The following is a 47,535-nucleotide window of genomic DNA, read 5'->3' on the forward strand; positions in this document are numbered from 1 at the left end:
ACCGGATCAACCTGATCGACACCCCCGGGCACGTCGACTTCGCCGACGAGGTGGAGCGCGCGCTGAGGGTGCTCGACGGCGCGGTCGCGGTGTTCGACGCCGTCGCGGGCGTGGAGCCGCAGAGCGAGTCCGTGTGGCGGCAGGCGGATCGGCACGGCGTGCCCAGGATCGCGTTCGTCAACAAGCTGGACCGCGCGGGCGCGGACCTCGACAGCGCCGTCGACTCGATCCGGGAACGGCTGCATCCGGCGCCGCTGGTCGTGCAGTTGCCCATCGGCGTCGAGGGCGGTTTCTCCGGTGTCGTCGACCTGCTGCGGATGCGTGCGCTGGTGTGGGCGGACGGTGCCGAGGCGGCCGAACTCATGTCGGTGCCGGGGGAGTTGTACGAGGAGGCGCAGCGGCGTCGGCGGCTGCTGGAGGAAGCCGTCGCCGAACTCCATCCGGCGGCACTGGAGGAGTTCTGCGCCGACGGCAGGCTGTCCGCCGAGACGCTGGCCGCCGCCCTGCGGGACCTCACGCGCAGCGGGGACGGACTGGTCGTGCTCTGCGGCTCGGCCTACCGCAACCGCGGGATCGAGCCGCTGCTCGACGCCGTCGTGTCGTACCTGCCGTCGCCGCTGGATGTGCCCGCTGTACGAGGCACGGGTGACGGCACGGTGGAGGAACGGCCCGCGGATCCGGCGGCGCCCTTCGCGGCACTGGCGTTCAAGGTGAACGCCACCCCGACGGGGCGGCTGACGTATCTGCGGGTGTACTCGGGAACGGTCGAGAAGGGAGACATCGTGTGGGACGCGGTCGCACACCGTACCGAACGCGTCGGGCGGATCCTGCGCGTCCGGGCCGACCGGCACGCCCAGGTCGACCGCGCGGTCGCCGGGGACATCGTGGCGGTGGCCGGGCTGAAGTCCGCCCGGGCGGGTTCGACGCTGTGCGCGCCCGGCGCCCCGCTGGTGCTGGAGCCGCCCGGTGTCGCCGAACCCGTGGTCTCCGTCGCGGTCGAGGCTCGCAGGTCGATGGAGACCGGCCGGCTGGCGTCGGCGCTCGCGCGACTGGTCGAGGAGGACCCCTCGCTGGTCGTACGGACGGATCCCGAGACGGGCCAGACGGTGCTGTCGGGCATGGGTGAACTCCACCTGGAGGTGGCGACGGAGCAACTGCGCCGCGTCCACGCCGTGGAGGTCAACGTCGGCCGCCCGAGGGTCAGTTACCGCGAGACGGTCGGCCGAGGGGTCTCCGGTCTGGTCTTCCGGCACGTCAAACAGGACGGCGGGGCAGGGCAGTTCGCCCATGTCGTCCTCGATGTCGAACCGGCGGACAGCGGCTTCGAGTTCCGCTCGGCGGTCGTCGGTGGGCGGGTTCCGCAGGAGTACGTCCGCGCGGTCGAGGCCGGCTGCCGGGACGCCCTGGCCGAAGGGCCGCTGGGCGGGCACCCGGTGACCGGGCTGCGCGTCACGCTCACCGACGGGTCGACCCACGTGAAGGACTCCTCCGACACCGCCTTCCGCACCGCGGGCCGGCTCGGACTGCGGGAGGCCCTGCGCGCCTGCGCGATGGTCCTCCTGGAGCCGGTCGTCGAGGTCACGGTCACCGTCCCCGACGAGTCCGTCGGCGGAGTCCTCGGCGACCTCGCCGCCCGCCGGGGCCGCGTCTCGGGCTCGACCACGCGAGGCGGTTCGGCGGTCGTAACGGCCACCGTGCCACTGGCCGAACTCTTCGGCTACGCAACGAGATTGCGCAGCCGAAGCCAGGGCCGCGGCACGTTCACGGCCCGGCCTACCGGGTATGCGCCGGCGCCTGCTGGGATGTCGGTGCGGTGATTCGGTGGGTCGGGGTCTGGTAGCCCGGTGTTTCGGGGCACCGGTGGCTCGGTCGTCGTGACGGCGACCGAGCCACCGGCCGAACTCTTCGGCTACGCGACCCAGTTGCGCAGCCGCAGCCGCAGCCGCAGCCGGAGCCGAGGCGCAGCCAAGGCCGCGGCACGTCCACGGCCCGGCCCACCAGGTACGCGCCGGCGCCCGCCGGAACGCCGACGCGGTGACCCGGTGAGCCGGGGATCTGTGAGGCCAGGGCCCCGATGAGCCGAGGATCCGATGAACCGGGACCCCTGCGAACCGGGGACCCTGTGGTCGCCGACTCGTCGGCACCGCCACCGACCGGCACGGCGGCCCCGCTCCTCAACAGGCGCGGGGCCGCCCCCGGTTCACGGGTACGACACCACCGTGGACGGGATGGTCGTCGTGCCCGAGGTCGGCGAACCGGTCTCGTTGATGACGCGCTCGTACTGGCCCTGGCCGCCGAGCGAGACCACGAGCAGGTCGTGGAACTTCACCCCCGACCGGACCGGCGCCGCGAAGCCGTTGTGCTGCACGATCGCCGGATTGACGTTGTAGTAGCAGTAGCTGCCCAGACCCCAGCCCTCGTGCACGGTCACGTTGTCGCCGACCTTGTAGGCGGCGTACCCCTTGATCGAACCGTTCTGGATCGCGGCCTGGTTGGGCGCGTCGTACGCCTTCTCGTTCTGGAAGAAGATCGTGCGGCCGCGCTCGCCGTTCCACTGCACGTCGTACTTGTTGAAGTGCTCCACGAACAGGCCTGTTGCGAGGACGTCCGCGCCGTTGACCACCAGGCCGTAGTCCGCCCGGTTGGTGTCCCAGCCGACGCCCGAACCGTGGTCGGCGCGCCAGAGCCAGGTGTGGTCGACGATGGTGTGGCGGTTGTTGATGACCATGCTGGTGGTCGCCTTGCCCGCCCCCGCGCCGCCGATGCGGACGAACACGTCCTGGACGGTGGTGGGGTTGGCGGAGTGGTCCGTCGTCGTGCCCGCGGGGCCAACTTCCAGCAGGGTGGCCGAGTTGACCGTGCCCGCGTCGATCAGGAAGCCCGCGAGCCGCACCCCGTCGACGTCGGCGACCTTCATGGCCGTGACTCCGTTGTCCGGGACGAGGGTTGCGTAACCCAGGCCCAGGACAACGGTGTTGGCGCGGTTCACCTGGATCGGCGCGTTGAGGTGGTAGATGCCCGGGGTCAGCAGCAGGTGAAGTCCCTGCGTGAGCGCCTCGTTGAGCGTGGCCGCGGTGACGCCCGGCTTGGCGACGTAGAACTGCGACAGGGACAGCGAGGTGCCGCGCGGTGTGCCGCTGCCCCAGGTCACCCCGCTCGCGTTGGTGCGCTTCTCCGGCAGGAAGATCCGGTACTCGGTGCCGTTCAGGTACAGGAAGGGCTTCTCGCGGGAGATCGGCGTCGTGCCGAGGGTGGTGTACACCGGGTTCGGGAAGCCCTGCGGGGGAGCGCCCTGCACGCCCGAGAACACCATGTTCCAGACGCCGTTGAGCCAGCTGCCGATCACGCTGTCCCGGGTGTACCACTGCTGCTGCGAGTACGGCTGGACCTGACCGTCGATCCGGCTGTCGGCGATGTAGCCGCCGGAGGCCCAACCGTAGCCGTTGGGCGAGAGGTTGAGGCTGCCGCGCACGTGCATACGACGGAAGGGGGCCGCCTGAGCCACGGCCCACCTGTTCGTACCGCTCACGGGGACCAGCGCGAGGTTCTCCGCCGAACGCCAGAAGTTCTGCGTGGCGTTGCCGCTGAACCAGCCGGCGTCGACGGTGATGTCGCCGTTGATGGTGGTGTTGTCGGGCGACAGACCGAGGCCCGAGATCGAGGTGTAGAAGCCGAGTTGGGCGTTGAGCCCGCTGTAGGTGCCGGGCTTGAAGAGCAGCTGGTAGCGGCCGGTGCCGAACTGCGCCGTCTCCTGCTGCTGGAAGATCTGGTCCAGCCTGGACTGGATGCTGGCGGACGACATCGACGGGTCGAAGACGATCACGTTGGCGCCGAGGTCGCCGCCGCCGGGGAGGGCTGCCGGACCGGGGACGGCGGCGGAGCCGGACGTGGGGGCGGCCTCCGCGCGGGCGGACAGGCCGAGCACCGCGGGAACGGCAGCGGCGGCCGCGGCACCGAGGACGGTTCTGCGAGGTAGGGCAGGCAAAGACATGGGGCGGCTCTCCTGTTCAGGAAGTGAACACGGTGGGGATTGGGAGCGCTCTCTTGTCCTTGAATGCTTCAACTGCCTGAACGGATGCGTCAAGAGGTGCGACCGGAGTTCCACGATGGTTGCCGTACCCCTTGACGAGGGCATCTCTTGAGGTTTAACTCACGTCCTAAATTAAGTCATGACTGTAATCCCTGAAGGGACACCGGGAGCCATGCGCAGCATCCGAGCCGCGGCCGTAGGCGCCGTCACCATGTCACTCGCCCTCGCCGCCACGGCCTGCGGAGGCGGTTCGTCGACGGACGGCGGGTCCAACGACTCGCCGAAGACCCTCACGTACTGGGCCTCCAACCAGGGCGCGAGCATCGCCATCGACAAGAAGGTCCTGCAGCCGGAGCTCGACAAGTTCCAGAAGCAGACCGGCATCAAGGTCAAGCTGGAGGTCGTCCCCTGGTCGGACCTGCTGAACCGCATCCTGACCGCGACCACCTCGGGCCAGGGCCCCGACGTCCTGAACATCGGCAACACCTGGAGCGCCTCCCTGCAGGCCACCGGCGCGCTGCTGCCGTGGGACGCGACGAACTTCGGCAAGATCGGCGGCAAGGACCGCTTCGTCGACTCCGCGCTCGGCTCGACCGGCGCCGAGGGCAAGGACCCGGCCGCGGTCCCGCTGTACTCGATGGCGTACGCCCTCTACTACAACAAGGAGATCTTCGCCGACGCCGGCATCAGCAAGCCCCCGGCCACCTGGGCCGAGCTGGTCGCCGACGGCAAGAAGATCCAGGCGAAGGGCAAGTCGGCGCTGGGTGCCGAGGGCGCGAACGTCTCCGAGAACATCCACCACACCTTCGTCTTCGCCAAGCAGCACGGCGGTGACTTCTTCACCGCCGACGGCAAGGCCGACTTCACCAACGACGCGGTGGTCGCCGGTGTGAAGCAGTACGTCGACCTGATGGCCAAGGACAAGGTCATCCCGACCGGTGACGCCGAGTACGCGCAGAACCAGTCCGTGAGCGACTTCGCCAAGGGCAAGCAGGCGATGCTGCTGTGGCAGTCCGCGTCCGCCAACCTCAAGTCGCAGGGCATGGACGAGTCCAAGTACGGCATCGCCCCGGTGCCCGTGCAGTCCGGCACCCCCGGCACCGGCGCGCAGGTCAACTCGATGGTCGCGGGCATCAACCTCGCCGTCTTCAAGAACACCGACAACCTCGACGGCGCCACCCAGTTCGTGAAGTTCATGACCAGCGACGCGGAGCAGAAGATCCTCAACACCGCGTACAGCTCCATCCCGCCGGTCAAGGCCGCCCAGGAGGACGCCGCCTTCAACTCCGCGTCGAACTCCGTCCTCAAGGACACCCTCGCCACCAGCGCCGCGGCCCTGCCGCAGGTCGCCGACGAGTCGCAGTTCGAGACCGCGGTCGGCACGGCCGTCAAGGACCTGTTCGCCGACGTCGCCGCCGGCCGCGCGGTGACCACCGAATCGGTGAAGGCGAAGCTCGAGAAGGCCCAGCAGCAGATGCCGGCGAAGTGAGAGAAACAATGACGACCACTGCACCCGCAGAGGCCGCCGTGCACAAGAACTCTCCCGGGTCGGCGGAGAAAGCGCCCCGCCGCCGCCCCGGGAGGATCCGCCGCATCGCACTGCCGTATCTGCTGCTTCTGCCCGCCCTGCTCCTCGAACTCCTGGTCCACCTCATCCCGATGGTCATCGGCATCGTGATGAGCTTCAAGGAGCTCACCCAGTTCTACATCCGGGACTGGGGGACCGCGCCCTGGTCCGGCTTCGACAACTACAAGGTGTCGGTCGACTTCGACGCCCCCGTCGGCCAGGACCTGCTGCACTCCTTCTTCGTCACCGTCGTCTTCACCATCCTGTCGGTCAGCCTCTGTTGGCTGATCGGCACGGCGGCGGCGGTCTACATGCAGGACAACTTCCGCGGCCGGGGCATCCTGCGCGCCCTGTTCCTGGTCCCGTACGCCCTGCCGGTCTACGCGGCCGTGATCACCTGGGTGTTCATGTTCCAGCACGACAACGGCCTGGTGAACCACGTCCTGCACGACCAGCTGCACATCACCAGCAAGCCGTCGTTCTGGCTGATCGGCGACAACAGCTTCTACGCACTGCTGATCGTGCACGTGTGGAAGGGCTGGCCGTTCGCCTTCCTCATCGTGATGGCCGGCCTGCAGAACATCCCCAAGGAGCTGTACGAGGCCGCCGCGCTGGACGGCGCCGGGATGGTGCAGCAACTGCGCCGCATCACCCTGCCGTCGCTGCGCCCGGTCAACCAGGTCCTCGTACTGGTCCTGTTCCTGTGGACGTTCAACGACTTCAACACGCCCTACGTCCTGTTCGGCAAGGCCGCCCCCGAGGCCGCGGACCTCATCTCGGTCCACATCTACCAGGCCTCGTTCGTCACCTGGAACTTCGGCACCGGCTCCGCCATGTCCGTACTCCTGCTGCTGTTCCTGCTGGTGGTGACGGGCGTCTACCTCGCGCTCACCTCGCGCGGACGGAGGACCGCCGATGTCTAGCCACAGTTCGCCGATGGCGCCGCCGCGCTCCTTCATCTGGTCCCGGCGGATCTTCCTGACGCTGCTCACCGGCTTCGTGCTGATCCCGGTGTACGTGATGATCTCCAGCTCGCTGAAGCCGCTGGCCGACGTCACGGGCAAGTTCCGCTGGCTGCCCAGCGGGCTGACCATCCGCCCGTACATCGACATCTGGTCGACCGTGCCGCTCGCCCGGTACTTCATGAACTCGCTGGTCGTGGCGGGTGCGGCGACCGTGCTGTCGGTGGTGATCGCGGTCTTCTCGGCGTACGCCGTCAGCCGCTACAGCTTCCGCGGCAAGCGGGTCTTCACGGTCACCGTGCTGTCCACGCAGATGTTCCCGGGCATCCTCTTCCTGCTCCCGCTCTTCCTCATCTACGTCAACATCGGCAACGCCACCGGCATCGCCCTGTTCGGCTCGCGCGGCGGGCTGATCCTGACGTATCTGACCTTCTCCCTGCCGTTCTCGATCTGGATGCTGATCGGGTACTTCGACTCGGTGCCGCGCGACCTGGACGAGGCCGCCCTGGTGGACGGCTGCGGCCCGCTCGGCGCGCTGTTCCGGGTCGTGGTGCCGGCCGCGATCCCCGGCATCGTCGCGGTCGCCGTCTACGCGTTCATGACCGCGTGGGGCGAGGTGCTGTTCGCGTCGGTGATGACCAACGACACCACCCGGACCCTCGCCGTCGGCCTCCAGGGCTACTCCACGCTCAACGACGTGTACTGGAACCAGATCATGGCCGCCTCGCTGGTCGTCAGCGTGCCCGTGGTCGCCGGATTCCTGCTCCTCCAGCGCTACTTGGTCGCCGGGCTGACGGCGGGCGCCGTCAAGTGAGCGACTCCCCCCACTCCGAAAGGACCTCTGTGACCATCGACTTCGCCGCACTCCCGCACGACTTCCTGTGGGGCACGGCCACCGCGGCGTACCAGATCGAGGGAGCCGTCGCCGAGGACGGACGCGCGCCGTCGATCTGGGACACCTTCTCGCACACGCCCGGCAAGATCGCGAACAACGACAACGGTGACGTGGCCTGCGACCACTACCACCGCTGGCGCGAGGACATCGGCCTGATGCGCCAACTGGGCACCAACGCCTACCGGTTGTCGATCGCCTGGCCGCGCGTGGTGCCCGGCGGCGACGGCCCGGTCAACGCCAAGGGCCTCGCTTTCTACGACCAGTTGGTGGACGCCCTGCTGGAGGCGGGCATCACCCCGTCGGTCACCCTCTACCACTGGGACCTCCCGCAGGCCCTCCAGGACCGGGGCGGCTGGCCGGAGCGGGAGACGGCCGAGCACTTCGCCTCGTACGCCTCCGTCGTGGCCGAACGCCTCGGCGACCGCGTCTCCCACTGGGCCACCCTGAACGAGCCCTCCTGCTCGTCCTGGATCGGCCACCTGGAAGGCAAGATGGCGCCGGGCTGGACGGACCTGACGGCCGCGGTCCGCACCTCGTACCACCTGCTGCTGGGCCACGGCCTCGCCGTCCAGGCGATCCGCGCCGCCGCCCCGGACGCCCAGATCGGCATCGTCAACAACCTCTCCACCGTGTACGCGGCCACCGACCGCGAGGAGGACATCCAGGCCGCCCGCCGGCACGACGGCCACGTCAACCGCTGGTGGCTCGACCCGATCCACGGCCGCGGCTTCCCGGCCGACATGCAGGAGGTCTACGGCGTCGAACTCCCCGAGCAGCCGGGCGACTTGGAGACCATCGCCGCGCCGCTGGACTGGCTCGGCCTGAACTACTACTTCCCGGCCACCGTCGCCGACGACCCGCGCGGCCAGGCGCCTCGCGTCCGCTCGGTCCGCCGCCTCGGCGTGCCGCGCACGGGGATGGACTGGGAGGTGGACGCGAGCGGCATCGAGACCCTGCTGCTCCGGCTCACCGAGGAGTACGGCGCCCGCAAGCTGTACGTCACCGAGAACGGCTCCGCCTACCCGGACGTCGTACGGCCCGACGGCACCGTCGACGACCCGGAGCGCCAGGACTACCTGGAGAAGCACCTGGCCGCCTGCGCCTCGGCCGCCCGCAAGGGTGCCCCGCTGGCGGGCTACTTCGCCTGGTCGCTGCTGGACAACTTCGAGTGGGCCTACGGCTACGAGAAGCGGTTCGGTCTGATCCACGTCGACTACAAGACGCAGGTCCGCACGATCAAGGGCACCGGACACCGGTACGCCGACCTCGTGCGGACGCATCGCAGCCAGGCGCAGCGGGCCGCCTGACGGTCTCGGCGGCGGGCACGGTGGACGTGGGTGCGGGAGCCCACGGCCACCGTGCCGGGTCGGCGGATCTCCTCGGGCGGCCGGGACGATCGATCCCCCTGTGTGTACAGACTCCCAAGTCTGTCATGAGCACGTCATCAAGACCCCCAGCTCAACCCCGCCTCATTCCCCTCTCATCCCCAGCTCAAGGGAGAGCCGCATGAGATCCCGCACCTTATTGGCCGCCCTGGCCGCCGTCGCCCTGCTGTCCGCGACCCCGGCCCTCGCCGCCCCCGCCCCGGAGGCCGCCGCGGCGGCGGCCACCTGGGACACCGACCGCGCCGGCACCGCCTACACCGCGAACCCGGCCGCCGTCACCGCCTCCGGCAGCGAGAACGCCGGCACCGCCCCCGGCCTCGCCTTCGACGGCAACGGCGCCACCCGCTGGTCCAGCAACTTCGCCGACGACGCCTGGATCCGCATCGACCTCGGCGCGACCATCCGCGTGGACCGCGTCACCCTGGACTGGGAGGCCGCGTACGGCAAGCGGTACGTCCTGGAGGTCTCGAAGAACGGCACGGACTGGACGCCCTTCTACACGGAGACGGCCGGCACCGGCGGCTCGATCACCGCGAACACGTACCCGCAGGAGGCGACAGGCCGTTACGTCCGCATGCGCGGCCTCGAACGCGCCACGCCCTACGGCTACTCGCTCTACTCGTTCAGGGTCTACGGCGGCGAACCGGCCCCCGCGTCCACGACCCGCAGCAACCTCGCCCTGAACCACCCGGCGTACACGAACTACTACCAACACTCGGGCAATTCACCGGCGTTCCTCACCGACGGCGGCTGGCCCGCCAACCTCAAGGACGACGCGACCCGTTGGTCCAGCGACTGGAACGCCGACCGCTGGGTCTCGGTCGACCTGGGCGCCACCTCGACCATCTCCTCGGTGGACTTCTACTGGGAGGCGGCCTACGCCGTCGACTACCAACTCCAGGTCTCCGACGACAACCGCACCTGGCGCACGGTCTACCAGCCCTCGGCCGCGGACGTGGCAGCCCGCCGCGCCGACATCAAGTCACCGTCCGAGGCCACGGGCCGCCACGACACGGTCACCCTCTCCACCCCGGCCACCGGCCGCTACGTCCGCATGCTCGGCAAGGAGCGCCGCAGCTTCTACAACCCGGCCCCCGCCACCGCCCAATTCGGCTACTCCCTCTACGAGTTCCAGGTCTGGGGCACGGGCGGCAGCGCGGCGGCGGCCTACCCGGCGCTGCCCGGCGAGCAGTCGGGCACGTACCAGACCGCGTTCTTCGACGACTTCACCGGCACGAGCCTGGACCGCTCCAAGTGGCGTGTGGTCAGGACGGGTTACGAAATGGGCCCGGTCAACGGAGAATCCCAGGCGTACGTCGACTCCACGAACAACATCGTCACGCAGAACGGCAGCCTGCTGCTCAAGTCCAGGTACTGCAACGACTGCACCCAGACACCCGCCGGGACCTACGACTTCACCTCCGGCCGCATCGACACCAACACCAAGTTCGACTTCACCTACGGCCGGGTCAGCGCCCGCATGAAACTCCCGGTCGGTGACGGCTTCTGGCCCGCCTTCTGGCTGCTCGGCAGCAACGTCGACGACACCTCGGTCTCCTGGCCGGCCTCCGGCGAGACCGACATCATGGAGAACATCGGCTACCCGGACTGGACGAGCACCGCATTGCACGGCCCCGGCTACTCGGCCGACGGCAACATCGGCGCCCGCCAGACCTTCCCGAACGCCGGCAGGGTCGACCAGTGGCACACATACGCGGTCGAATGGACGCCCACCGGAATGCGCTTCTACGTCGACGACGTCCTCGTCCAGGAGACGACCCGCAACAAACTGGAGTCGACGCGCGGGCAGTGGGTCTTCGACCACAACCAGTACGTCATCCTCAACCTGGCCCTCGGCGGGGCGTACCCCGCCGGCTGGAACCAGGTGACGACCCCCTACTGGGGCCTGCCGCAGTCCAGCGTGGACAAGATCGCGGCCGGGGGAGTGCAGGCGGAGGTGGACTGGGTGCGGGTGGAGCAGAAGCGGTAGCCCACCGGTCCGCCTGACATGTGGTCAGCAGTCCCTGAACTCCGGTGACTGGTTCAGGACCTGCGAGCGGACCGACGTGAACTTCGCGTACGACTCCCCGTCCAGCGACTCCGGTCGGAACGCCGCCACCCGGTGGCAGTTCTGGAAGGCGAGGGTCACCCCGAAGTGGCGTTCCAGGCTGCCTCGGATGGCGTCGCTGGCGAGGGCCCGCAGCAACTGGCCGCGCTCCCGTTCCGACGGGGGCGCGGTCTGGTTGTCGGTGAACTCGGCAGTGCCGGCGCGCAGTTCGGTCGCGAGGCCGGCGATCAGGTCGTAGGCGTACGGGAGGGACGTGCGGACCGTGTCCACGAAGTCCGCCTCGCGGATGTCACCGTTCTCGGCTTCGGCGAGGAGCTTCGGGGAGACGTCGAGAGACATGAAGAGGGGTGTCCTGTCGGGTAGTTGGTGAGTGAGTGAGTGAGTGAGTGGGGGGTGTGGTGGGGTCAGGCCAGTGCGGGCGGGCCCGGTACGAAGTCCGGGTCCACCTGGGCGGCCAGGTCCAGGCCCGTCGCCCGGTCCGCCCATGCGCGCGCGTTGCGCAGGTGGAAGTCGACGGCGTGGCGGTGCAGGGTCGGCCAGTCCTTGGGGCGGGCGTCGACGGTCTCGCGCAGGACGTTCAGGGCGTGGCGGTTGTGGGGTTCCAACTCGCCCCGTGCGCGGCCCTGTTCGGCGGAGCGCACCCAGGGGGACTGGACCAGGTGGGTCAGGAGGTCCTCGCCCACCTCCTCCTTGAGGAAGAGCAGGTCGTCCTCGCCCGTCACCTTGTTGCCGACGACCGCGATCCGGACGCCGAACTCCCGGGCGTGGTCGCGGTACTGGCGGTAGACGGAGACGCCCTTGCGGGTGGGTTCGGCCACCAGGAAGGTCAGGTCGAAGCGGGTGAAGAGGCCGGAGGCGAAGGCGTCGGCGCCCGCGGTCATGTCGACGACTACGTATTCGCCGGGGCCGTCGACCAGATGGTTCAAGTACAGCTCCACCGCGCCGAGTTTGGAGTGGTAGCAGGCCACCCCGAGGTCGCTTTCCTCGAACTCGCCCGTCGCCATCAGCGGGACCTCACCCGCCCGGACCACGTGCCGGGCGTGCACCTCGTCGTCGCCGAGCAGGCGCAGCAGGCGTGAGCCGCGCCCCGGTGGGGTGGTCTTGATCATGGCCTCGCGGGAGGCGATGCGGGGATTGGTCCCGCGCAGGAACTCCTTCAGCTCGCCCAGGTGGGCGCCCAGGGGAGGGGCGGTGACCGGTTCGGTGTCAGGGGCCAGCGCCGCGGCGAGGTGCTGGTTGATGTCGCCGTCGATGGCGAGCACGGGCGCGCCGGAGCGGGCCAGATGGCGGGCGAAGAGGGCCGACAGGGTCGTCTTGCCGCTGCCGCCCTTCCCGACGAAGGCGACCCGCACTACCGGACCGCGTTTTTGAAAATGAATGTCATGTGGGTAGGTTTTAGGGGCTGGCCGCGAGGCTGTCAAATCGAGTCGATCAAGCTCCGAAGGGCTAATGCATATGATGTGCAAGTGCTTGACTACTGCATCAGGGCGGCGCGCCCGGACGACCTCGACGGTGCGCGAGCCGTGATGCTCGACACCGTCTACCGCGACTTCGGCACCGGCTATGTGCCGCGCTGGCACGGCGACATCATCGACCCGGCCGCCGCCTACCTCGCCCCCGCCCGCCACACCCTCCTGATCGCGACCGACCCGGCAGACGGCACCGTCGTGGCCACCGGCGCCCTCGACTCCCGCGGCCCGGCCCACCCGCCGAACCCGCGCCCTCTCGCCGAGCGCTACCCCTCCGGCGAGACCGCCCAACTGCGCCGGATCTACGTCCGTCCGGACCACCGCCGACGCGGCCTCGCCCGGCGCCTGGTCGACGAACTGCTCGCGTTCGCCGCCGCCGACGGCGGCTACCGCGCCGTGTATCTGCACACGGATCCGGCCGTTCCCGGCGCCGAACCCTTCTGGCGGTCGCTCGGCAAGGTCGTGCTCGACGAGCGCGCGGAGCCGGACGGCGGCCAGGGGATCATCCACTTCGAGATACCGATGGGTCGGTAGACGCACCGTGCACCGTTTTCGACTTCTGCTCGCTCTCCTCCTCGCCCCGGCCCTGACCGGCTGCTTCGCCTCCGGCGGCGCCGACGAGTCGTCCGGCGACGCGAAGGAAGGCTCGCGGCTGCGGGTCGCCCTCGCCTTCCCGCCCGCCGAGAACCTCTCCCCGTACGGCGCCGACGCCACCATCCTCAGCCGCCTCGGCATCACCGAGAGCCTGACCGCCCTGGACGCCAACGGCGCCGCGGCCCCCGCCCTCGCCGCCTCCTGGCGCCGCGAGGACGACCGCAGTTGGCTGTTCACCCTGCGCGAGGCCACCTTCCAGGACGGCACGGACGTCACCCCGGCCGCCGTCGCCGCCTCCCTCACCCACGCCACCGAGGCGAAGCCCGCCCCCGCGGCCCTCTCCGGCGTCACCCTCAAGGCCGAGCCCGACGGCGACACCGGCGTACGGATCACCACGGACAAGCCCGACCCCGTACTGCCCCTGCGCATGTCCAGCCCGAGCCTCGCCGTCCTGTCGACGAAGGCCTACGGCAAGGCAGGCGCCGTCGATCTGGCAGGCACCGCGACCGGCCCCTTCGAACTCACCGACGTCACCGGCGCCACCGCCGCGACCCTCGACCGCTTCGACGACTACTGGGGCGGACGGGCCCAAGCCCCGGGCGTGGACGTGAAGTTCATCGCCGACGGCACCGCGCGCGCCGCCGCCCTGCGCACCGGACAGGCCGACCTCGCCGAGGCGATCCCCGTCGCGCAGGCCGCCACTCTCGACCGGGCGACCCGCGAGGAGACGGCCACCACCCGCACCACCAGCCTGCTCCTCAACAGCGACTCGGGCCCCTTCAAGGACCCGCAACTGCGGGCCGCCGCGCGCGAGTCCGTCGACACCGGTGCGCTCGCCGACGGCGTCTACGAAGGACACGCGGACCCTGGAGCCGGCATCTACGGCCCCGCCGTCACCTGGGCCGAGGGCAAGCGGAAGCGGCCGGCGGACCGGACCGATACCGCTTCACCCAAGGGCGCGAAGATCACCCTCGCCACGTACGACAACCGGCCCGAACTCCCCGAAGTCGCGCAGGTGTTGAAGCAGCAGCTGGAGAAGGCCGGGTTCCGGGTCGAGCTGGAGGTGCGTGAGTACTCGCGGCTGGAGAGCGACGCGCTGGACGGGAAGTTCGACGCCTTCGTGCTCGCTCGCAACACCCTGGTCGACACCGGTGACCCGGTCGCCGTGCTGGCCAGCGACTTCACCTGCGACGGTGGCTACAACCTGGCGCTGCTGTGCGACAAGGACGTCGACCGGGCCGTCGCCGAGGCCGAGGGCGTCAGCGACACCGCGCAGCGGCAGGACGCGGCGATGGCGGCCGAGGCGGCGATCCTCGGCACCGATGCCGTCGTCCCCCTGGTCCACCAGCGGATCATCACGGGCGTCGGCGCCTCGGTCCGCGGCGCGCTGCTCGACCCGTACGAGCGCACTCTCGTCGGCACCGGCACGCGGCGCTGACGGATGCGGCACCGAGTGATCGCGCTGCTGTGGCGCGCCGGTCTCGCGGCCGCGCTGGTGTGCGGGATCGGTCTGCTGCCCTGGCTCGCGCGCACCGACCCCGCGCTCACCGTGCTCAAGGCGCGCTCGGCCGACCGCGACCCCACGCCCGAGGTGCTGGACGCGATACGGGCCCAACTCGGCCTCGCGGACGGCCCGTTGGTGCTCCTCGGGCGGTGGGTCGGCGGGCTGTGGCGCGGGGACGCGGGCCGGTCCTGGATCTCCGGGACCGAGGTCGCGCCCGCCGTGCTCCAGGCGCTCGGCGCGTCCCTGCTGCTGATGGCGGTCGCGCTCGCCGTCGCGGTCGTCACGGCCGGACTGGTCTGTGCGCCCACCCTCAACCGGCGGGGGCGCAGGGGGCGTTCGACCGGTGGCGGTTCCGCCGTCCTCGCCGCGCTGCCCGAGTTCCTCACCGCGTCGGTCCTCGCGACCGTCGTCGGCGTGCAGTTGGGCTGGCTGCCCGCGCTCGGCTGGTACGGACCCCAATGGACCGTGCTGCCCGCGCTCGCCCTAGGCCTGCCCGCCGGGGCCGTGCTCGGACGGCTCCTCGACGACCTGCTGCCCAGTGCCTTCGCCGAACCGTGGGCGCTGGCCGCCGCCGCGCGCGGACTCCCGAACCGGCGTATCGCGTGGCAGGCCGTACGCCGCTGTCTGCCCGGACTCCTGCCCAACGCGGGCCTGTTCGTGGTCGGCATCACCGGCGGCTCCGTCGCGGTGGAGCAGATCTTCGACATCCCCGGCCTCGGCCGCACCACCCTCCAGGCCGCCCTCGCCCAGGACCTCCCCGTCCTCCAGGCCGGCACCCTGCTCCTCCTCCTGCTCGCCGCCGCCTCCACGTGCGCGGCCCGGCTAGCCGCCCGCCTCCTGATCGGCCCCGCCCTGCACGACGGCACCCTCCCCTCCCTGCACCGCCCGACCCCACCCGCCCGCACGGTCCAGCCCCTTCTCTACGCCGGTGTCCTGCTCGGTGTCGTCGGGCTCGGCCTGCCTCGCGACCCGCTCGCTCTCGACACGAGCCGGCGCCTCCAACCCCCGTCCTGGACCCACCCGTTCGGCACGGACGCGCTCGGCCGGGACGTGCTCGCGCGGGTCGCCCACGGAGCCCTCGACACCCTGCTCCTCGCCCTCGCGATCGGCGCGGTCGCCCTGCTCGCCGGCGTACTGCTCGGGCTCGTGCCGCGGCTGTCCGGGCCGCTCGTCGACACCGTCAACGCCGTGCCGCCGGTCCTCGGTGCGCTCCTCGTCACCGCTGTCGCGGGGAGCGGTGCCGGTACGCCCGCGCTCGCCGTCGGAGTCGTGGCCTGGGCGCCGCTCGCCACGCACACCTCGGCGCTGCTGCGGCAGGAACGGGCCGCGCTGCACATCACCGCGACCCGCGGTCTCGGCGCGGACCGCCGGTATCTGCTCCGGCACGAACTGCTGCCCGCCGTCCTGCCGTCCGTCACCCGGCACGCCCTGCTGCGCCTGCCGGGCATCGCCCTCGCGCTCGCCTCGCTCGCCTTCCTCGGCCTGGGTGCCCAGCCGCCCGACCCGGAGTGGGGCCTCCTCCTCGCCGAGAACCAGCCCTATGCCGAGCGCGCCCCCTGGGCCGTCCTCGCACCGGCCGCCGCACTCGCCGTCCTCGGTGCGCTGGCGGTGAGCGCGGCTGGGGGAGTGCGGTGGCCGCGACGCCGTAAAGCGATTCTTTCCATCGTCGAACAACCGGCGCGGACAAGGGAGTTGGTGGGCGCCGAGTGACGGTGCCGTCGGTCGGACTACGGAAGGCGGAGAGCCGCGCCAGGCTCACGCCCCTCCTGAGACTCCTGATCCTCACTCAACTCGCCTTCAACATCGGCTTCTTCGCCGTGCTGCCCTTCCTGTCGGAGCATCTGGGGCAGGCGATGGGGATGGCGGGCTGGCTGGTCGGGTTCGTGCTCGGGCTGCGGACCTTCAGTCAGCAGGGGCTGTTCGTGGTGGGCGGGGCGCTGGCGGACCGGTACGGGATCCGGCCGGTGGTGCTGGCGGGGTGTGTGCTGCGGATCGCCGGTTGCGGGTGGCTCGGGTACGCGGGGGAGACCTGGTCGGTCGTCGGGGCAGTCCTGCTGATCGGCTTCGCAGCAGCCCTGTTCTCGCCGGCCGTGGAGTCCGAAGTAGCCCGGCAGGCGGTGCTGTTGGAGCAGACGGGCGGTGGTTCCCGTACCCGTGTCCTCGCGTTGTTCACGGTCGCCGGACAGGCGGGTGCCTTCGTCGGGCCGTTGCTGGGCGCGCTGTTGCTAGCGGTGGACTTCCGGGCCGTATGCCTCGCGGGTGCAGGGATCTTCGTCCTCGTACTCGCGGGCCACGCATGGCTGTTGCCGCAGCACATCCCCGGCCGCGCACGGACTCGCCTCAAGGGCGGCCTACCCCTGCTCCTGCGCAACCGCCGCTTCCTGGCGCTGTGTTGTGCCTACGGCGCCTATCTCCTCGCCTACAACCAGCTGTACCTCGCCCTGCCCGCCGAGGTGGAACGCGCTGTGGGCTCACAGGCGCCCCTGGCCTGGCTGTTCGCGCTGTCGTCCCTGCTCGTGGTGACGGCCCAACTCCCCGTCACGGGTTGGGCATCGACGCGCCTGACCCTGCGCAAATCCATGGCGACGGGCCTGTCCCTCATCGCGACCGGCTTCGCCCTCGTGGCCGCGGCCCGCCCCGCCGACGCGACCGGCCCAACGGCACTGCTCCCCGCCGCCGGCTTCGTCGCCCTCCTCACCCTCGGCCAGATGCTCATCGCCCCGGCCGCCCGGTCCTGGCTCCCCGACCTCGCCCAGGACGACCGACTCGGCCTCTACACAGGGGCGTTGTCCTCGGTCTCCGGTCTCATCGTCCTGGCAGGCAGCTCAGCGACGGGCTTGCTCCTGGACGCGGGGTTGCCACCGGCGGTGCCGTGGGTGGTGTTGGCGGTGGTGCCGGTTGCGGCGATCGGGGTGTTGCCGCGGAGGTGAGGGAGCGGTCGCTGTCGCCGTCCGGCGGCCGACGTGCCCTCCGGTCGGGTCGGGCCGGCGGCTCCTGTCGGGTTCGCTGTCCGTCGGCGTGGACCTCGTCCGGGTTCCCGGTCGTGCCCCGCCGAGGTCGGTCGTGCTCGGGGCGCTCGCTGAGCCTGAGCGTCTCGAGTGGAGGGTGGCCTCGGTCGGATGTCGAGTTTCCGGCCGACGGCCTCCGCCGTCGCTTCAGGAGCTGACCGTCTCCCGCTCGCGCTCCGGCTCACGCTCCGCCGCCAGTTCCAGCATTTCCTCGACCTCGCCGTCCTGGACGCGGGAGTTGCGGTGGAGCCAGATGATGTCGCGGCCGAAGGACCAGGTGAGGAGGGCCAGGGCGAGGGCCGTGACCGCGAAGGTCGGGGTGTAGGGGAGGTAGCCCGAGGCCGCGACCAGGAGGAAGACGCCCTGGAGGGCGGCGACCGTCTTGCGGGCCGTGCTCGGGGGGAGCGGGGCGTTCAGCCAGGGCCAGACGCGGGCCGCGGCGACGAAGGCGTAGCGCATGGCGCCGATCAGCATGACCCAGGGGCCCAGGCTCATGGAGACGTAGATGCTGAGCACCAGGATCAGGAAGGCGTCGACCTCCATGTCGAAGCGCGCGCCCAGCGGGGTCGAGGTGTTGGTGGCGCGGGCGACCTTGCCGTCCACACCGTCGAGGATCAGCGCGACGGCCGTGAGGCCGACGAAGAGTGTGACCGGCGGGGAGCTCTCGAAGGAGTCCGCGACCAGGGCGGTCACACCGCCCACCAGAGTCGCCCGGCCGAGGGTCACCCGGTTGGCCGGGCCGAAGGACCGCGGTCGGCTCCGATGCAGTGCCCGCGAGAGCACCGCCCAGGTGGCGACGGCGAAGACGAGGCCGGTCAGCCAGCCCGCCGGCCCCATGCCGATCGCCGTACCGAGCAACACCAGCAACAGGATCTGCAGACCCGCTCCCACAGCGGTCTCCTGCTGGACCAGCCTTGCGTCGTATGTGTTGTTCAGGGCCACCGCATACCCTCCGGCCAAGTGACAAGTGGATCAACGCCGCGTACTGTGCGCGGCCTGTGCACACCTCGGTACGTGCACCACTTCCCGATCGTTCAGGAGGAGGCCGGATGAACCGCATCGGCCGTGCGTTCTGGCTCAGCCGTCCGGGTCAAGGAGAGCTGCGGGACGTGGACCTGCCCGAACCCGCGGTAGGTGAGGTTCTGGTGCGTTCGCTCTACTCCGGAGTCAGCCGCGGCACCGAGACCCTGGTCTTCCGCGGCGGCGTCCCCGAGAGCCAGCACGCGGTGATGCGGGCCCCCTTCCAGGAGGGCGACTTCCCCGCTCCCGTGAAGTACGGCTACCTGAACGTGGGCGTGGTGGAGGAGGGGCCCGAGGAACTCGTGGGGCGCACGGTGTTCTGTCTGTATCCCCACCAGACGCGGTACGTCGTCCCCGCCACCGCCGTCACCGTCGTACCGGAGACCGTGCCCGCCGAACGCGCCATCCTCGCCGGCACCGTCGAGACCGCCGTCAACGCCCTCTGGGACGCGAGCCCCATGATCGGCGACCGGATCGCCGTGGTCGGCGGCGGCATGGTCGGCTGCTCGGTGGCCGCCCTGCTCGCCAGGTTCCCGGGCGTACGCGTGCAACTGGTCGACGCCGACCCGGCGCGCGCAGAGATCGCAAAGGCACTCGGCGTCGACTTCGCCCTGCCCGCCGACGCACTCGGCGACCGCGACCTCGTCGTGCACGCCAGCGCCACCGAACAGGGCCTGGCCCGCTCACTGGAACTGCTCGCCGCCGAAGGCACCGTCGTGGAGCTGAGCTGGTACGGCGACCGGAGTGTGAGCCTCCCGCTCGGCGAGGCCTTCCACTCCCGCCGGTTGACCATCCGCGCCAGCCAGGTCGGCACCGTCTCCCCGGCCCGCGCGAGCCGCAGCTACGCCGACCGGCTCGCCCTCGCACTCGACCTGCTCGCCGACCCGGCGCTCGACGCGCTCATCACGGGGGAAAGCGCGTTCGAAGAGCTGCCCGAGGTGCTGCCGAAGCTGGCAGAGGGAGTCATTCCGGCCCTCTGTCACCGGATCCGGTACCCCTGACCTGAGAAAAGAGTGAGAGTGGGCTGAACGGGGGGAACCGAAGAGCCGTAGTAGACGGTATCCCCGGGCAGCCAACGGCCGGGGGACCAGACGTGCCGCACCTGGAGGGTCGTCCGTTGTTCAGTGTCACCGTCCGCGATCACATCATGATCGCCCACAGCTTCCGCGGTGAGGTCTTCGGACCCGCGCAGCGCCTGCACGGAGCGACGTTCCTGGTGGACGCCACATTCCGGCGCGAGCAGCTGGACGACGACAACATCGTCGTCGACATCGGTCTGGCCACGCAGGAACTCGGCGCCGTCGTCAGCGAGCTGAACTACAGAAACCTCGACAACGAGCCCGAGTTCGCCGGGATCAACACCTCGACGGAGTTCCTGGCCAAGGTCATCGCCGACCGGCTCGCCGAGCGGATCGAGAAGGGCGCGCTGGGCGAAGGCGCCCGGGGCATCGCCGCGATCGCCGTCTCCCTGCACGAGTCGCACATCGCGTGGGCGAGTTACGAGCGTGCCCTGTGACCGACACGACCGTGGACCGTGCGCGGCTCGGCTATGTGCCGCTGCAGCAGTCCGCCCCGAGGAAGAACGTAGAGATCCTGCCGATGTCTTTGCGCTCCGTGCACTTCGTGATGCCGGGCGGTGTCGACGACCCGGCCGTGCCGAGCGGCGGCAACGCCTATGACCGGCGCGTGAGTCTGGACCTGGCCGGTTTCGGCTGGCAGGTCCACAAGCACGCCGTGGACGGCGGCTGGCCCCGGCCCGACGCCGGCGCCCGGGCCGAACTCGCCCGTACGCTGCGGGAGCTGCCCGACGACTCGATCGTCCTGCTGGACGGCCTGGTCGCCTGCGGTGTCCCCGAGATCGTCATCCCCGAGACGGAGCGGCTCCAGCTCGCCGTCCTCGTGCACCTTCCGCTCGGCGACGAGCGCGGGCTCGACCCGGCGGTCGCCGCCGAGCTGGACGCCCAGGAACGTGACGTCCTGCGGGCCGTCCCCGCGGTGATCGCCACCAGCGACTGGGCGGTGCGCCGCCTGGTCTCCCACCACGGCCTGGCCCCCGAGCGCGTCCATGTCGCCGCCCCCGGCGCCGACATCGCGCCCCTCGCCTCCGGCACCGACGGCGTCTCGCGGCTGCTGTGCGTCGCCTCGGTCACCCCGCGCAAGGGGCAGCACCGGCTGGTCGAGGCCCTGGCCGCGGCGGCCGACCTGCCCTGGAGCTGCGTCTGCGTCGGCGGGCTCGCCCAGGACCCCGAGTACGTCGCCCGGCTGCGCACCCTGATCGCCGAGCACGGCCTCCAGGACCGCATCCACCTCGCGGGACCGCAGGCCGGCGCCGAACTCGACGCCACCTACGCCGCCGCCGACCTCATGGTCCTCACCTCCTACGCGGAGACCTACGGCATGGCGGTCACCGAAGCACTCGCGCGCGGCATCCCGGTGCTCGCCACCGACGTCGGCGGACTGCCCGAGGCGGTCGGCCGCGCCCCCGACGGCGGGGTGCCCGGCATCCTCGTCCCGCCGGAGGACCCCGCCGCACTCGCCGTCGAACTGCGCGGCTGGTTCGGTGAGGCCGACGTACGACGCCGGCTGAAGGCCGCTGCCAGGGGCCGGCGGGCCGCCCTGGACGGCTGGGCGACCACCGCCCGCTCTCTCGCCGGAGTACTGGGCCGGCTTCCCAGCGAACCCAGGAGGGCCGCATGAACAGGACGGCACAGGCGAGCGGGAGGATTCCGGCCCAGCCCGGCCCCCGAGAGGCTCGTATCGCAGGGTCGGCGCGGCAGGAGCGGGGTGTCGGAATGCAGGACATGAACGCTGTGGTGACCGAGGAGGCGCAAGCCGTTCCGGTGAACGTGAGCGACGCGGTGACCGGACCTCAGGAGCCGGGTGCCGTGATCCCCGGCGCCGGGCCCAGCTCCCGCCCCGGCGAGCGCGCCACCGTACGGCTGCGGGAGACCGGGCCCGAGGAGCCGCCGCGCTACGCGCCCGAGTGGCTGGAGCTGCGCGAGCCGGCGGACGCCGACGCGCGGGCCCACGACCTGCTCGACCCGCTGCGCATCCGGCTCGCCAACCTGCCGGGCAAGGCAGGGCTGGTCATCCACGACCTCGGCTGCGGCACCGGCTCCATGGGCCGCTGGCTTGCGCCCCGGCTCGACGGGGCCCAGCACTGGATCCTGCACGACCGCGACCCCTACCTGCTGCACTTCGCGGCCGTCGCCTCCCCGAGGTCGGCCGCCGACGGCAGCCGGGTCACCGTCGAGACCCGCCGCGGCGATGTCGCCCGGCTCACCCCGGACGCCCTCCGCGGTGCCTCCCTGGTGACGGCCTCCGCACTCCTCGACGTCCTCACCCGCGAGGAGATCGAGACCCTCGCGGACGCCTGCACGGGTGCCGGCTGCCCGGCCCTGCTCACGCTCTCCGTCGCCGGACGCGTCGAACTCACCCCGTCCCACCCGATGGACGCGGAGATCGCCGAGGCGTTCAACGCCCACCAGCGCCGGGACGGACTGCTCGGTCCGGACTCGGTGACGGTGGCCTGCGAGGCGTTCTCCGAACGCGGCGCGACGGTACGCCTGCACTCCAGCGCCTGGCGCCTGGGCCCCGCGGAGTCCCAGCTGACGGCCCAGTGGCTGCGCGGCTGGGTCGGTGCGGCCGTCGAACAGCGACCCGATCTCGCCGCTCGTGCAGAACGGTATCTGCAGGACCGACTGGCCGCCTGCGAGGCCGGTGAGCTGCACGTCGTGGTCCACCACAGCGACCTCCTGGCGCTGTCCCGGCCGACCGGGAGCGCGGCATGAGCGTGGAGACGGTACGGGCACACGTGGTCCGGCGCGAGCCGACCACCGAGCGCAAGCGACGGACCGGCAAGGGCGTGCCGGGCGGCGAGATGTCCCGTGTGCGGAGCAACGCGCAGGTCGAGCGCGTCGGGGCCGTGGCCCTGGCCGACCGGCCCCGGCTCGTGCCCGGCCCGCCCGCCGGTGCCGCCGTCTCCAAGGACCGTATCGGCGTCATCGTCACCGCCGCCCGGACCGACGCGACCGCGCGGCCGGCCTGGTGGCGGCGGGCGGTGGCGCGGGTCAACTCCCGTGCCGTGCGGACCCACTTCGGGACCGTCGCCGGTGTCGCCATCCTCGCCGCCCTGCTGTGGAAGCTGGGCACGGGGGTGTTCCTGGACGGGCTGCGGCGCATCGACGGGCCGACGCTGCTCATCGCGCTCGCGATCGGCGTGGCCACGACCGTGCTCAGCGCCTGGCGCTGGGCACTGGTCGCCCGCGGACTGCGGATCACGCTCCCGCTCGGTCCGGCCGTCGCGGACTACTACCGCTCACTGTTCCTGAACGCGGCCCTGCCCGGCGGCGTCCTGGGCGATGTGCATCGCGCGGTGCGGCACGGGCAGAGCGCCGGCGACATGGGCCGCGGTGTCCGCTCCGTCGTCCTCGAACGGGCCGCGGGACAGGTCGCGTTGACGGTGATCGGCGGAGTGATCCTGCTGACCATGCCGTCCCCGGTGCTCGCCGAGACCCGGCACTTCGTGCCCCTGGTCGGGCTGGCCCTGGTCGGCGCGCTCGCCGTCGTCCTCGCCCTGCGGATGAACCGCGCGCCCTCCGCCACCCCCTCCCGCCGCGGCCGGGCCGTGCGCGCCACGCTCGCCGAGGCCCGCGAGGCACTGCTGTCCCGCCGCAACGCACCGGGCGTCGTCGTCTCCTCCGTGCTCATCCTGGCCGGCCACATCGCGATGTTCGTGCTCGCCGCCGAGGTCGCCGGATCCGACGCCTCCGTCGCCGCCCTGCTGCCGATCGCCGTGCTCGCGCTGGTCGTCATGGGGCTCCCGCTGAACGTCGGCGGCTTCGGCCCCCGCGAAGGCGCCACCGCCTGGGCGTTCAGCGCCGCGGGCCTCGGCGCCAGCACCGGACTCGCCGTCTCCGTCATCTACGGCGTCCTCAGCTTCGTAGCCGCTCTGCCGGGCCTCGCCGTGCTCGTCGCGCGCTGGTACACCGGCCTGCGCGCGGGTTCCGGGACACCCCCCACGGTCCCGGACCCCGCCGCCGACTACCCGCGCCCGTCCGCCGAGGTGAGCAGCGAGAAATACGCGCCGAAGGAATCCGCGAGGCTCGCGAGGAGTTCCTTCCCCTTTTCCGCGGAGCCCAGCGAGGGGCGTCCGATGACACCCGAATCAGTATAGCCGGACATACCGAGGGTGAGCAGATGACGTCGGTCGTCGGCAACGAAATCGGAGGTCTCGTAACCGGGTCGAAGGAATTCGGGGTGAGTGTGCAGAAGGATGGAGGTCTCGATTTCTCCCGCATGCATGTCGGTCAGCGGCGAGGTGGCCACGCCCGCCCGCCGCAGCGCCTCGTCCCAGTCCTCCACGGCCGGGAACAGCGCCATCCGCTCGCCGCGGGCGGAGGATTCCTGGACGACGTTGCCCAGCACGTAGTTCCCGCCGTGCCCGTTGACCACCACCAGGGCCTCGACACCGGAGCGGCGGAGCGAGGCCGCGATGTCGCTCACCACCGCGTGCAGGGTGGTCGAGGAGATGCTGACGGTCCCGGGCCAGGCCGCGTGCTCGTGCGAGCAGGCGACCGTCACCGGAGGAAGGAGGTGCACCGGGTACGCCGCCGCGATCTCGCGGGCCACGGCACAGGCGACCAATGTGTCGGTCGCCAGCGGAAGGTAGGGACCGTGCTGCTCGAAGCTGCCCACGGGAAGGACGGCCACCTGCGTTGAGACACCCGCCGCCCTGGTCCGTACGTCATCCGTAGTGTCCGTCGGCACCAGACCGTATGCCGCCGCATGCGCGCCCGAACCACTCATTTCTTCACGGCCTTTCGTCTCTGTTTAGGAATCAGAATCATGACAGATAAAGTCGGCGTACTCGGCAAGAAGTCACCGCAGCGCACGGGCGTGGAACGTATCGTGAATGCGCCGCTGCCCACCGTGTACGGGCAATTTCGCGCGATCGGTTACATGGATCACGACCGCGGTGACGAGCAAGTGGCCCTTGTACACGGCGACATAGGCGCCGAACGTGTTCTTGTCCGGCTGCACTCCGAGTGCCTCACCGGTGACGCCTTCGGCTCCCAGCACTGCGAGTGCGGCGACCAACTCGCCTCCGCGCTGCGCGCCGTGGTCGCCGAAGGCAGCGGCATCGTCGTCTACCTCAGGGGCCACGAGGGCCGCGGCATAGGTCTGCTCGGCAAGTTGCGCGCGATGGCCCTGCAGGCCGAGGGACTGGACACGGTCGAGGCGAACCTCGCGCTCGGACTGCCGGTGGACGCCCGCGACTACGGTGTCGCCGCCGACATCCTGCACGACCTGGGCGTGAACTCCGTCCGCCTGCTCTCCAACAACCCGCGCAAGCGCGAGTCGTTGCTCGCACACGGCATCGACGTGGCCGAGACGGTCCCGCTGCTGATCCCGCCGTGCGAGAGCAACATCACCTACCTGCGCACCAAGCGGGAGCGGCTCGACCACATCCTGCCCCACCTGGACGCGGTGGCCCACCTGTCCTGAATACCGGCGCGGGGGCCCGGACAGGAAGAAGGGGTGACCGACCCCGACGACCCTCTGGAGGCTCGCCCGTGAAGACACAGGCCAGTGCCGTCGTGATCGGCGGCGGAGTGATGGGCGCGAGCGTCGCCTACCACCTCGCCGCCGCCGGTGTGCAGGACGTCGTCCTCGTCGAACGCGACGAACTCGCCTCCGGATCCACCTCGAAGGCCGCCGGCGGAGTGCGGGCGCAGTTCTCGGACGAGCTCAACATCCAGCTCGGCGCGCGCAGTCTGGAGGCGTTCGGGCGGTTCGAGGCGGAGACCGGGCACGACATCGGGCTGCACCGGGTCGGCTACCTCTTCCTGCTGTCGACGCCCGAGGAGGTCGCCTCCTTCGAGGCGGGCGTCCGGCTGCAGAACTCCCTCGGGGTGCCCAGCCGCATGATCACCCCGAAGGAGGCCCAGCGGCTCTCCCCGCTGATCACCACCGACGGCCTGCTCGCCGCCGCCTTCTCGCCGGACGACGGCCACTGCACCCCCGAGGCCGTCGTCCAGGGCTACGCCTCCGCCGCCCGCGCCCACGGCGCCCGCATCCTGCGGCACACCGCGGTCACCGGCATCGAACTGCACGGCGACCGCATCACCGCCGTCTCGACCACCCTCGGCCGCATCGCCACCGACACGGTGATCTGCACGGCCGGACCCTGGTCGAGGGCCGTGGGCGCGATGGTCGGCGTCGACCTGCCCGTACAGCCGCTGCGCCGCCAGATCGCCGTCACCGAACCGGTCCCGGACCTGCCGCCGGACCTTCCCATGACGATCGACTTCACCAGCAGCCTCTACTTCCACTCCGAGGGCCCCGGCCTGCTGCTCGGTATGTCCGACCCCGACGAACGGCCCGGCTTCGCCACCGACACCCATGACCGCTGGATCCCCGCCCTTTACGCGGCCATGGAGCGCCGGGCACCCGCCCTGCTCGACCTGCGCCGCACCGGCGGCTGGGCGGGCCTGTACGAGATCACCCCGGACCACAACGCCCTGATCGGCGAGGCGACTTCGGTCTCCCGCTTCCTTTACGCGACCGGGTTCTCCGGCCACGGCTTCCTGCAGGGACCCGCCGTCGGCGAGGTCGTCCGCGACCTGTACCTGGGCCGCGTACCCTTCGTGGACGTCCGTCCCCTGAGCGCCGGCCGGTTCGCGGCCGACGCCCCGCGCCCGGAGGCCAACCTCGTATGACCGAACTCCACCTGTGGCTGCGCCACGAGGACCGCGGCACCGAACGACGCACGCCGATCGTGCCGGCCGACGCCCGCCGGCTGCTCGCCGCCGGAGCGACGCTGACCGTGGAGGAGTCACCCCAGCGGATCTTCCCGATCGAGGAGTACGAGGCGGCCGGCTGCCGGATCGCGCCCACGGGATCGTGGGTCTCGGCGCCGACGGACGTCGTCGTCATCGGCCTCAAGGAACTCCCGGACGAACCGGCCGAGTTGAGCCATCGGCACATCTTCTTCGGCCATGCCTACAAGCGACAGCCGGGCGCCGAGGCCCTGTTGCGGCGCTTCGCCACCGGCGGCGGTGGCCTCTTCGACCTGGAGTACCTCGTCGACGAGGACGGCCGACGGCTCGCGGCCTTCGGCTTCTGGGCCGGCTACCTGGGCGCCGCCCTGGCCACGCTTCAGCACCGAGGCAGGCTCAAGGCGCCCCTGACGCCCACCTCCAAGGCGGAGTTGGACGAGACCCTGCGACCCGCCGCCGGGGACGCGGAGTTCACCGCCCTGGTGGTCGGCGCCCTGGGTCGCAGCGGCCGGGGCGCGCGCGTCGCTTTCTCCACGGCCGGCGTCGAGCCCACCGCCTGGGACCTCGCCGAGACCCGCGACCTGGACCGCGCGGCCCTGCTCGCCCACGACGTGATGGTGAACGCGGTCCTCGCCACCACCCCGGTCCCGCCCTTCCTGCGCGAGGCGGACCTCGACGACCCCGGCCGCCGCCTGCGCACCCTGTGCGACGTCACCGTCGACGTCGGCTCGCCCCTGAACGTCCTGCCGGTCTACGACCGCACCACCGAGTGGACAGACCCGGTCCGCAGGCTGCGCGAGGAACCCCCGCTGGAACTCATCGCCATCGACAACCTGCCCTCCCTGCTGCCGCTGGAGTCCAGCACCGACTTCTCCGCGGCCCTGCTGCCGCAGCTCCTGGAGTTCGGCGCGGGCGGACCATGGGGACGCGCGTTGGACCGCTTCCACCAGGCGGGCCGTGAACTGGGCATTCAGGAAGGGGAGTTCCGTCATGTCTGACCGGGTTCCGGCAAGTGGCACCGTGCACTGGGTCGGCGCGGGCCTGTCCACGGGCAGCGGTCTCGCCCGCCTCTGCGACACGGCCGAGCGGGTCATCCTGTGGCACCGCACCGAGGAGCGGGCCGCCGAGGCCCTCGACCGGCTCGGCCTCACCGGCCGCGCCGAACCCCGCGCCTACACGCTCCCCACGCTCACCGCCGAACTCGCCCCCGGCGACACCGTTGTATCGATGCTGCCCGCACCGGAGCACGCGGGCATCCTCGTCGCCTGCGTCGGGGCCCAGGCGCACTTCGCCTGCTCCAGCTATGTCTCCGACGCCGTCCTGGAACAGGTCCCCGAGGCGGCGAAGGCCGGTCTGGTCGTCCTCACCGAGGCCGGGCTCGACCCGGGCATCGACCACCTCTTCGCGCACAGCCTGGTCGCCCGCGCCAGGGAGGCGATCGGCGAGAGCACGACAGCCTCGTACGCCTTCACCTCCTACTGCGGTGGGATCCCCGCCGTGCCGAACGACTTCAGGTACCGCTTCAGCTGGGCGCCCGCCGGGGTCCTCAACGCGCTGCGCTCGCCCGCCCGTTACATCGAGGGCGGGAGCGAGACCGTCGCCGAGCGGCCCTGGGAGGTCACCCGGCGGCACCTGCTCGACGGGGAGGAGTTCGAGGTCTACCCCAACCGGGACAGCGTGCCCTTCGTCGAGCAGTACGGGCTGCCGGCGAGTTGGGAGGCGCGGTCCTTCGTGCGCGGGACGCTGCGTCTGGAGGGCTGGCTGACCGCCTGGGACGAGGTCTTCGAGGAGCTCAAGGGCGGGGACGACGAGCGGATCGCGGCCCTGGCACGGGAGTTGGCGGCCCGCTACCCGACCACGGACGCGGACCGCGACCGGGTCGTCCTCGCTGTCTCGCTCGATGTGCGGGGCGCGGAGGGGCGTACCTGGTCGGGCAGTTATGTGCTCGACCTGGTGGGTGACGCGGAGGAGAGCGCCATGGCCCGCTGTGTCTCCCGCCCCCTCGCCCTCGGAGTGCGGCACATTCTGGACGGCACCCTGCCGGCCGGCCTGAACCGCGCCGCCGAGACGGCGGCCCGGTCGGACCAGTGGCTGGGCGAACTGGCCGGTGAGGGAGTGGACTTCACCCTGCGCGTCGACGAATAGCCGACGAGATCAGCAGCTGATGAGCGGCAGCGCAGGCCCCGGCTCAGTCGGCGGTGGCGGCCTCGTGCACGAACTTCTTCAGGTCGAGGATCATCGTGTGCGAGGTCTTCGGCCGCACCTGCGTGTAGAACTGCACGGTGAGATCGCGGTCCGGGTCGACCCAGAACGTCGTGGTGGCGGCCCCGCTCCAGCCGTAGGTGCCGAGTCCGAGGGGTGCCAGGGTGCGGTCCGGGTCGATCACCACCGAGACGCCGAATCCGAAGCCGAGGCCGTCGTTGCCGGGTTCGTCGTGGGCCGGGTGGCTGCCGAAGGCGCGCAGGTCGGCGCCGCCGGGGAGATGGTTCCTTGTCATCAGGTCCACCGTCTCGGGGGCGAGCAGGCGCACCCCGTCGAGTTCGCCGCGTCTGCGCAGCACCTCCATGAAGCGGTGCACGTCGTGCGCCGAGGCGACCATGCCGCCGCTGCCGGACAGGAAGCGGGGCCGGCCGTGCAGCGGCAGACCGGCGATCGGCTCGATCCCGCCGCCGTCGGCCTCGCCGTACAACTCCGAGAGCCTGGGCGCCTGTTGGTCCGTGACGCAGAAACCGGCGTCGGTCATGCCGAGGGGACCGAAGATCCGCTCGGCGAAGAAGGCGTCCAGCGGCTGCCCGGAGACCACCTCGATGACCCGGCCCATGACATTGCTGGCGACCGAGTAGTTCCACTGCGTGCCCGGTTCGAACTGCAACGGCAGGCTCGCGTACACCTCTATGGTCCGCGGCAGGTCGGCGCCCGCCGGCACCGACGACTCCAGACCCGCCTCGCGGTAGAGGGCGTCGACCGGATGCGAGTGGTAGAAGGCGAAGGTCAGGCCCGCGGTGTGGGTCAACAGGTGCCGGATCAGCATGGGTTGGGCCGGCGGCCGGGTCTTGATGTCGTCCCCGGACCCGCTGTCGTACACCTCGACGTCGGCGAAGACGGGGAGATGACGGGCGACCGGGTCGTCGAGCGACAGCTTGCCCTCCTCCACCAGCATCAGCGCGGCGACCGCGGTGACCGGCTTGGTCATGGAGTAGATCCGCCACAACGTGTCGGCCTCGACCGGCAGTCCGGCCGCGATGTCGCGCCGGCCGTGGGTGGTGAGGTGGGCGATGCGTCCGCCACGGGCCACGGACACCAGGTAGCCCGGCAGCCGGCCCTCGTCGACGTAGTGGGCGAGGTACTGGTCGAGGCGGTCGAGCGCCTTCGCGTCCAGCCCTACCTCTCCCGGGTCGACCTCTTGTCGCAGCTGTGCCATCGCTCTCCTCCGAATACGTTCGTCGAGGCGCGGTCCCGCATACCCCGCGGGAGCGCCCTCAGACCTCATGTTCGCGCAGGAACGGGGGCCCGGTCCCCTTGTTGTCCGGGATTGATCGCCGAGAAGAAACCTTTTGGCAATGCGAGTGCGGCCACCACACCCGCCCCGGCGACGCCGGTGAGCACCAGCAGAGCGGGTCCGAGGCCACCGCCGAGCCCCGTCAGAGTGGTCGCGACGGCCACCCCCAGCGTTGGCCCGATGTTCATCGCGGTCTGCTTGAGACCGCCCGCCACACCGGCCGACTTCACGGGGGCCTGCCGGACGACGACATGCGTGATCGCCACCATCACCGTGCCGAACCCGGCGCCGAGGAGCGCGAACGCCGTGCAGATCGCGAGCGTGCCGGTCGCCCGCGACAGCAGCAGGATCCCGGCGGCGAGTACGACCATCGCCGCGACCGTCGTACGCCGGGTGCCCACCCGGCGCAGCAACAGCGCGCAGCCGGGTGCCGCGAGGATCATCGCCACGGCGAGCGGCAGGCTGAGCAGGGCCGTGCGGAACGCGGTGAGCCCGAGGTCGTCCTGCAGCAGGAAGGCGGCGACGAACACCGTGCCGTTCAGCGCGGCGGACGCGGCCACGAGGACACCGAGGGCGGGGCGGATGCCGGGCGCGCGGATGACGTCCGTCGGTATCAACGGGCTTGTTGTGCGGCGTTCGTGGCGGAGAAAGACGGCACCGGCGACTCCGGCCACGGTGAAGGCGACCGCGCTCATGGCGATCGGTGCGCCGTCCGACAGTGCGACGAGGCCTTGGACCAGGGCGGCGAGGGCGAGGGCCAGGAGGAGGGCGCCGGGGAGGTTGAGGGGGGTTGTGGGGGAGGGGTGGGGGTCGGTCGTCTTGCGGCCGGGGAGGCGGGAGTTGGGAGCGTCGAGGTGTGATGGGCGCGGCTGCGCTGTGTCGGTGGGTACGTCGGTGAGGGCGGGGTGCGTCTGTCCGGGGCTGGTGTGTGCGGTGAGGGTGGGGCGCGTCCGCTCCGCGCTGGTGCGCGTGGTGAGCGCGAGGGTGCCGAAGGCGAGGGTCGGTACGACGTTGAGGTAGAAGGCGGCTCGCCAGCCGGGGCCGGCCACCAGCGCCCCGCCCAGGACCGGACCGGCCGCCGCCGCGAGCCCGATCGCGCTGGTCCGGATCGCGATCGGCATCCGCAGCCGGTCGGGCGGGTACGCGGTCCGCAGGATGCCGAGCGTCGCCGGTTGCAGCAGCGCCCCGAACACGCCCTGGACGGCACGCAGTCCGATCACCCAGCCGACGCCGGGCGCGAGTCCGATGCCGGCGGACGTCACTCCGAAACCCAGCATGCCTATGGCGAAGGTGCGTTGATGCCCGTACCGGTCGCCGAGCCGCCCCGAGAACACCAACAGGCTCGCCACCGCGATGAGATACGCCGTGCTGGTCCACTGGACCTCGGCGAAGGAGGCGTGCAGATCGCGTTGCAGGGTCGGCCGTGCCACGCCGAGGACCGTGCCGTCCAGGGCGACGACGGCGGCCCCGGCCACGCTGCTCGCCAGTGTCAGTGTCCGGCGCGGCTTCACTCGCCGCTCCCGAGGTGCGCGTCGAGCACCGCGCGCAGCAAGGGCGCGAAGTCCTCCGCTCCGGTGGCGAGTTGGAGGCTGCCCCAGTTCCACAGCTGGGCGATGCCGTGCAGGTTCGCCCACAGGGCGCCCGCGACCAGCCGGGCGTCCACGCCGGGACGGGCGGCGCCGACCAGCTCCACCAACCGGCCGAAGAGCGGCAGGCTGGTGTCCCGCAGTCCCAAGTGGCCGCTCTCCAGCAAATCATGACGGAACATCAGCTCGTACATGCCACGGCTGTCCCGCGCGAACTCCAGGTACGCCCCTGCCAGCGCCGCCAACTGCGCCCGTGCGGACGCCGATCCGTCCCCGTCCCGGCGTCCGTTGTCATCGGCGACCGCTGCCGACGCCCGCTCCGCCAGCTCGGTGAAGCCGCGGCGCGCGATGGCGGAGAGCAGCTCAAGGTGGGTCGGGAAGTAGCGGCGCGGCGCCCCGTGCGAGACGCCCGCCCGGCGCGCGATCTCGCGCAGGGTCAGTGCCTGCACGCCCTCCTGGGCGACCAGCTCCACACCGGCATCGACCAGCCGGGCTCGCAGCCCGGACTCCGCTTCTTCCACTTCCCTCAAAGGCATAGACACTGTCTACCAGGTGGTCGTAGACAGTGTCTACCGAGTGATGGCGTGAGTCCTTGGCTCGGGAATGTGGAGACCTATGGTGCGAGTTGACGGGGATATGACTCAGGACACATCGGCTCAGGACGCGCTGCTCGAACTGCTCTCCGACGGCCGCGGCGGGGTGCTGGTCACCCTCAAACGCGACGGTCGGCCCCAGTTGTCGAACGTCAGCCACCACTACTACCCGGACGAACGGATCATCCGGATCTCGGTCACCGACGACCGCGCCAAGACCAGTAACGCGCGCCGGGACCCGCGGGTGTCCTACCACGTCTCCAGCCCCGACCACTGGGCCTACACCGTCGCCGAGGGCACCGCGGACCTCACCCCCGTCGCCAAGGACCCGCACGACGACACGGTCGAGGAACTGATCCGCCTCTACCGGGACGTCCAAGGCGAACACCCGGACTGGGACGACTACCGGGCCGCGATGGTCCGTGACCGGCGGCTGGTGCTGCGGGTGCGGGTGGAGCGGGCGTACGGGATCCCGGCGGGAGCCAACCGCGGCTGACGGATGCGGAGTTGGTGCGGCAGGGGGAGATCTACCCCTGTGACCCTTCCTGCGTGCGGGCCTCGATCGCGCGCAGGACGGCCACCATGTCCTCGCCGCCGTACCCGAGCGACACCGTCTCCCCGAAGAGGGCGTGGCAGACGTCGAGCAACGGCGAGGCCAGCCCTGTCTTGCGTGCGGCCTCGGCGATGAGCCGGTTGTTCGTCAGGACGTCCAAGGCCGCCGCCTGCACGGCGAAGTCGCGCTCCAGCAGCTTGGGCGCCTTCATCCGGGAGACGGCACTGGCCATCGGGCCCGCGTCCAGGACGTCCAGGAACAACCGGCGGTCCAGGCCCTGGCGTTCGGCGAAGTGGAAGGCCTCGGTGAGGCCGGTGACCTGGGTGATCAGGAACAGGTTCACCGCGAGCTTCATCAGCAGGGCGTTGGGCGCGGGCCCGCAGACGAAGGTGCCGTGGCACATGGGGGCGAGCAGCGGCCGTACGGCCCCCACGGCGGACTCCTCGCCGGCCAGCATCGCGACCAACTGGCCGTTCTCCGCCGGGACTCGGGAGCCGGAGACGGGCGCCTCGACGTAACTCCCGTCCGCCGCGCGGATGTCGTCCTCCAGCGCCTGCGAGTACTCCGGCGAGGTCGTGCCCATGTGGACGACCACGCGCCCGGCGACCCGCGCCGCGAACTCCGGGGCGCCGCGGCCGAGTACGGCATCGATCGCGAACTCGTCGGCCAGCATCACGATCACGACGTCCGCCCGCGCGAACACCTCGGCGGGGTCGGCCGCCACGGAGGCTCCGGCCGCGCGCAGCGGTTCGGTCCGGGCGTCCGTGCGGTTCCAGACGGTGAGGGGCGTTCCGGCGCGGGCCAGGCGCAGGGCCATGGGCCGGCCCATGACCCCGAGGCCGAGGAAGCCGACGCGGACCGGACGGTCGACCCCCTGGGCACCGTCGGCATCATCGCCAAGGTCGACCTGGTCGCTCTGCACGATCCACCACCTGTCCCTGAGCTGACGCCTATGACGACCGTCATGGTAGCCCGCGCTATGACGACGGTCATAGGGTGGTCGTGGAACGAGGAGGTCGGCCATGGCGAAGTCGGGGTCCGAACGGGGTCCGCGGGAGCGGATGGTCTTCAGCGCGGCCCAGCTCATCCGGCGGCAGGGCGTCGGCGCGACCGGCATGCGGGACGTCGCCGTCCACGCCGGGGCGCCGCGCGGTTCGCTCCAGCACTACTTCCCGGGCGGCAAGGAACAGCTGGTCAACGAGGCGGTGGCCTGGGCGGGCCGGTACGCGGGCCGGCGCGTGGCCCGCTTCATGGCGGGGATGCCCGAGCCGACGCCCGGTGGACTCTTCGCGGCGATGGTGCGCCAGTGGACCGACGAGTACGAGACGGCCGGTCTCCTCACCGGCTGCCCGGTCGCCGCGGCGACGGTCGACTGCGCCCACGCCACCGAGTCGACCCGCGAGGCCGCGGCCGGCGCCTTCGCCACCTGGACCGCTCCGGTGGCCGGCGCCCTGACGGACATGGGCGTGCCCACAGGCCGCGCCGAGCCCCTCGCCACCCTCATGATCAGCACCCTTGAGGGCGCCCTCCTGATCGCCCGCGCCGAGCGCGACACCCGGGCGCTGACGACCGTGGCCGGGGAACTCGCGCCGCTGCTGGACGCGGCGGCGACGGAAGCGCCGCGTTCATGAGATCCGGTGTCAGGTTCAAGGGCACTCACCCACAAGGCTCGTGATACTCCGTCAACGAACCGTCCTGCCGCTAGGGTTGATCCACTGCGAGCGACGTCAAGGGCGGACGGGGGAGTGCGCGGCATGGTGGATCCTGTCTCGATGGGCGCCATCGGCGCGGTGCTCGGCGCCGTCGGATCGGGCATGGCGAACGAAGCGGGGCGCTGGGCCTGGGAGTCGGCAGGCGGACTGGTCCGCCGCATCGCCGGACGCGAAGTGGTCGCCCCCACGACCCCCGCTCAACTGGACGACGTCGCCCGGCTGGTGCACACACGCGTGCACGACGATCCGCAACTCGCCCGCGCCTGGGCGCAGTTCGCACAAGGGGTACGTACCCCGGGTACCGGACCGAGTGCGCACCGCCCCTCGCTGCCCACGGCCCCGCGTCTCTTCACGGACCGCCAACAGGCCCTGAAACTCCTGGACAAGGAGGCCGTCCGGGCCTTCGAGGGCCGCCCCCGGCTGGCCCTGCTGCACGGCCCGGAGGGCATCGGCACCAGCACCCTCGCCGTCCACTGGGGCTGGCGGCAGAGCGCCCGCTTCCCCGACGGCCAGCTCTACGCCGACCTGCGTGCCCGAGCGCCCGAAGCCGTCCTCGGCACCCTGCTGCGCGGACTCGGACTGCCGGACGAGGAGATCCCACCGGCCGAGGCCGACCGCGCCGACCTCTTCCGCCGCTGTCTCACCGACCGGCGACTGCTCCTCGTCCTCGACCACGCCCGGTCCGCCGCCCAGGTCCAGCCGCTGCTCACCTCGACGCCGGACGTCTTCACTATCGTCGTCGCCCGACAGCCCCTCACAGGCCTGGACGCACTGCGCATCCCGGTCGGCCCACTCGCCCGGCGGGATGCCGTGCGCCTGCTCACCGAACTCGTCGGCAAACCGGCGATCGGCGCGGCCCGCGCCACCCTGCCCGCGGTGCTCGACCGCTGCGCCGGCTCCCCGTACGCCCTGCGCGCCGCCGCACTCCACCTGACCTCGCCGCCCGCACAGACGGGTACCGCCACCGGGCCGGCGGCCGACCCGGTCACCGCCGCGGCCGAGGACTCGTACCGCCTGCTCACCCCCACCGCGGCCCGCCTCTACCGCCTGGCCGGTCTGCGCGACTGGCCCGCCCTCGACACGGCCGCCGCCGCTCGTGCCACAGACGTCGAGGCGGCCGAGGCTGCCGCGCTCCTGGAAGAGCTCGCCGACGCGCTGCTCCTCGAACGCACCACCCCCGGCCGCTACCGCTACCGGCCGGCCGTCCGAGCCCACGCCGAGCGCACGGCCGCCGCCGTCGACGGCATCGCGGCCTGCTCCGCCGCTGTCACCCGCGTCGTCGCGGGCTACCGCGACCTGGCCGTCGGCGCGGCCCGCGCGGCACTGCCGGAGAGCTGGCGCGTCCCCGCCGCCGACTCCCCGCTCCACTACCCGGACCGGGGCACCGCCGTGGCGGCCCTCGCCGCCGAAGCGCCCTCGCTCGTCGAAGCGGTGTACGCGGCGCGGGACTTCGGCGACCAGGACACCGTCGTCCTCACCTGCCAGGCCCTGTGGCCGCTCCAACTCAAGGCCGGCCACCACGACATCCTGCTCCCCGCCCTCCGGGCCGGCGCGCGCACCGCCGACGACCACTTCCCCGGCAGCCGCACAGCCGGCGCCCTGCACGCCCAACTCGCCCACACCCTCACCGAGTTGCGCCGCTGGGACGAGGCCGAACCCGAGGCCCTCGCCGCCGCACGGGACGAACAAGCCGCCGGACACGTACGCGGCCACGCTTCCGCCGTCGAGTTCCTCGGCCTGCTCAGGCTCCGGCAGTGGCGGTTCACCGAGGCGTACGACTGCTTCGACGAGGCGTACGCAATCCTCGACTGCATCGGCCCCCGCGACGAAGGCGCCGCCGATCTCCCGCGCGCCCGCGCCCTGTTGGAGCGCCACCGCGGACGCGCCCTGCGAGGGCTCGGCCGCCGGGCGGAGGCGGTGGAACGCCTGGAGGACGCTCTGCGCTTCTTCCGCGCCACCGGCGAGGCCTACAACACCGCCCGCACCCTCACCGACCTCGCCCAGACCCACCTCGAAGGCGGCGCGTCGGATCTCGCACTGCCGCTGATCGACGAGGCGATGGCGGCACTCGGGCGGGAGAACGCGGAGTACCAGGTGGCCGTGTTGCGGGTGTTGCGGGAGCGGTGCGTCAGCAGCGAGTGACGGTGACGCGGTGGGTCACGCGGCCGACGCGGACCGACAGCCCCTGATCGAGCAGTTCCTCCGCTGACTTGCCCCCGGCGAGCCAGGCGTGCAGGGCGGAGGCGTACGCAGCCGGATCGACACCGGTACCGGCTTCGGCCTTTGCGTCCGTGTCCGGGTCGGCGGCCAAGCGCAGCAGCGTGCCCGCTCGGGTGCGGAGCACGCAGGAGCGGGCGGAGTCGACGTACGCGGCGAGGGCGCAGTGCGGGTGCCGGTCGAGGATCTCGGTCGTCCAGTGGGCCGGGGATCCGAAGCGCGGGTCGTCCGGGGTTCCGTACCTGAACACGACGTCGGCCAAAGCGAGTTGGTCCGTCTCGCGGGTGTCCTCGTGGACGGCGATGTGTGCCTCGCCGTCGGTGTGCGGTGCCGGGTGCGGGCCGGCGTACCGGGTGACGGAGACCTCGCCGGAGTCGAGCAGGCGGGTCAGCACCAGCAGCGGAACGGTGTGGGTCGCGGGTTCGTAGGGCGGCAGGGGGAGTGGTTCCAGGCGGGCGGGGGCGTCGGGTTCGGGGATGCCGATGAGGTCGTAGAAGAGACGACGGAGCCGGGTTGCCGACTCGCCGGGCAGCGAACTGATCAACTCGGCGTGGTGGCGCGGAGGTTGGCTCTCGTTGCCCCGGTCCTCGATCAGGGCGTCGACCTGCGGGCGCAACGGCAGCGACGGGTCGAGGCGTGGTGCCGTGCGCACGAACGCGTGGACCGGGGCCCTCGGATCGAGACCGGACAGGGGAGCCGCGCCCAGCAGGACCGGTGTGCCGAGTCCGGCGGCGTAGTACGTGACGGAACCGTGGTCGCCGATCACGAGGTCCGCGGCGAGCAGCGCCTGGCGCCAGCCCTCCAGCGGGTCGATCAGGGCCAGCCCCGCGCGCCGCGCCCGGTCGAGCCAGGCGCGGATCTGGCCGGGTCCGTGACCGTGCCAGACGTTGGGGTGCAGGACGGCCGCGAACCGGTACTCGTCGGCCGGGAACTCCGAGGTCAACCGGGGCAGCAGGGACGGCAGTACGTCATCGCCGCCGTCGCCGAAGAGCGACTGAGGGTTCCAGGTGGAGGTCAGGACGACGAGGCGTCGACCTTCGCCGACGCCCAGGGCCCGGCGGTAGCGGTCGCGGTAGGGGCGGGCCGCCAGCATGCGGTCCCAGCAGGGGTCCCCGGCGAGTACGGCCGTGGGTGCGGCCTGCGGGCAGACGGCGCGCAGTCGCTCGTACTGCTCGGGGTGTGACAGGACCAGCGCGTCCGCGACCGGTTTCCCGTCCTCGTCGAGCAGCCACTCCGGCGACATCCCGAAGACCGGGTCCGACCCTTCTTGCCCGCCGACTGCCGTCGGGTGTCGGGTGTCGGGTGTCGGGTGTCGGGTGTCGGGTGTCGGGTGTCGGGTGTCGGGTGTCGGGTGTCGGGTGTCGGGTGTCCGCAGCCTCTTAGTGTATCCGACACCGTGGGACAATACCGCCAATACACCTGATATTGACGAGAGTTGACCGCCGAAGCTCGCAGACAGTGCGAGTGCGACCGGCGTCGCGATCGCCTGTTCCCAGGGCAGCACGGTCACTTGGGCGTCCGCCAGCAACTCGGTGAGCCCCGCCCGGAATGCCGACGAACCGGGGGAGGTCACCAGCAACTGCACTCTGAAGTCGTCGTGGAAGAGGGGGAGGACGTCGAGGAGGCGGGTCGCGGCGGTCACGTTGTGGACGACCAGGAGCACCGGATGTCCGTGCCCCCGCGTCGCCCACCGTGCCGCGTCGTCGCCGACCGGCACCTGTATCCAACCGGCCGCCGTCACGCCCTCACCGCCTCCCGCTGCCCGATCGCGTGATCGTTCCTGCGATCGGGCAACGATAGCCAGCGAGGATCAGGCCGTCACCAGCCGGTGGGGATCAGGCCGTCACCTTCTCCGTCCGTGACGCCTGCGCGGATGCCCGCTCGCCGAGCAGTTCGGTCGGTACCTTGCACGTCTCGCGGGCGGAGAGGGCGGCGATCACCGGGGGGACGCACAGGGCCGCGGTGAAGAGGGCCACCGAGGACCAGTCGGTGCCGTCAGGACCCGCGATCTGCGCGGCGAACGTGACCGCGAAGCCGGCCACCGCGAACCCGATCTGCGTGCCGATCGCCATGCCGGAGAGCCGGACCCGGGTCGAGAACATCTCGCCGTAGAAGGAGGGCCACACGCCGTTCGCGGCGCTGTAGACGACACCGAAGGTGATGATGCCGAGGAGCATGATCAGGGGGTAGGAGCCGGTGGAGATCGCCCAGAGGTAGAGGAACATCATGATCGCGCTGCCGACGGCGCCGATCAGGAAGACCGGGCGGCGGCCGACGCGGTCCGAGAGGGTGGCCCACAGCGGGATCGCGGCGAGCGCGACGAGGTTGGCGAGGGCACCGACCCAGAGCATCGAGGTACGGGACATGCCGATCGCGTCGCTGGTCGCGTACGCCAGCGCCCACACCGTGAAGATCGTGGAGACCGAGGCGATCAGCGCGCCCCCGATCACCCGCAGCACATCCGCCCAGTGCTCGCGCAGCAGCACCACCAGCGGGAGTTTCACCACACCTTCCGTGGCCGCCTGCCGGGCGAAGGCCGGAGTCTCCTCCAGCCGACGGCGGATGAAGTAGCCGACGACGGCGACCGCGATGCTCAGCCAGAACGGCACCCGCCAGCCCCAGGACAGCAGTTGGTCCTCGGGCAGCGAGGCGATCGGGATGAACACCAGCGTGGCCAGCAATTGTCCGCCCTGCGTGCCGCCGAGCGTGAAGCTGGTGAAGAAGCCGCGCCGGTGCGGTGGCGCGTGTTCGAGGGTCATGGAGTTGGCGCTGGCCTGCTCGCCCGCCGCCGAGATGCCCTGGAGGACACGGCAGGCGACCAGCAGGACGGGGGCGAGGGTGCCGACCTGGTGGCGGCTGGGCAGACAGCCGATCAGGAAGGTGGACACGCCCATCAGAATCAGCGTGAAGACCATGATCTTCTTACGGCCCACGCGGTCGCCGAAGTGACCGAGGAAGAGCGCGCCGACCGGCCTGGCCGCGTACGCCACACCGAACGTGGCCAGCGACAGCAGGGTCGCGGTGGCCGGGTCGGACTCGTCGAAGAAGACCTTGGGGAAGATCAGGGCTGCGGCGCTGCCGTAGATGAAGAAGTCGTAGTACTCCAGGGCGCTGCCGATCCAGGCGGCGGCGGCCGCCTTGTTCGGTTGCCCGGCGGCTTCGGCGGGGACGGACACGGCGTGCTCCTTCGGGGAACTCCAACGTAGGGGAGTGAGCGGGAGGAGAGGGACGGGGCCGAGGTACCCGAGCGTGGGCCGGTTAATTAACCCACTGGATAGTTAGTCTCGGTGGGTAGGGATGTTGCGCTCGCGTTTCCCGGGTGTCAAGAGGTCGCGCGTTCCCGGCTCAGTCGGCCGTGCGCTCCGCCGTCAGATAGGCGATCACCATGTCGCCGAGCATGGCGCGGTAGTGCTCGCGCTGCGCCGGGTCGGTGAGGTCGCGGCCGAACAGGGCGCCGAAAGTATGCCGGTTGGCGACCCGGAAGAAGCAGAACGAACTGATCATCGCGTGCAGGTCGACCGCGTCGACATCAGCCGTGAACAGGCCGGACTCCTGCCCGGTGGCCAGGATGCGGCGGATCACGTCGAGCGCGGGGGAGCCGATCTTGCCCAACTTCTCGGAGCCGGCGATGTGTTCGGCCCCGTGGATGTTCTCGATGCTGACCAGGCGGATGAAGTCCGGGTGCTGTTCGTGGTGGTCGAAGGTGACCTCGGCGAGCTTCCGGATGGCCGCGACCGGGTCGAGATGCTCGACGTCCAGCCCCTGTTCGGCCTCGCGGATCACGGTGTACGCCCGCTCCAGGACGGCGGTGAAGAGCTGCTCCTTGCCGCCGAAGTAGTAGTAGATCATCCGCTTCGTGGTGCGGGTGCGGGCCGCGATCTCGTCGACGCGGGCACCGTCGTAGCCGGCCCGCGCGAACTCCTGCGTCGCCACGTCGAGGATCTCGGCCTGGGTGCGGACCGCGTCGCGGATCCGCCCGTTGGGTCGTGCCGGTTCGTCGACGCTGGTCATCGGGTTCCTTGGGTTCCTTCGGGAGTGCGGCCGCTGCGGCAGATTGTAGGCGGCGGATGGTGCAGGGCGGGGGTCGCGGCGGTCCCAGGCCTTCCCCGAGGGGCGGTGCGGCTGATATAGCTAACGTACTGGTTCGTACATTAGCGATCGGCTCGGGAGGTCCGCGTGGCCAAGGACTCGTTTCTCGTTGGACTGATCGGTGCCGGCATCGGGCCGTCGCTCAGCCCGGTGCTGCACGAGCGGGAGGCGGACCGGCAGGGCCTGCGGTACCTGTACCGGCGCATCGACATCGACGAGCTCGGCCTGCGACCGGAGGCCGTCGGCGATCTGGTGCGAGCCGCGCGGGACCTCGGTTTCGACGGGCTCAACATCACCCACCCGTGCAAGCAGCTCGTCATCGAGCACCTGGACGCGCTGGCTCCGCAGGCTTCGGCGCTCGGGGCGGTGAACTCCGTGGTTTTTGAGGATGGTTGTGCCGTTGGGTACAACACCGACGTCACGGGGTTTGCGGCTGCGTTCGCTCGTGGGTTGCCGGACGTGGCGTTGGAGCGCGTTGTGCAGGTGGGAGCGGGGGGTGCGGGGGCCGCCGTGGCGCACGCGATGCTGACGCTGGGCGCCGAACGGGTCACTGTCGTGGACGCGTTGGCCGATCGGGCCGTGGATCTCGCTGCCGCGCTGAATCGGCATTTTGGGGCGGGGCGGGCTGCTGCGGCTTCTCCGGAGCGGTTGGGTGAGTTGTTGGCCGGGGCGGATGGGGTTGTGCACGCGACGCCTACCGGGATGGCCGCGCATCCTGGGTTGCCGTTCCCTGCGGGGTTGCTCCGCAGGGAGTTGTGGGTTGCTGAGGTGGTGTATCGGCCGTTGGAGACGGAGTTGGTGCGGGCCGCTCGGGGGGTTGGGTGCGCCGTGTTGGACGGGGGTGGGATGGCTGTGTTTCAGGCGGCTGATGCGTTTCGGTTGTTTACGGGGCGTGAGCCGGATGTTGGGCGGATGCTTGCGGATTTCTTGGTGGAGAGCTCGGCGGAGCAGGTCGTATGACGGGTGCCGGCCGGATGTGGCTGGTCGCGCAGTTCCCCGCGCCCCTAAAGACAAAGACAGAAGGCAGGAGGAGTCGCCGTGCGTACCTGTATAGCTACCGTCTCTCTTAGTGGCTCCCTTACCGAGAAGCTTGCCGCCGCCTCCCGGGCCGGGTTCGACGGGGTCGAGATATTCGAGAACGATCTGCTTGCCAGTCCGCTCACGCCTGAGGAAATCAGGGGACGTTGCTCGGACCTCGGGCTCTCCATCGACCTCTATCAGCCCATGCGGGACATCGAAGCCGTCCCCGCCGAGGAGTTCGCGCGGAATCTGCGGCGCGCCCGGCACAAGTTCGAGGTGATGCGGCGGCTCGGCGCCGACACTGTCCTCGTCTGCTCCAGCGTTTCACCGCTCGCGGTGGACGACGATGCCTTGGCTGCCGAACAGTTGCGTCAACTCGCCGATCTCGCGCAGGACTTCGGAGTTCGGGTCGCCTATGAGGCGCTTGCCTGGGGACGGCACGTCAATACGTACGACCATGCCTGGCAAGTTGTCGAGGCCGCCGACCACCCGGCCCTCGGTACCTGTCTCGACAGCTTTCACATCCTCTCTCGTGGCTCCGATCCCAAGGGGATTGAAGACATCCCTGGGGAGAAGATCTTCTTTCTCCAGCTCGCCGATGCCCCGTTGCTCGCCATGGACGTGTTGCAGTGGAGTCGGCACTACCGCTGCTTCCCCGGGCAGGGTGGGTTCGATGTCGCCGGGCTCGTGGGGCATGTGCTGCGCGCCGGATACAGCGGGCCCCTCTCCCTCGAAGTCTTCAACGACGTTTTTCGTCAGGCCGAGGCCGGTCCGACCGCCGTGGACGCGCATCGCTCGTTGCTCGTTCTCCAAGAGGCCGTCGGGGTGGCGGAGTTGCCCGCGCCCGTCGTCCCCACGGGCGTGGCCTTCGCCGAGTTGGTCACGGCCGACGCCGAGCCGGTCTCGGCGGTCCTCGGTGCTCTCGGGTTCGCGCGCGCCGCTCGGCACCGGAGCAAGTCGGTCGATCTGTGGCAGCAGGGGGACGCCCGGGTGCTGGTCAACACCGGGCCCGCCGCCCGCCGTGACGGTACCGGCCTCGCCGCGATCGGTCTTGAGTCGCCGGACCCGGAAGGCGCCGCCCGCCGTGCCGAGGCGCTGTTGGCGCCGGTGCTCCCGAGGCGGCGGGCACCGGAGGACGCGCCCCTCGAAGCCGTCGCGGCTCCAGACGGCACGGAGTTGTTCTTCTGCGCCACCGGCCGGCCCGAACTGCCCGATTGGCGGGCCGACTTCGAGGACGTCCAGCACACCCCGACGGCAGCGGTCGTCCGCCGTATCGACCACCTCGCCCTCACCCAGCCCTGGCACCACTTCGACGAGGCCGCGCTCTTCCATCAGGGCGTCCTCGGGCTCGACGCCCAGGAGAGCGTGGACGTGGCCGACCCGTACGGGCTGCTGCGCAGCCGTGCCGTCACCGGGGCCGACGGTGGCGTGCGGATCGCCCTGTCCGTCGGGGCGGCGCCCGCCGACGACACGGTCCACGCCCAGCACATCGCCCTGGAGTCACGGGACTTGGTGGCCGCGGCCCGCAGGTTCCGCGCGGCGGGCGGGCTGCTGCTGGAGATGCCGGCGAACTACTACGACGACCTGGCCGCCCGGTTCGAGTTCGCCGACGGCGAGTTGGCGACGTACAAGGAGCTCGGGATTCTCTACGACCGTGACGCGTACGGGGAGTTCAGGCACTGCTACACCCGCACCGTCGGCCGCGTCTTCTTCGAGCTCGTCCAGCGGGACGGGGGCTATCGGGGGTACGGCGCGACGAACGCGCCGGTGCGGCTGGCCGCCCAGCACTCCGCTCGGCGCCTCACTGGCGGCTGACGCTCCTGGTCACGCCCGCGATGACCGTCGTGGCGAGGATCCAGCCGGTGATGATGAGGACGTAGGACAGCGCCTGGTAGCCGCCGCGCGGGGCGAAGGCGCCCTCCTGGCCGAAGGAGATCACCGGGAGGAGCAGGTCGAGGGTGTAGAACACCGCGTTGAAGGGCGGTGCCTCGGATGGCTTCAGCGCGGGTGGGTTGTGGAGGGCGTACGCGATCGAGCCCGTGGCGAGCAGGGAGAGGAGCCAGATCGCCGCGCGCAGAGGGCGGAAGCCGTAGCCGACGGTGACTTCCTGGAGGTGGCCCCAAGTGCGCCCGTACCAGGGGAGCGTGGCGCGATGGCGGAGCTGCTTGGCGAGTTGGACCTCGCGGGCCGCCCGGTCGTCGCCGATGCGCCGGTAGGCGGCGGTCAACTGCTCGTAGGCGTACGGGACATAGCCTTCGCCGTCCCGTTCCAGCATCGGCAGGCGCTGTTCGGCGGGCAGGTGCGGGGTGAGGGTCGTGAAGCTGAGGTTGTTGATGCGGACCTCGGCGGGGAGCACCTCGGGGCCGAAGCTCAGGACCTCGATGTGTGCGCGGCGCAGGTTGAGGACGCCCTCGACGGGATCGCTGCCGTACAGCCACAGTTCCCCGATGACACTGCTGCTGGCCCGCAGTGCAGTGCCACCGGGGTGGGACAGGTGCGAGCGGGACAGGTCGAGGCGGCCGGCTATGCGGGCGCCCCGCAGTTCGATCTGGCCGTACGCGTGGAGTCCGCGGGCGCGGACGTCGGCGTTCGCGTCGAGCGCCTCCGCCTGGAGGGCGATACCGCCGGGGTTGTGGAACTCGGCGTTCTCCAGATTCACCTTGCCGGCGACCGAAGCTCCGTTGAGCCGTGTCTCGCCGTACACGCGCAGCCCCGTGGCCACGAAGTCGTGGCCGATGGCGGACTGGTTGAGCTGGAGTGCCGGCTCCGTGGCGTCCGTGGCTCTGATCTCGGCCCCGTCGAGGTAGACCGCGCCCGCGATCTGCGTCCCGCCCAGCTTCACCACTCCGCGTGCCCGACACCCCGACAGGCGCAGCGGGCTGTCGACGCGTGAGCTGCCGAGGGTGAGGGCGGGGAAGACGGAGTCCCGGAGGTTGAGTTGGCGGAGCCGGGAGCTGTAGAGGTCGAGGCGTTCGTCGAAGTGGCAGTGGCTCAGCCGGACGGCGTGCTCGACGACGGCGTAGATCAGATTCAGCACTCCCGTGACGCGTGCGCCCGAGAGTCTCAGGGCGGCGACCTCGCCCTCCTCCTGTGGCGCGCTGAGCACGAGTGCCTTGAGCACCTTGGCGCGGACCGTCCGTTCCGGTCCCCACTCGCCTCCCGCCGAGACGTCCTCGTCCGTCGACTCCCGGAAGTCCACCGACTCGCCCCGGGGAAAGGCCCGCCACACCCGCAGTTCGGCCGGTGTCAGATCGCTGATCTCCATCAGCGGTGACTCTGACCCGGCCCGCGTGAGCTGTCAACACCCCTTTGTGAGCGGGAAGTTGTGCAGACGGCCCGGGCCGTGACGCCAACGCGTCGGCCCGGGCCGTTGTCGAGCGCAATGCCTATGCCCCGGCGTTCCACTCCAGAGCACAATGCCTAGGCCCTGGCGTTCCACTCCGCGATCACCGGTCGGTCGTGCTCCGTCGACAGGCGGCTGACCGTGCCCGTCGACAGCTGGAACAGCCGCCCCTCGGCGGGCGGCAGGCCCAGACGGCGGGCTGTGAGGACGCGCAGGAAGTGGGCGTGCGCGACGAGGATCACGTCGCCGTCCGCGAGGGCGGGGGCCACGCGGGACAGCACCCGGTCGGCGCGGGCGCCGACCTCGGCCGGGGACTCGCCGGGGTGGCCCTCGGGGCCCGGTGGGACGCCGTCCAGCCACAGGTCCCAGCCGGGGCGGGCGCGGTGGATGTCGACGGTGGTGACGCCCTCGTAGGCGCCGTAGTCCCACTCGTGCAGGTCGGGATCCGGTACGGACCCCGTCAGGCCCGCGAGTTCGGCGGTGCGTATCGCGCGGCCGAGCGGGCTGGTCAGGGCGAGAGCGAAGGTCCGCCGGGAGAGGAGGGGAGCGAGCGCCTTGGCCTGCTCCTCACCGTGCTGGGTGAGGGGCAGGTCGGTCCAGCTGGTGTGCTGGCCCGACACGCTCCACTCCGTCTCGCCGTGGCGGACCAGGAGAAGGTCCCCCACGGTGGGCCTACTTCGACTCGACGGCGTGACCGCCGAACTGGTTGCGCAGGGCGGCGATCATCTTCATCTGCGGCGAGTCGTCCTGCCGGGACGCGAACCGCGCGAAGAGCGAGGCCGTGATCGCGGGCAGCGGCACCGCGTGGTCCACGGCCGCCTCGACGGTCCAGCGGCCCTCGCCGGAGTCCTGCGCGAAGCCCTTGAGCTTGTCGAGGTGCTCGTCGTCGTCCAGGGCGTTGACCGCGAGGTCGAGCAGCCAGGACCGGATCACCGTGCCGTCCTGCCAGGAGCGGTACACCTCGCGGACGTTGTCCACGGAGTCGACCTTCTCCAGCAGCTCCCAACCCTCGGCGTAGGCCTGCATCATGGCGTACTCGATGCCGTTGTGGACCATCTTGGAGAAGTGCCCGGCACCGACCTTGCCCGCGTGGACATAGCCGTACGGGCCCTCCGGCTTGAGCGCCTCGAAGATCGGCTGGAGCCGCTCGACGTGCTCCTTGTCGCCGCCGACCATCAGGGCGTAGCCGTTCTCCAGGCCCCACACGCCGCCGGAGACGCCGGCGTCGACGAAGCCGATGCCCTTGGTCGCCAGCTCCTTGGCGTGCTGTTCGTCGTCCGTCCAGCGGGAGTTGCCGCCGTCCACGACGACGTCACCGGACTCCAGCAGGCCGCCGAGCTCGTCGACCACCGACTGGGTGGCCGCGCCGGCCGGGACCATCACCCAGATGGTGCGGGGCGCTTCGAGCTTCTCGACCAGTTCGGTGAGACTGCTGACGTCGGAGACCTCGGGGTTGCGGTCGTAGCCGACGACGGTGTGGCCCGCGCGGCGGATGCGCTCGCGCATGTTGCCGCCCATTTTGCCGAGTCCGATCAAGCCGAGCTGCATGTCAGTTCACTTCCTTCAGGTCGCGGTAGGCGGCCACGAGTGCGGTGGTGGAGGGGTCGAGGCCGGGGACGTCCGCGCCCTCGGTCAGGGCGGGTTCGACGCGCTTGGCGAGGACCTTGCCGAGCTCGACGCCCCACTGGTCGAAGGAGTTGATGTTCCACACCGCGCCCTGCACGAACACCTTGTGCTCGTAGAGGGCGATCAGCTGGCCGAGCACCGACGGGGTCAGCTCGCGGGCCAGGATCGTGGTGGTGGGGTGGTTGCCCTTGAAGGTGCGGTGCGCGACCTGCGCCTCGGGCACGCCCTCCGCGCGGACCTCCTCGGCGGTCTTGCCGAAGGCGAGGGCCTGGGTCTGGGCGAAGAAGTTCGCCATCAACAGGTCGTGCTGCGCCTTGAGTTCGTCGCTCAGCTCGGCCACGGGCCGGGCGAAGCCGATGAAGTCCGCCGGGATCAGCTTGGTGCCCTGGTGGATCAACTGGTAGTACGCGTGCTGCCCGTTGGTGCCGGGCGTGCCCCACACCACCGGGCCGGTCTGCCACTCCACCGGCCGCCCGTCGCGCTGCACCGACTTGCCGTTGGACTCCATGTCCAGCTGCTGGAGGTACGCGGTGAACTTGGAGAGGTAGTGGCTGTAGGGCAGCACCGCGTGCGACTGGGCGTCGTGGAAGTTGCCGTACCAGACGCCCAACAGGCCAAGGAGCAGCGGGGCGTTGGAGCCGGCGGTCGCGGTGCGGAAGTGGTCGTCGACGATCCGGAAGCCGTCGAGCATCTCCAGGAAGCGGTCGGGGCCGACGGCGATCATCAGTGAGAGGCCGATCGCGGAGTCGAACGAGTAGCGCCCGCCGACCCAGTCCCAGAACCCGAACATGTTGTCCGGGTCGATGCCGAACTCGGTGACCTTGCCGGCGTTCGTCGACAGCGCCACGAAGTGCTTGGCCACCGCCTTGTCGTCGCCTCCGAGGCCCGCGAGGAGCCAGGAGCGGGCCGAGGTGGCGTTGGTGATCGTCTCGATCGTGGTGAACGTCTTGGAGGCGACGATGAACAGCGTCTCCGCCGGGTCGAGGTCGCGGGTGGCCTCGTGGAGGTCGGCGC

39 protein-coding genes and 1 pseudogene (1 of these 40 running past the window's edge) are annotated in these 47,535 nt (G+C 71.1%); 24 read left to right on the forward strand and 16 right to left on the reverse strand.

From position 1 onward, the window contains the following. A protein-coding gene (gene fusA / locus ACWDR3_RS06080) for an elongation factor G (protein WP_450351156.1) crosses the window boundary here: on the forward strand, window positions 1–1,817 show its 3' portion. It extends 226 nt beyond the left edge of the window; the window shows 1,817 of its 2,043 coding nt (coding positions 227–2,043); its start codon lies beyond the left edge, outside the window; it ends in the stop codon at window positions 1,815–1,817. A gap of 383 nt (window positions 1,818–2,200) precedes the next feature. Here the strand turns inward: fusA and ACWDR3_RS06085 are convergent, their stop codons facing one another. After that, a complete protein-coding gene (locus ACWDR3_RS06085) occupies window positions 2,201–3,991 on the reverse strand; it encodes a coagulation factor 5/8 type domain-containing protein (protein ID WP_450351157.1) in 1,791 nt (596 codons plus the stop codon). Window positions 3,992–4,202: 211 nt separating this feature from the next. On the opposite strand from ACWDR3_RS06085, the gene ACWDR3_RS06090 reads away from it, so the two are divergent. The 5 genes from ACWDR3_RS06090 (at window position 4,203) to ACWDR3_RS06110 (ending at window position 10,829) form a co-directional block, all read left to right on the forward strand. Continuing rightward, window positions 4,203–5,519, forward strand: coding sequence for an ABC transporter substrate-binding protein (locus ACWDR3_RS06090; RefSeq protein WP_450351158.1), 1,317 nt, complete (start codon window positions 4,203–4,205; stop codon window positions 5,517–5,519). A gap of 8 nt (window positions 5,520–5,527) precedes the next feature. Then, on the forward strand, window positions 5,528–6,520 hold the full coding sequence (locus ACWDR3_RS06095) for a carbohydrate ABC transporter permease (protein ID WP_450351160.1): 993 nt from the start codon (window positions 5,528–5,530) through the stop codon (window positions 6,518–6,520). A 13-nt stretch (window positions 6,521–6,533) separates the two neighbouring features. Beyond that, the gene (locus ACWDR3_RS06100; protein WP_450351225.1) at window positions 6,534–7,373 is read left to right on the forward strand and encodes a carbohydrate ABC transporter permease; all 840 of its coding nucleotides are present in this window, start codon (window positions 6,534–6,536) and stop codon (window positions 7,371–7,373) included. Window positions 7,374–7,402: 29 nt separating this feature from the next. Continuing rightward, window positions 7,403–8,761, forward strand: coding sequence for a GH1 family beta-glucosidase (locus tag ACWDR3_RS06105; RefSeq protein WP_450351161.1), 1,359 nt, complete (start codon window positions 7,403–7,405; stop codon window positions 8,759–8,761). A 199-nt stretch (window positions 8,762–8,960) separates the two neighbouring features. Further along, the gene (locus tag ACWDR3_RS06110) at window positions 8,961–10,829 is read left to right on the forward strand and encodes a discoidin domain-containing protein (protein ID WP_450351163.1); all 1,869 of its coding nucleotides are present in this window, start codon (window positions 8,961–8,963) and stop codon (window positions 10,827–10,829) included. Between the two features lie 24 nt (window positions 10,830–10,853). Here ACWDR3_RS06110 and ACWDR3_RS06115 read toward each other — a convergent pair whose 3' ends face one another. Both ACWDR3_RS06115 and ACWDR3_RS06120 read right to left on the reverse strand, forming a co-directional pair. Beyond that, window positions 10,854–11,246 (reverse strand): SCO5389 family protein, encoded by a 393-nt coding sequence (locus ACWDR3_RS06115; RefSeq protein WP_450351165.1) that lies wholly within the window; start codon window positions 11,244–11,246, stop codon window positions 10,854–10,856. Window positions 11,247–11,311: 65 nt separating this feature from the next. Then, entirely contained in the window at window positions 11,312–12,259 is a 948-nt protein-coding gene (locus ACWDR3_RS06120; protein WP_450351166.1) for an ATP-binding protein, read from the reverse strand. A gap of 114 nt (window positions 12,260–12,373) precedes the next feature. Here ACWDR3_RS06120 and ACWDR3_RS06125 point away from each other — a divergent pair, with 114 nt between their 5' ends. From ACWDR3_RS06125 to ACWDR3_RS06140, 4 genes are read left to right on the forward strand one after another with little or no spacing between them, the layout of a single operon-like run. After that, complete coding sequence (locus tag ACWDR3_RS06125) at window positions 12,374–12,910, forward strand: GNAT family N-acetyltransferase (RefSeq protein WP_450351168.1); 537 nt, start codon at window positions 12,374–12,376, stop codon at window positions 12,908–12,910. 7 nt (window positions 12,911–12,917) lie between these two features. Beyond that, window positions 12,918–14,408: an ABC transporter substrate-binding protein gene (locus ACWDR3_RS06130; RefSeq protein ID WP_450351170.1), complete on the forward strand. Its 1,491-nt coding sequence runs from the start codon at window positions 12,918–12,920 to the stop codon at window positions 14,406–14,408. A gap of 3 nt (window positions 14,409–14,411) precedes the next feature. Further along, complete coding sequence (locus ACWDR3_RS06135) at window positions 14,412–16,184, forward strand: ABC transporter permease subunit (protein ID WP_450351171.1); 1,773 nt, start codon at window positions 14,412–14,414, stop codon at window positions 16,182–16,184. Further along, window positions 16,181–17,404, forward strand: a complete 1,224-nt coding sequence (locus ACWDR3_RS06140) for an MDR family MFS transporter (RefSeq protein WP_450351173.1) — start codon at window positions 16,181–16,183, stop codon at window positions 17,402–17,404. Before ACWDR3_RS06135 ends, ACWDR3_RS06140 begins: the two co-directional genes overlap by 4 nt. Before the next feature lie 225 nt (window positions 17,405–17,629). Here ACWDR3_RS06140 and ACWDR3_RS06145 read toward each other — a convergent pair whose 3' ends face one another. Further along, window positions 17,630–18,424, reverse strand: coding sequence for a CDP-alcohol phosphatidyltransferase family protein (locus tag ACWDR3_RS06145; RefSeq protein WP_450351227.1), 795 nt, complete (start codon window positions 18,422–18,424; stop codon window positions 17,630–17,632). A gap of 107 nt (window positions 18,425–18,531) precedes the next feature. Between ACWDR3_RS06145 and ACWDR3_RS06150 the strand changes: the two genes are divergently transcribed. The 5 genes and pseudogenes from ACWDR3_RS06150 to ACWDR3_RS06170 all read left to right on the forward strand — a co-directional run. Continuing rightward, window positions 18,532–19,503, forward strand: a complete 972-nt coding sequence (locus ACWDR3_RS06150; RefSeq protein WP_450351175.1) for a zinc-dependent alcohol dehydrogenase — start codon at window positions 18,532–18,534, stop codon at window positions 19,501–19,503. Between the two features lie 116 nt (window positions 19,504–19,619). Beyond that, the gene (locus ACWDR3_RS06155) at window positions 19,620–20,018 is read left to right on the forward strand and encodes a 6-pyruvoyl trahydropterin synthase family protein (protein ID WP_450351176.1); all 399 of its coding nucleotides are present in this window, start codon (window positions 19,620–19,622) and stop codon (window positions 20,016–20,018) included. Beyond that, on the forward strand, window positions 20,015–21,199 hold the full coding sequence (locus ACWDR3_RS06160; protein WP_450351177.1) for a glycosyltransferase family 4 protein: 1,185 nt from the start codon (window positions 20,015–20,017) through the stop codon (window positions 21,197–21,199). Before ACWDR3_RS06155 ends, ACWDR3_RS06160 begins: the two co-directional genes overlap by 4 nt. Continuing rightward, the gene (locus tag ACWDR3_RS06165; protein WP_450351178.1) at window positions 21,196–22,293 is read left to right on the forward strand and encodes a trans-aconitate methyltransferase; all 1,098 of its coding nucleotides are present in this window, start codon (window positions 21,196–21,198) and stop codon (window positions 22,291–22,293) included. The genes ACWDR3_RS06160 and ACWDR3_RS06165 overlap by 4 nt, the downstream gene beginning before the upstream one ends. Window positions 22,294–22,382: 89 nt before the next feature. Further along, a pseudogene (locus ACWDR3_RS06170) lies at window positions 22,383–23,402 on the forward strand (lysylphosphatidylglycerol synthase transmembrane domain-containing protein); the annotation flags it as partial. A 143-nt stretch (window positions 23,403–23,545) separates the two neighbouring features. Here the strand turns inward: ACWDR3_RS06170 and ACWDR3_RS06175 are convergent. After that, window positions 23,546–24,310 carry a creatininase family protein gene (locus tag ACWDR3_RS06175; protein WP_450351179.1) on the reverse strand — a complete coding sequence of 255 codons (765 nt, stop codon included), beginning with the start codon at window positions 24,308–24,310 and terminating at the stop codon, window positions 23,546–23,548. 39 nt (window positions 24,311–24,349) lie between these two features. Between ACWDR3_RS06175 and ribA the strand changes: the two genes are divergently transcribed. The 4 genes from ribA (at window position 24,350) to ACWDR3_RS06195 (ending at window position 28,428) form a co-directional block, all read left to right on the forward strand. Next, window positions 24,350–25,009 (forward strand): GTP cyclohydrolase II, encoded by a 660-nt coding sequence (gene ribA / locus ACWDR3_RS06180; RefSeq protein WP_450351180.1) that lies wholly within the window; start codon window positions 24,350–24,352, stop codon window positions 25,007–25,009. A gap of 68 nt (window positions 25,010–25,077) precedes the next feature. Then, entirely contained in the window at window positions 25,078–26,223 is a 1,146-nt protein-coding gene (locus ACWDR3_RS06185; RefSeq protein ID WP_450351182.1) for an NAD(P)/FAD-dependent oxidoreductase, read from the forward strand. Beyond that, entirely contained in the window at window positions 26,220–27,281 is a 1,062-nt protein-coding gene (locus tag ACWDR3_RS06190; protein WP_450351184.1) for a saccharopine dehydrogenase, read from the forward strand. The genes ACWDR3_RS06185 and ACWDR3_RS06190 overlap by 4 nt, the downstream gene beginning before the upstream one ends. Continuing rightward, on the forward strand, window positions 27,274–28,428 hold the full coding sequence (locus tag ACWDR3_RS06195) for a saccharopine dehydrogenase family protein (protein ID WP_450351185.1): 1,155 nt from the start codon (window positions 27,274–27,276) through the stop codon (window positions 28,426–28,428). The genes ACWDR3_RS06190 and ACWDR3_RS06195 overlap by 8 nt, the downstream gene beginning before the upstream one ends. Window positions 28,429–28,471: 43 nt before the next feature. Here ACWDR3_RS06195 and ACWDR3_RS06200 read toward each other — a convergent pair whose 3' ends face one another. From ACWDR3_RS06200 to ACWDR3_RS06210, 3 genes are all read right to left on the reverse strand, one after another. Continuing rightward, entirely contained in the window at window positions 28,472–29,704 is a 1,233-nt protein-coding gene (locus tag ACWDR3_RS06200; RefSeq protein ID WP_450351187.1) for a serine hydrolase domain-containing protein, read from the reverse strand. A 65-nt stretch (window positions 29,705–29,769) separates the two neighbouring features. Further along, window positions 29,770–31,293 carry an MFS transporter gene (locus ACWDR3_RS06205; protein ID WP_450351189.1) on the reverse strand — a complete coding sequence of 508 codons (1,524 nt, stop codon included), beginning with the start codon at window positions 31,291–31,293 and terminating at the stop codon, window positions 29,770–29,772. Continuing rightward, window positions 31,290–31,904 carry a TetR/AcrR family transcriptional regulator gene (locus ACWDR3_RS06210; RefSeq protein ID WP_450351191.1) on the reverse strand — a complete coding sequence of 205 codons (615 nt, stop codon included), beginning with the start codon at window positions 31,902–31,904 and terminating at the stop codon, window positions 31,290–31,292. The genes ACWDR3_RS06205 and ACWDR3_RS06210 overlap by 4 nt, the downstream gene beginning before the upstream one ends. 100 nt (window positions 31,905–32,004) lie before the next feature. Here ACWDR3_RS06210 and ACWDR3_RS06215 point away from each other — a divergent pair, with 100 nt between their 5' ends. After that, window positions 32,005–32,457 (forward strand): PPOX class F420-dependent oxidoreductase, encoded by a 453-nt coding sequence (locus ACWDR3_RS06215; RefSeq protein WP_450351193.1) that lies wholly within the window; start codon window positions 32,005–32,007, stop codon window positions 32,455–32,457. A gap of 31 nt (window positions 32,458–32,488) precedes the next feature. Here the strand turns inward: ACWDR3_RS06215 and ACWDR3_RS06220 are convergent, their stop codons facing one another. Beyond that, the gene (locus ACWDR3_RS06220) at window positions 32,489–33,436 is read right to left on the reverse strand and encodes an NAD(P)-dependent oxidoreductase (RefSeq protein ID WP_450351195.1); all 948 of its coding nucleotides are present in this window, start codon (window positions 33,434–33,436) and stop codon (window positions 32,489–32,491) included. A gap of 100 nt (window positions 33,437–33,536) precedes the next feature. On the opposite strand from ACWDR3_RS06220, the gene ACWDR3_RS06225 reads away from it, so the two are divergent. Together ACWDR3_RS06225 and ACWDR3_RS06230 are read left to right on the forward strand one after the other, a co-directional pair. Then, the gene (locus ACWDR3_RS06225; RefSeq protein ID WP_450351197.1) at window positions 33,537–34,145 is read left to right on the forward strand and encodes a TetR/AcrR family transcriptional regulator; all 609 of its coding nucleotides are present in this window, start codon (window positions 33,537–33,539) and stop codon (window positions 34,143–34,145) included. 123 nt (window positions 34,146–34,268) lie between these two features. Beyond that, window positions 34,269–36,368: a tetratricopeptide repeat protein gene (locus tag ACWDR3_RS06230; RefSeq protein ID WP_450351199.1), complete on the forward strand. Its 2,100-nt coding sequence runs from the start codon at window positions 34,269–34,271 to the stop codon at window positions 36,366–36,368. On the opposite strand, the gene ACWDR3_RS06235 is transcribed toward ACWDR3_RS06230, so the two are convergent. The 3 genes from ACWDR3_RS06235 to ACWDR3_RS06245 all read right to left on the reverse strand — a co-directional run bounded on the left by ACWDR3_RS06235 (window position 36,355) and on the right by ACWDR3_RS06245 (window position 40,454). Then, entirely contained in the window at window positions 36,355–38,184 is a 1,830-nt protein-coding gene (locus tag ACWDR3_RS06235; RefSeq protein WP_450351200.1) for a hypothetical protein, read from the reverse strand. The two genes, ACWDR3_RS06230 and ACWDR3_RS06235, sit on opposite strands and share 14 nt — an antisense overlap. Before the next feature lie 94 nt (window positions 38,185–38,278). Further along, complete coding sequence (locus ACWDR3_RS06240; protein ID WP_450351202.1) at window positions 38,279–39,619, reverse strand: MFS transporter; 1,341 nt, start codon at window positions 39,617–39,619, stop codon at window positions 38,279–38,281. Between the two features lie 169 nt (window positions 39,620–39,788). Further along, window positions 39,789–40,454, reverse strand: coding sequence for a TetR family transcriptional regulator (locus ACWDR3_RS06245; RefSeq protein ID WP_450351203.1), 666 nt, complete (start codon window positions 40,452–40,454; stop codon window positions 39,789–39,791). Between the two features lie 165 nt (window positions 40,455–40,619). On the opposite strand from ACWDR3_RS06245, the gene ACWDR3_RS06250 reads away from it, so the two are divergent. Both ACWDR3_RS06250 and ACWDR3_RS06255 read left to right on the forward strand, forming a co-directional pair. Further along, on the forward strand, window positions 40,620–41,492 hold the full coding sequence (locus ACWDR3_RS06250; RefSeq protein ID WP_450351205.1) for a shikimate dehydrogenase: 873 nt from the start codon (window positions 40,620–40,622) through the stop codon (window positions 41,490–41,492). A gap of 78 nt (window positions 41,493–41,570) precedes the next feature. Further along, on the forward strand, window positions 41,571–43,367 hold the full coding sequence (locus ACWDR3_RS06255) for a bifunctional sugar phosphate isomerase/epimerase/4-hydroxyphenylpyruvate dioxygenase family protein (protein ID WP_450351207.1): 1,797 nt from the start codon (window positions 41,571–41,573) through the stop codon (window positions 43,365–43,367). On the opposite strand, the gene ACWDR3_RS06260 is transcribed toward ACWDR3_RS06255, so the two are convergent. The 4 genes from ACWDR3_RS06260 to pgi form a co-directional block, all read right to left on the reverse strand. Beyond that, window positions 43,354–44,817: a membrane-associated oxidoreductase gene (locus ACWDR3_RS06260; protein WP_450351209.1), complete on the reverse strand. Its 1,464-nt coding sequence runs from the start codon at window positions 44,815–44,817 to the stop codon at window positions 43,354–43,356. The two genes, ACWDR3_RS06255 and ACWDR3_RS06260, sit on opposite strands and share 14 nt — an antisense overlap. 155 nt (window positions 44,818–44,972) lie before the next feature. Next, window positions 44,973–45,560, reverse strand: a complete 588-nt coding sequence (locus ACWDR3_RS06265) for a histidine phosphatase family protein (RefSeq protein ID WP_450351210.1) — start codon at window positions 45,558–45,560, stop codon at window positions 44,973–44,975. A gap of 7 nt (window positions 45,561–45,567) precedes the next feature. After that, a complete protein-coding gene (gnd, locus tag ACWDR3_RS06270; RefSeq protein WP_450351211.1) occupies window positions 45,568–46,443 on the reverse strand; it encodes a phosphogluconate dehydrogenase (NAD(+)-dependent, decarboxylating) in 876 nt (291 codons plus the stop codon). A 1-nt stretch (window position 46,444) separates the two neighbouring features. Then, window positions 46,445–47,535, reverse strand: a 1,091-nt coding sequence (pgi, locus tag ACWDR3_RS06275) for a glucose-6-phosphate isomerase (protein ID WP_450351213.1), incomplete at its 5' end; no start/stop codon positions are given.

The organism is Streptomyces sp. NPDC001002, assembly GCF_053599215.1.

Coding starts and splice junctions, on each gene's coding strand:
- ACWDR3_RS06085 (WP_450351157.1), bottom strand. CDS start 3,991: ATGTCTTTGCCTGCCCTACCTCGCAGAACCGTCCTCGGTGCCGCGGCC.
- ACWDR3_RS06200 (WP_450351187.1), bottom strand. CDS start 29,704: ATGGCACAGCTGCGACAAGAGGTCGACCCGGGAGAGGTAGGGCTGGAC.
- ACWDR3_RS06190 (WP_450351184.1), top strand. CDS start 26,220: ATGACCGAACTCCACCTGTGGCTGCGCCACGAGGACCGCGGCACCGAA.
- gnd (WP_450351211.1), bottom strand. CDS start 46,443: ATGCAGCTCGGCTTGATCGGACTCGGCAAAATGGGCGGCAACATGCGC.
- ACWDR3_RS06100 (WP_450351225.1), top strand. CDS start 6,534: ATGGCGCCGCCGCGCTCCTTCATCTGGTCCCGGCGGATCTTCCTGACG.
- ACWDR3_RS06225 (WP_450351197.1), top strand. CDS start 33,537: ATGGCGAAGTCGGGGTCCGAACGGGGTCCGCGGGAGCGGATGGTCTTC.
- ACWDR3_RS06210 (WP_450351191.1), bottom strand. CDS start 31,904: ATGCCTTTGAGGGAAGTGGAAGAAGCGGAGTCCGGGCTGCGAGCCCGG.
- ACWDR3_RS06165 (WP_450351178.1), top strand. CDS start 21,196: ATGAACAGGACGGCACAGGCGAGCGGGAGGATTCCGGCCCAGCCCGGC.
- ACWDR3_RS06110 (WP_450351163.1), top strand. CDS start 8,961: ATGAGATCCCGCACCTTATTGGCCGCCCTGGCCGCCGTCGCCCTGCTG.
- ACWDR3_RS06230 (WP_450351199.1), top strand. CDS start 34,269: ATGGTGGATCCTGTCTCGATGGGCGCCATCGGCGCGGTGCTCGGCGCC.
- ACWDR3_RS06215 (WP_450351193.1), top strand. CDS start 32,005: ATGACTCAGGACACATCGGCTCAGGACGCGCTGCTCGAACTGCTCTCC.
- ACWDR3_RS06260 (WP_450351209.1), bottom strand. CDS start 44,817: ATGGAGATCAGCGATCTGACACCGGCCGAACTGCGGGTGTGGCGGGCC.
- ACWDR3_RS06135 (WP_450351171.1), top strand. CDS start 14,412: ATGCGGCACCGAGTGATCGCGCTGCTGTGGCGCGCCGGTCTCGCGGCC.
- ACWDR3_RS06090 (WP_450351158.1), top strand. CDS start 4,203: ATGCGCAGCATCCGAGCCGCGGCCGTAGGCGCCGTCACCATGTCACTC.
- ACWDR3_RS06115 (WP_450351165.1), bottom strand. CDS start 11,246: ATGTCTCTCGACGTCTCCCCGAAGCTCCTCGCCGAAGCCGAGAACGGT.
- ACWDR3_RS06095 (WP_450351160.1), top strand. CDS start 5,528: ATGACGACCACTGCACCCGCAGAGGCCGCCGTGCACAAGAACTCTCCC.
- ribA (WP_450351180.1), top strand. CDS start 24,350: ATGACAGATAAAGTCGGCGTACTCGGCAAGAAGTCACCGCAGCGCACG.
- ACWDR3_RS06195 (WP_450351185.1), top strand. CDS start 27,274: ATGTCTGACCGGGTTCCGGCAAGTGGCACCGTGCACTGGGTCGGCGCG.
- ACWDR3_RS06175 (WP_450351179.1), bottom strand. CDS start 24,310: ATGAGTGGTTCGGGCGCGCATGCGGCGGCATACGGTCTGGTGCCGACG.
- ACWDR3_RS06150 (WP_450351175.1), top strand. CDS start 18,532: ATGAACCGCATCGGCCGTGCGTTCTGGCTCAGCCGTCCGGGTCAAGGA.
- ACWDR3_RS06245 (WP_450351203.1), bottom strand. CDS start 40,454: ATGACCAGCGTCGACGAACCGGCACGACCCAACGGGCGGATCCGCGAC.